General features: G+C 69.9%; 54 protein-coding genes and 1 tRNA gene (2 of these 55 running past the window's edge). 29 read left to right on the plus strand and 26 right to left on the minus strand.

Features of this window, described 5'->3' with window-relative positions:
* Positions 1 to 445: the 5' end (the start) of an RNA polymerase subunit sigma-70 gene (locus QSK17_RS21650; RefSeq protein WP_285706835.1), read on the minus strand. 626 nt of this gene lie to the left of the window's left edge; the window shows 445 of its 1,071 coding nt (coding positions 1-445); the start codon lies at positions 443 to 445; the stop codon falls past the left edge of the window.
* Between the two features lie 52 nt (positions 446 to 497).
* Here QSK17_RS21650 and QSK17_RS21655 point away from each other — a divergent pair, with 52 nt between their 5' ends.
* The 3 genes from QSK17_RS21655 (at position 498) to QSK17_RS21665 (ending at position 2,475) form a co-directional block, all read left to right on the plus strand.
* Positions 498 to 791, plus strand: coding sequence for a hypothetical protein (locus tag QSK17_RS21655; protein ID WP_285706836.1), 294 nt, complete (start codon positions 498 to 500; stop codon positions 789 to 791).
* A gap of 194 nt (positions 792 to 985) precedes the next feature.
* Positions 986 to 1,564 (plus strand): RNA polymerase sigma factor, encoded by a 579-nt coding sequence (locus QSK17_RS21660; RefSeq protein WP_285706837.1) that lies wholly within the window; start codon positions 986 to 988, stop codon positions 1,562 to 1,564.
* Entirely contained in the window at positions 1,561 to 2,475 is a 915-nt protein-coding gene (locus QSK17_RS21665; RefSeq protein WP_285706838.1) for a hypothetical protein, read from the plus strand. The genes QSK17_RS21660 and QSK17_RS21665 overlap by 4 nt, the downstream gene beginning before the upstream one ends.
* Before the next feature lie 330 nt (positions 2,476 to 2,805).
* Here QSK17_RS21665 and QSK17_RS21670 read toward each other — a convergent pair whose 3' ends face one another.
* From QSK17_RS21670 to QSK17_RS21685, 4 genes are all read right to left on the minus strand, one after another.
* Complete coding sequence (locus QSK17_RS21670) at positions 2,806 to 4,158, minus strand: hypothetical protein (RefSeq protein ID WP_285706839.1); 1,353 nt, start codon at positions 4,156 to 4,158, stop codon at positions 2,806 to 2,808.
* Positions 4,145 to 4,648: a SigE family RNA polymerase sigma factor gene (locus QSK17_RS21675; RefSeq protein WP_285706841.1), complete on the minus strand. Its 504-nt coding sequence runs from the start codon at positions 4,646 to 4,648 to the stop codon at positions 4,145 to 4,147. The genes QSK17_RS21670 and QSK17_RS21675 overlap by 14 nt, the downstream gene beginning before the upstream one ends.
* 410 nt (positions 4,649 to 5,058) lie before the next feature.
* Positions 5,059 to 5,131 (minus strand) — tRNA-Arg (locus tag QSK17_RS21680).
* Between the two features lie 296 nt (positions 5,132 to 5,427).
* Positions 5,428 to 5,937 carry a VOC family protein gene (locus tag QSK17_RS21685; RefSeq protein ID WP_285706843.1) on the minus strand — a complete coding sequence of 170 codons (510 nt, stop codon included), beginning with the start codon at positions 5,935 to 5,937 and terminating at the stop codon, positions 5,428 to 5,430.
* A 116-nt stretch (positions 5,938 to 6,053) separates the two neighbouring features.
* On the opposite strand from QSK17_RS21685, the gene QSK17_RS21690 reads away from it, so the two are divergent.
* A complete protein-coding gene (locus QSK17_RS21690; RefSeq protein ID WP_285706844.1) occupies positions 6,054 to 6,266 on the plus strand; it encodes a hypothetical protein in 213 nt (70 codons plus the stop codon).
* A 117-nt stretch (positions 6,267 to 6,383) separates the two neighbouring features.
* Here the strand turns inward: QSK17_RS21690 and QSK17_RS21695 are convergent, their stop codons facing one another.
* Positions 6,384 to 7,715 (minus strand): ROK family transcriptional regulator, encoded by a 1,332-nt coding sequence (locus tag QSK17_RS21695; RefSeq protein ID WP_285706845.1) that lies wholly within the window; start codon positions 7,713 to 7,715, stop codon positions 6,384 to 6,386.
* Positions 7,716 to 7,816: 101 nt separating this feature from the next.
* Here QSK17_RS21695 and xylA point away from each other — a divergent pair, with 101 nt between their 5' ends.
* The 5 genes from xylA (at position 7,817) to QSK17_RS21720 (ending at position 13,641) form a co-directional block, all read left to right on the plus strand.
* Entirely contained in the window at positions 7,817 to 8,962 is a 1,146-nt protein-coding gene (gene xylA / locus QSK17_RS21700) for a xylose isomerase (RefSeq protein WP_285706846.1), read from the plus strand.
* A complete protein-coding gene (locus tag QSK17_RS21705; RefSeq protein ID WP_285706847.1) occupies positions 8,959 to 10,437 on the plus strand; it encodes a xylulokinase in 1,479 nt (492 codons plus the stop codon). The genes xylA and QSK17_RS21705 overlap by 4 nt, the downstream gene beginning before the upstream one ends.
* Before the next feature lie 119 nt (positions 10,438 to 10,556).
* Positions 10,557 to 11,246, plus strand: coding sequence for a DUF998 domain-containing protein (locus QSK17_RS21710; protein ID WP_285706848.1), 690 nt, complete (start codon positions 10,557 to 10,559; stop codon positions 11,244 to 11,246).
* Positions 11,247 to 11,317: 71 nt separating this feature from the next.
* Positions 11,318 to 13,264, plus strand: coding sequence for a sensor histidine kinase (locus QSK17_RS21715; RefSeq protein ID WP_285706849.1), 1,947 nt, complete (start codon positions 11,318 to 11,320; stop codon positions 13,262 to 13,264).
* Complete coding sequence (locus tag QSK17_RS21720) at positions 13,261 to 13,641, plus strand: DUF742 domain-containing protein (RefSeq protein ID WP_285706850.1); 381 nt, start codon at positions 13,261 to 13,263, stop codon at positions 13,639 to 13,641. The genes QSK17_RS21715 and QSK17_RS21720 overlap by 4 nt, the downstream gene beginning before the upstream one ends.
* Positions 13,642 to 13,773: 132 nt before the next feature.
* On the opposite strand, the gene QSK17_RS21725 is transcribed toward QSK17_RS21720, so the two are convergent.
* Genes QSK17_RS21725 through QSK17_RS21740 form a run of 4 tightly spaced genes read right to left on the minus strand, consistent with a single transcriptional unit; the run spans position 13,774 to position 17,682 of the window.
* A complete protein-coding gene (locus QSK17_RS21725; protein ID WP_285706851.1) occupies positions 13,774 to 14,352 on the minus strand; it encodes a GTP-binding protein in 579 nt (192 codons plus the stop codon).
* Positions 14,333 to 14,701: a DUF742 domain-containing protein gene (locus QSK17_RS21730; protein ID WP_285706852.1), complete on the minus strand. Its 369-nt coding sequence runs from the start codon at positions 14,699 to 14,701 to the stop codon at positions 14,333 to 14,335. Before QSK17_RS21730 ends, QSK17_RS21725 begins: the two co-directional genes overlap by 20 nt.
* 21 nt (positions 14,702 to 14,722) lie before the next feature.
* A complete protein-coding gene (locus QSK17_RS21735; protein ID WP_285706853.1) occupies positions 14,723 to 15,121 on the minus strand; it encodes a roadblock/LC7 domain-containing protein in 399 nt (132 codons plus the stop codon).
* A complete protein-coding gene (locus QSK17_RS21740) occupies positions 15,118 to 17,682 on the minus strand; it encodes a sensor histidine kinase (protein WP_285706854.1) in 2,565 nt (854 codons plus the stop codon). The genes QSK17_RS21735 and QSK17_RS21740 overlap by 4 nt, the downstream gene beginning before the upstream one ends.
* 112 nt (positions 17,683 to 17,794) lie before the next feature.
* Between QSK17_RS21740 and QSK17_RS21745 the strand changes: the two genes are divergently transcribed.
* The 6 genes from QSK17_RS21745 to QSK17_RS21770 all read left to right on the plus strand — a co-directional run bounded on the left by QSK17_RS21745 (position 17,795) and on the right by QSK17_RS21770 (position 24,010).
* A complete protein-coding gene (locus QSK17_RS21745) occupies positions 17,795 to 18,610 on the plus strand; it encodes an SDR family NAD(P)-dependent oxidoreductase (protein WP_285706855.1) in 816 nt (271 codons plus the stop codon).
* Between the two features lie 517 nt (positions 18,611 to 19,127).
* On the plus strand, positions 19,128 to 20,141 hold the full coding sequence (locus QSK17_RS21750) for an acyltransferase family protein (protein WP_285706856.1): 1,014 nt from the start codon (positions 19,128 to 19,130) through the stop codon (positions 20,139 to 20,141).
* A 386-nt stretch (positions 20,142 to 20,527) separates the two neighbouring features.
* Positions 20,528 to 20,728: an NfeD C-terminal domain-containing protein gene (locus QSK17_RS21755; protein ID WP_285706857.1), complete on the plus strand. Its 201-nt coding sequence runs from the start codon at positions 20,528 to 20,530 to the stop codon at positions 20,726 to 20,728.
* Between the two features lie 26 nt (positions 20,729 to 20,754).
* The gene (locus QSK17_RS21760; protein WP_285706858.1) at positions 20,755 to 22,239 is read left to right on the plus strand and encodes an SPFH domain-containing protein; all 1,485 of its coding nucleotides are present in this window, start codon (positions 20,755 to 20,757) and stop codon (positions 22,237 to 22,239) included.
* 263 nt (positions 22,240 to 22,502) lie between these two features.
* Positions 22,503 to 23,036 (plus strand): RNA polymerase sigma factor, encoded by a 534-nt coding sequence (locus QSK17_RS21765; protein WP_285706859.1) that lies wholly within the window; start codon positions 22,503 to 22,505, stop codon positions 23,034 to 23,036.
* A complete protein-coding gene (locus tag QSK17_RS21770) occupies positions 23,033 to 24,010 on the plus strand; it encodes a hypothetical protein (protein ID WP_285706860.1) in 978 nt (325 codons plus the stop codon). Before QSK17_RS21765 ends, QSK17_RS21770 begins: the two co-directional genes overlap by 4 nt.
* Here the strand turns inward: QSK17_RS21770 and QSK17_RS21775 are convergent.
* From QSK17_RS21775 to wecB, 4 genes are all read right to left on the minus strand, one after another.
* Positions 23,997 to 24,275 (minus strand): ATP-binding protein, encoded by a 279-nt coding sequence (locus QSK17_RS21775; protein ID WP_285706861.1) that lies wholly within the window; start codon positions 24,273 to 24,275, stop codon positions 23,997 to 23,999. The genes QSK17_RS21770 and QSK17_RS21775 overlap by 14 nt on opposite strands.
* 267 nt (positions 24,276 to 24,542) lie before the next feature.
* A complete protein-coding gene (locus QSK17_RS21780) occupies positions 24,543 to 25,508 on the minus strand; it encodes an ankyrin repeat domain-containing protein (RefSeq protein ID WP_285706862.1) in 966 nt (321 codons plus the stop codon).
* Positions 25,509 to 25,818: 310 nt separating this feature from the next.
* Positions 25,819 to 27,831 carry a glycosyltransferase family protein gene (locus QSK17_RS21785; RefSeq protein ID WP_285706864.1) on the minus strand — a complete coding sequence of 671 codons (2,013 nt, stop codon included), beginning with the start codon at positions 27,829 to 27,831 and terminating at the stop codon, positions 25,819 to 25,821.
* Positions 27,832 to 27,932: 101 nt separating this feature from the next.
* Entirely contained in the window at positions 27,933 to 29,066 is a 1,134-nt protein-coding gene (gene wecB, locus QSK17_RS21790; RefSeq protein ID WP_285706865.1) for a non-hydrolyzing UDP-N-acetylglucosamine 2-epimerase, read from the minus strand.
* Between the two features lie 57 nt (positions 29,067 to 29,123).
* On the opposite strand from wecB, the gene QSK17_RS21795 reads away from it, so the two are divergent.
* From QSK17_RS21795 to QSK17_RS21815, 5 genes are all read left to right on the plus strand, one after another.
* A complete protein-coding gene (locus QSK17_RS21795) occupies positions 29,124 to 30,782 on the plus strand; it encodes a glycosyltransferase (RefSeq protein ID WP_285706866.1) in 1,659 nt (552 codons plus the stop codon).
* Positions 30,783 to 30,889: 107 nt separating this feature from the next.
* A complete protein-coding gene (locus tag QSK17_RS21800) occupies positions 30,890 to 32,161 on the plus strand; it encodes a nucleotide sugar dehydrogenase (protein WP_285706867.1) in 1,272 nt (423 codons plus the stop codon).
* A 13-nt stretch (positions 32,162 to 32,174) separates the two neighbouring features.
* Entirely contained in the window at positions 32,175 to 33,263 is a 1,089-nt protein-coding gene (locus QSK17_RS21805) for a glycosyltransferase (protein WP_285706868.1), read from the plus strand.
* Positions 33,264 to 33,326: 63 nt separating this feature from the next.
* Positions 33,327 to 35,162 (plus strand): DUF4434 domain-containing protein, encoded by a 1,836-nt coding sequence (locus tag QSK17_RS21810; RefSeq protein ID WP_285706869.1) that lies wholly within the window; start codon positions 33,327 to 33,329, stop codon positions 35,160 to 35,162.
* Between the two features lie 284 nt (positions 35,163 to 35,446).
* Positions 35,447 to 36,103, plus strand: a complete 657-nt coding sequence (locus tag QSK17_RS21815; protein WP_285706870.1) for an NUDIX hydrolase — start codon at positions 35,447 to 35,449, stop codon at positions 36,101 to 36,103.
* A 266-nt stretch (positions 36,104 to 36,369) separates the two neighbouring features.
* On the opposite strand, the gene QSK17_RS21820 is transcribed toward QSK17_RS21815, so the two are convergent.
* The 4 genes from QSK17_RS21820 to QSK17_RS21835 are packed head-to-tail and all read right to left on the minus strand — an operon-like array spanning position 36,370 to position 39,693.
* On the minus strand, positions 36,370 to 37,548 hold the full coding sequence (locus QSK17_RS21820; protein ID WP_285706871.1) for an ABC transporter permease: 1,179 nt from the start codon (positions 37,546 to 37,548) through the stop codon (positions 36,370 to 36,372).
* Complete coding sequence (locus QSK17_RS21825; RefSeq protein ID WP_285706873.1) at positions 37,545 to 38,201, minus strand: ABC transporter ATP-binding protein; 657 nt, start codon at positions 38,199 to 38,201, stop codon at positions 37,545 to 37,547. Before QSK17_RS21825 ends, QSK17_RS21820 begins: the two co-directional genes overlap by 4 nt.
* A complete protein-coding gene (locus tag QSK17_RS21830; RefSeq protein ID WP_285706875.1) occupies positions 38,198 to 39,217 on the minus strand; it encodes a peptidoglycan-binding protein in 1,020 nt (339 codons plus the stop codon). Before QSK17_RS21830 ends, QSK17_RS21825 begins: the two co-directional genes overlap by 4 nt.
* Positions 39,214 to 39,693: a hypothetical protein gene (locus tag QSK17_RS21835; RefSeq protein WP_285706877.1), complete on the minus strand. Its 480-nt coding sequence runs from the start codon at positions 39,691 to 39,693 to the stop codon at positions 39,214 to 39,216. Before QSK17_RS21835 ends, QSK17_RS21830 begins: the two co-directional genes overlap by 4 nt.
* A gap of 90 nt (positions 39,694 to 39,783) precedes the next feature.
* On the opposite strand from QSK17_RS21835, the gene QSK17_RS21840 reads away from it, so the two are divergent.
* The 5 genes from QSK17_RS21840 to hisC all read left to right on the plus strand — a co-directional run bounded on the left by QSK17_RS21840 (position 39,784) and on the right by hisC (position 43,691).
* On the plus strand, positions 39,784 to 40,437 hold the full coding sequence (locus tag QSK17_RS21840) for a response regulator transcription factor (protein ID WP_285706879.1): 654 nt from the start codon (positions 39,784 to 39,786) through the stop codon (positions 40,435 to 40,437).
* On the plus strand, positions 40,434 to 41,564 hold the full coding sequence (locus QSK17_RS21845) for a sensor histidine kinase (RefSeq protein ID WP_285706880.1): 1,131 nt from the start codon (positions 40,434 to 40,436) through the stop codon (positions 41,562 to 41,564). Before QSK17_RS21840 ends, QSK17_RS21845 begins: the two co-directional genes overlap by 4 nt.
* A gap of 66 nt (positions 41,565 to 41,630) precedes the next feature.
* Positions 41,631 to 41,966: a YnfA family protein gene (locus QSK17_RS21850; protein ID WP_285706881.1), complete on the plus strand. Its 336-nt coding sequence runs from the start codon at positions 41,631 to 41,633 to the stop codon at positions 41,964 to 41,966.
* Between the two features lie 36 nt (positions 41,967 to 42,002).
* Positions 42,003 to 42,431, plus strand: coding sequence for a GNAT family N-acetyltransferase (locus QSK17_RS21855; protein WP_285706883.1), 429 nt, complete (start codon positions 42,003 to 42,005; stop codon positions 42,429 to 42,431).
* A gap of 195 nt (positions 42,432 to 42,626) precedes the next feature.
* Complete coding sequence (gene hisC, locus QSK17_RS21860) at positions 42,627 to 43,691, plus strand: histidinol-phosphate transaminase (RefSeq protein ID WP_285706884.1); 1,065 nt, start codon at positions 42,627 to 42,629, stop codon at positions 43,689 to 43,691.
* A 118-nt stretch (positions 43,692 to 43,809) separates the two neighbouring features.
* Here the strand turns inward: hisC and QSK17_RS21865 are convergent, their stop codons facing one another.
* The 5 genes from QSK17_RS21865 to purD all read right to left on the minus strand — a co-directional run bounded on the left by QSK17_RS21865 (position 43,810) and on the right by purD (position 49,864).
* Positions 43,810 to 44,745, minus strand: a complete 936-nt coding sequence (locus QSK17_RS21865) for an EamA family transporter (RefSeq protein ID WP_285706886.1) — start codon at positions 44,743 to 44,745, stop codon at positions 43,810 to 43,812.
* Between the two features lie 31 nt (positions 44,746 to 44,776).
* Positions 44,777 to 46,063: a transcriptional regulator gene (locus QSK17_RS21870; protein ID WP_285706974.1), complete on the minus strand. Its 1,287-nt coding sequence runs from the start codon at positions 46,061 to 46,063 to the stop codon at positions 44,777 to 44,779.
* Positions 46,064 to 46,286: 223 nt separating this feature from the next.
* Positions 46,287 to 47,564 (minus strand): UDP-N-acetylglucosamine 1-carboxyvinyltransferase, encoded by a 1,278-nt coding sequence (murA, locus tag QSK17_RS21875; RefSeq protein ID WP_285706887.1) that lies wholly within the window; start codon positions 47,562 to 47,564, stop codon positions 46,287 to 46,289.
* Between the two features lie 94 nt (positions 47,565 to 47,658).
* Positions 47,659 to 48,507 (minus strand): phosphoribosylaminoimidazolesuccinocarboxamide synthase, encoded by an 849-nt coding sequence (locus tag QSK17_RS21880; protein WP_285706888.1) that lies wholly within the window; start codon positions 48,505 to 48,507, stop codon positions 47,659 to 47,661.
* 103 nt (positions 48,508 to 48,610) lie between these two features.
* Positions 48,611 to 49,864 (minus strand): phosphoribosylamine--glycine ligase, encoded by a 1,254-nt coding sequence (gene purD, locus QSK17_RS21885; RefSeq protein WP_285706890.1) that lies wholly within the window; start codon positions 49,862 to 49,864, stop codon positions 48,611 to 48,613.
* Positions 49,865 to 50,526: 662 nt separating this feature from the next.
* Between purD and QSK17_RS21890 the strand changes: the two genes are divergently transcribed.
* Positions 50,527 to 51,573, plus strand: coding sequence for a magnesium and cobalt transport protein CorA (locus tag QSK17_RS21890; protein ID WP_285706892.1), 1,047 nt, complete (start codon positions 50,527 to 50,529; stop codon positions 51,571 to 51,573).
* A gap of 73 nt (positions 51,574 to 51,646) precedes the next feature.
* Positions 51,647 to 53,122, plus strand: a complete 1,476-nt coding sequence (locus QSK17_RS21895) for an AAA family ATPase (protein WP_285706893.1) — start codon at positions 51,647 to 51,649, stop codon at positions 53,120 to 53,122.
* 5 nt (positions 53,123 to 53,127) lie between these two features.
* On the opposite strand, the gene QSK17_RS21900 is transcribed toward QSK17_RS21895, so the two are convergent.
* Entirely contained in the window at positions 53,128 to 53,763 is a 636-nt protein-coding gene (locus QSK17_RS21900; protein ID WP_285706894.1) for a TetR/AcrR family transcriptional regulator, read from the minus strand.
* 111 nt (positions 53,764 to 53,874) lie between these two features.
* Here QSK17_RS21900 and QSK17_RS21905 point away from each other — a divergent pair, with 111 nt between their 5' ends.
* Both QSK17_RS21905 and QSK17_RS21910 read left to right on the plus strand, forming a co-directional pair.
* Positions 53,875 to 55,074, plus strand: a complete 1,200-nt coding sequence (locus tag QSK17_RS21905; RefSeq protein ID WP_285706895.1) for a cytochrome P450 — start codon at positions 53,875 to 53,877, stop codon at positions 55,072 to 55,074.
* Positions 55,075 to 55,087: 13 nt separating this feature from the next.
* On the plus strand, positions 55,088 to 55,333 hold the full coding sequence (locus tag QSK17_RS21910; RefSeq protein WP_285706896.1) for a ferredoxin: 246 nt from the start codon (positions 55,088 to 55,090) through the stop codon (positions 55,331 to 55,333).
* A gap of 10 nt (positions 55,334 to 55,343) precedes the next feature.
* Here the strand turns inward: QSK17_RS21910 and QSK17_RS21915 are convergent, their stop codons facing one another.
* Together QSK17_RS21915 and QSK17_RS21920 are read right to left on the minus strand one after the other, a co-directional pair.
* Positions 55,344 to 56,270: a glycerophosphodiester phosphodiesterase family protein gene (locus QSK17_RS21915; RefSeq protein WP_285706897.1), complete on the minus strand. Its 927-nt coding sequence runs from the start codon at positions 56,268 to 56,270 to the stop codon at positions 55,344 to 55,346.
* 106 nt (positions 56,271 to 56,376) lie between these two features.
* Positions 56,377 to 56,739, minus strand: the final stretch of a protein-coding gene (locus QSK17_RS21920) for an adenylosuccinate synthase (protein WP_285706898.1). The gene runs 921 nt beyond the window's last position; only the last 363 of its 1,284 coding nucleotides appear in the window; the start codon falls outside the window, past its right edge — the gene reads right to left on this strand; the stop codon is at positions 56,377 to 56,379.

Consider the following 56,739-nt stretch of genomic DNA (forward strand, 5'->3'; position numbering starts at 1 on the left):
CAGGTGCAGGCGGGCCGTCGGTCAGGCCCGCATCGGGGTAGGGGCCCAGCCAGGCGGTATCAGCCAGCGGGGCGGCGTCGAGTACGGCTCGGTCACTGGACGGGCCGAGGTCGGTGGGCAAGGCACGCCTACCGCGGGATTCGATGAGATCCAGGCAGGTGCGGGTGGCCACGGTGTAGAGCCACGAGCGTAGCGGGCTGCGGCCCTCAAACCGCGCGAGTCCCCGCCAGGCGCGCAGCAGGGCGTCGTCGGCGTCGTGGGTTGAACCCAGCATGCGGTAGCAGTGGGCATGCAGTTCACGGCGCAGTGGTCCCACCAGGCGGGCGAAGGCGGCATCGTCCCCCTGGCGGGCCCGGGCCAGGTCGGCGTCCGGGGCGCCCGGTACTGCCGTATCTGGTGAGAGTTCGACAGAAAATTCCCGCACAAGCGACGATTTTGCCCCCACAGCGGCAGTCCGAGATCGAGGCGCTCGCCGGCCTCGCTGAGGAGGCCGCACGGTGAGCCGCACGCACCCGAAGGGCCGCCACCGCATCGGCATCGAGCAGACGGGAGTCCCGCGCCGTTTCTGGGACGGCCAGGCGCGCGGCGCGGCCCGACGCCTGGACGAGCGGTGGCAGGGCTGGATCGTGATGTACGGCATGGGCAGTCGGCCTGTTCCACGCGGTCGCCGCCTGGCCGGTGCCGGAGCTGCTCATCCTGTCCGCCGCCACGGGGGCGAGCTGGAGAAGCTGATGTACGAGGCCGAAATGGCGTTGATCCGGCGCGAGGCCCTCGGCCGGGCCACGTCATGAGCACGACGCCCGGCCGTTGCGCCACCATCCACACCCGCGCGGTGCGTGCCCGCCGTCCACCTGGGCCCGCACCGCGCTGGCATGTCCGCCACTGCCGACACCGCGACCGCTACGTAGCGAACCTGAAACATTACATATAGTTGCTTTTTGGCTGGTGTTGACACAGTCGGGCGGGAACTCGACATGAAGGGGGCGTGAGTATCCACGACACGGGCCCGCCGGTGCGGGAGCGACAGTTCACTGATCTCTTCGCGGCGACCTATCCAGCGGTTCTGCGTTTTGCCGAGCGTCGGGTCCATCTGAGCCACGCCGAGGACATCGCAGCCGAAGTGTTCGTTGTGGCCTGGCGCCGTCTCGAAGACGTCCCGACCCATGCGGACGACGCACGCGCCTGGCTGTTCGGCGTCGCCCGCCTGACCCTGATGGCCGGCATGAGAGGCGAGCGGAGACGACAGGCGCTGGCTGTGCGCATCTCCGAGGACCCGACGGCTCACGGCCACGTCGGAGTGCTCGACGCCGATCTGGTTGCCTGGCGAGTCGATCTGGCCCGGGCGTGGTCTCGACTGTCCGCGGTACATCAGGAGGCGCTGGCCCTGACCGTGTGGGACGGGCTGGACGCGCCCCGGGCGGCCCGGGTTCTGGGCATCTCTCCGGTCGCCTACCGCCTGCGCCTGAGCCGTGCCCGCAAGGCCCTGCGCGCCCATACCAAGGCCTTGCCCCAGACGCCTACCACCCGGGCAGCCACCGCCACGCCCCGAGGGAGTTCGACATGAACAACACCAAGACCACGCTCACCAACGGCCAACTCGACCAGATCCTTGTCAGCCTCGATGCGGCCGTGACAAGCCCCGACCTCGTCACCGGCTCTGACGCGAAGGCGCAGACTGTGCTGCGTCGGGCGCTTTCCGGGGCCGGCGACCAGATGTCCGTCCCGACGGCGACGCCCTCGCAGCCCCGACGGCGGCTAACGGCGGCACGACGAGCAGCCGCCTTCGGCGCCGTCGCAGCCACCATCACCATCGGCTTCGTGGCCGTCCCGCCCTTGTTCGGCGGCGGTCAGGCGTTGGCCTGGTCGGCGACACCACAAGCCCTGTCCACAAGCGCAGCACGCCAGGCCGAGGCGGCGTGCGTCAAGGCAGTCCTCGACGACCACAGGCACGCCAAGGACGTGGACCAGTCGAGGATGCGTCCGGTGATCATCGAGGCGCGCGGTTCCTTGGTCCTGGTCTACCTGACCGATCGCGCGCCAAGCCCGAGCGAGTCGACGTGCTACGTGCGCGACGGGTCGGTCGTGGGAATGTCTGGCAGCCTCGCGACTCCGCAGTCACCCCCAGAGCCGGCCGTGGCGCCGAAGTCGGTGCTCGTCGCCCTGGGAGAGGTGATGAGCACGTCCTCGGGCAGCATCCGAGGCGTCCGCGGGCGCGTCGGCGCCGATGTCATCGGTGTCGTCTTCGACACCGTGGCCAAGGGGCCGGTGACCGCGACCGTCCGAGAGGGACACGTAGCCGTATGGTGGCCCGACGCCCCAACGACCGAACAGCAGGAGAACGCGGCGACCACACCGGAGATCCGCGGCGCCACCCTGACGCTGCGCGACGGGTCGACCCGGAAGGTCGGCGTTGAGGAACTCACGGGCCGTACAACTGAGGAGCTGACTCGGCCTGCCTCGGGCGGATCCGCCTAACCGCGGGCGTTGACCACCGCCAGGACCACAACCGCGACGGTGGCGGCGACGACCAGGGCCAGGCCGTCAAGACGACGCGCCAGGCCCATCCCCACCAGCAGCAGACTCGGACCGACACGCACCCGGTAGCGGCGGCCGCCGCCAAGACGCTCGACCCGGCGGTCGCCGCGGGGGCCGCCGCGCAACAGGACCCGGGAACCCGAACAGATCCGGCCCGGATCGGGTGGACGTCGAGCGGATCCGCGGAATAGCGGGAGGGGGCTGCGGTCCCGCCCGCATTTCGCGGCGGTGGCCTGGTGTGCGTCTTTGGGGCCGGCAGGGGTTCCAGCGTCATGGCGCCGCGATACCTTTCACGATTCGCCGTAGATCATGTGCGGGAGCGGTGACCACGATGGCCAGGCCGAACTCTGGAGTCCAGGTGAACTTCCGGCTGGGTGTGGAGGCCCCCGTGTCGAGCAGATTCCCTTGTACCCCGGCGATGGTCGCCGGCTTCGGCTCGCCTCTGGACACGCTGCTCCACCAGGTGGCGCTCGGAACCGCCGCGCCACGCTGGATGGAGACAGTGACGGTGTCTTCGCCGTCCGGGCCGATCCATCGCCGGGCGGTGGAACGCCAGCGTGCTGTCATGGCGGTCTCCACAGGACCCGGCCGCAGATCTGGACCAGCGAGGGAGATCTCGATGCCGTCGAGGGACTCGCCCTGCCCTTCGGGAGGCGACTGGATGCCCTCGGCGATCCGTACCAGGTCCCCCTCCGGCAGGTGGTCCCCCCGGACCCGCACGCCGATTCCCGGCTTGACCAGCCACAGCAACACCCGGCCTGCCTGTCCGGTGGCTCCCACGTAGGCCGGCTGGCCGTGCACCGAGGCCGGACGCACATCGGTCAGAACCTCCTGCGGCGGTCCGGCGGCACGCAACTTCTCCAGTGTCGCCGCGGCCCGGCCGTATACGACCTCGATGGAGACGCGCTGGCCGGACTCACCTTGCCAGAGCCGGGTCAGCGCGTCGAGATTCGCGCCGACCGTTCCCGAGACCCACATGCCGGCCGGCATGTGCGTGATGCGGAGTCCGGCGAAGGCGGGACTCCAACCGGCCACTCGCAGCCCACCGGCGATTCGGTCGCGCTCTCCCTTCAGAGTCGCCGAGACCGTGACTTTCAGTACAAGGCGGTGGTCAGCGACCCACATGGCGCTGGTGCCGTCGCCGGACAACACCGGATCGTTGATGGATCGCGGCTCGACCGGTGAGTCGACAACATTCATGGCCATGATGTCCATCGCGTCGCGCATGACGCCGTCCGTGCGGTAGGCCGAAACCTGGACGAAATCGCTGCCGGCCTGCCATCTCAGCGCCTCACCGCGCAGCCGGATCTCTCCTTTGACGTCTTTCTCCTGCGCCCGCAGGCGTTGCGGGGCACCCAGCCCCTCCGGGATGTAGCCGATCCGCACGCCATCCAGTTCCGGGGAGGCGGCGACCGGGTCGGGCCGGGTGACGATGTACGGCGACACGACACCGATCGCCACCAGCACGGCGGCGGCGGCCGCGGCGACACTCGCCGCCAGTCTGCGCCGCCTTCTGCGCAGCGCCACTCGGGCCGTCACCCGTACGGCCAGTTCCGGCGCCCCCAGCACTGGCTGGGTCGCGTCGATCATTCCCTGGCGTAGTCGTTCCTCAATATCGCGCACTGTTCGCCACCTCCTCACCCAGCAGCGCCCGCAGGCGTTTCAGCGCCTTGGACATCTGGCTCTTGACCGTGCCGACGGAGCAGCCGAGCATCTTCGCGGTCTGGACCTCAGTCATGTCATCCCAGAACCTGAGCACCACCACAGCCCGCTGACGGGGTGGCAACGCCCGTAACGCGTCCATGACGACGTGCCGTAACTCGACGTCCTCCCGCGCGGCGGGCAGTTCGGGAGGGGTATGCGTCGGAATCAATCGCATGATTGCCAGACGCCGCGCCCGGCTGATCGCTAGGTTGACGATGATCCGCCGGATGTAGGGCTCGGGGTCGCCGCCACGGCACAGCCTGTCCCAATGCAGACACGCCCGCTCCAGCGCGGTCTGCAGCAAATCTTCGGCTTCCCCAAACGAACCGCAGGTCAGGTACGCCGTGCGCAACAGGCTTGTACTGCGGGCGGCCACGAACTCCGTGAACCCGTCCGTATGCGGCGTCACTGAACGCCCTTCGAAATCATGACCCCATACACGCACAGCACGCCGCGAAGGTTGCCTTGGTCTCCCAGCTCCACCGCAGGAGGGAGAACACGTGATGGGGACCCGGCATGCACCGGGACCGGACGGCGAGCGCGCAGAAGCCACCGACCCGGTGGAGACGGGAGACCTCGCTGAGCAACGTTCGGGAGAAGACTCCCCATACGTCGCGACTCGTTGCCCTGGCAGTAACCCCTGCGGTGTCGGTGCAGGCGCCTGCCCGCAGCCGCTCAGCGTTCCTGCTGTGCGACCCAGGCCAGCTATGGACTCGCAGCCACCACAAGACGTCTGTGAGGGGCGGCTGGTGTATTTCGCTGCTGTATAGGCACGAGAAAGGCCCCCCGAGATGATCCCGGAGGGCCTTTCACCTGCTGCGCGGCCGGGAGGACTCGAACCCCCAACCTTCTGATCCGTAGTCAGATGCTCTATCCATTGAGCTACGGCCGCTCGCTGACGTCAGTAAGCATAGCGGGTTCTGCGGCGTGCTCCGAACTGGAATTGCGGCGTGCCGTCCTGAGTCCGCTCCGGCGCGCCGCCCTCACGCCTGGCGCCGCCGTACGGCCGGGCGCCCCGGGCCTGGTCGGGTGCCGTACGGCGGGTGCGGGAACGGCGATGTGGGCAGGACAAACCGGATCACAGATGTGAAGGAACCGGACGGGGAAAGCCACGGAGGAGCCGGAGAACATGGGCAGGGCCTCTCGTGGGCGCAGCCGCGTCGTTTGAGGACACGGCTGAGGGCGCGGTCACGCCGAGGTGGAGACGCCGACGCCGCCCCGCGTCTCCGCGCCGTATCGCTCCAGCTCCTTGGCCAGGTCCAGTGGCCTGACGCGCGCGCGGCCGGCGAGGGTCTCGTCGTCGATCAGGTTGAGCGGGACCAGCCAGGACACCTCGAACTCCAGCCCGTCGGGGTCCTTGGCATAGAGGGCCTTGGTCGTGGAGTGGTCCGACGCGCCGGCCAGGGCGCCCATCTCGCTCAGCTTCACCGCGATGCGCTGCAGTTCGGCGAGCGTGTCCACCTCCCACGCGAGGTGGTAGAGCCCGACGGTCGAACGGCCGGCGGGGGACGGCCCCGCCTGCGGGCCCAGCTCGAAGAGCCCGAGGTCGTGGTCGTTCGCCGAACCGGACGCCTGCAAGAACGCGGCCCCGGGGCCGCCCATGACGACCCGGAAGCCGAGAGCCTCCTGATAGAACGCGACGCTGGCCGAGACGTCCCTTACGTACAGCACCGCGTGATTGAGCCGCTGAACCGGCATGACCCCTCCTAGATAATTGAACTCTCAATCATTCTACGCGACGCGGCGTTCACGGAAACTGTCGGCGGCAGGTCGTACGGTGGCCTGCGGACTGGAGCCGACGGAGGGGGCGTTTCATGATCGCTGACCGGGTCACCCAGGAGCGCGAGGCCAATCTGATCCTGTTCCGGGTCGTCCACGAGGTGGCGGTCCGCCATGCCGGGCAGCCGTTCCACGAGGTGCTCTCCATTCTCCGGCGGGCCCTTCCCTCCGTCCCCGGCCTGGACGAGCCGGAGGTCCGCCGCATCGCCGAGCAGATCAGCGTCGGACGCGATCCCTCGGGTCTCTGATCCTCAGGACCAGGCGGTCCGAGCCCCGGCACGCACTCGCCGAGCCCCGGCACGCAGTCTCCGAGGCTCGGTACGCAGTCGCGCCCCGCGGGTTTCCGGAAGGTGGGCGGCGCCGGGTCAGGCGTTCAGGAGTGCGGCGGGATCCGCGATGACCTGCTGGATGACCTGACCGGCCGCGCCGAGGGTGGCCGCCTCCGTGCCGAGCCGGGACACCTCGACGGACGGCACGACCTCCCGCATCTGGCCGAGCCGGGCAGTGAGCGTCTCGGTGACCACGCCGCCGATCCATGGGAAGAGCGGCGCGTAGATCCCGCCGAGCACGATCGTGCCCGGATCCACGAGGTTGACCGCCGAGGAGAGGGCGATCCCGAGCGCCCAGCCTGCCCGCTCGCAGGCGGCCAGCGCGTCCCTGTTGCCCGCGTCGAGCTCCCGCAGGAGCTCGGTGACCCCCGTGCCGTGTCCCGCGCTGTGTCCCGTGCCGTGTCCCGTGCCGTGTCCCGTGCCGTGTCCCGCGCTGTGTTCCGTGCCGTGTTCCGCGCCGTGTTCCGCACTGTGTTCCGTGCCGTGTCCCGCGCTGCGTTCCGCGCCGGTGAGCAGCCGCTCTTCGGGTGCGGTTTCCGGGGGCGCGAGTCCGGCCGCCGACAGTAAGGCGTCCTGACCGGCGTACCTCTCGAGGCATCCGTGTCCGCCACAGCGGCAGGGCGGGCCGCCGGGGGAGACCACCACGTGCCCGAGCTCTCCGGCGAAGCCGCGGAATCCCCGGAAGAGCTCACCGCGCACGATCAGGCCCGCGCCGACGCCGATCTCGCCGGATACGTGCAGGAAGTCCGGATGCCCGGCGCCGAACCACAGCTCGCCCAGCGCCGCGAGGTTGGCCTCGTTGTCCACCCGCATCGGGAACGGCATCCGCAGCATCGAGAGCAGCGGCACGTCGCGCCATCCCAGGTTCGGCGCGCTGTGGACGGTGCCGGTCGCCAGGTCCACCGTCCCGGGGACGGCGAGCACTCCGCCGACCACCCGAAGCCCTGTGTCCACAGCTTCGTCCACAACTGAAAGCGCCAGATCCTGCAGGATCGTGATGACATCCCCAGGCGAGCCCATCCGGTTGTCCACAGGCTGTGTACGGCGGAGCCGTACCGAACGGGTGAGGTCGACGACGTGCGCGGCGAGGTAGTCGACGTTGATCTCCAGGCCGATCGCCGCGATCCGCCGGCCGCTGACCCGCACCTCCATGCCGGGACGGCCGCGTTCGCCGGCTCGGACGATGCCGGTCTCGATCACGAGCCCGGCCTCGATCAGGTCGCCGACCAGTTTGGACACCGTGGTCTTGGCCAGTCCGGTGATCTCGGCGAGCGCGGCGCGCGTCACCGAGCCGCGCGTGCTGACCTCGCCGAGGACGAGCGCCAGGTTGCGCGCGCGCATCGCGTCGTGCCTGATCGCCTGTGTCATCACACCCACTTGACCTGTCGCACGGCGAGCAGACCCACTTGACCTGCCGCCTGGGACGCCGGATATTTAGTCCATAACTTAGACTAATTCGGAGGCGCCACGTGTACTCACCTACCCCCGAGGACCGTTTCACGTTCGGCCTGTGGACGGTCGGCTGGCAGGCGCGCGACCCGTTCGGCGATGCCACCAGGGCGGCGCTCGACCCGGTGGAGAGCGTCCGCCGGCTGGCCGAGCTCGGTGCGTACGGTGTGACCTTCCACGACGACGACCTGCTCGCCGTCGAGCCGGACCGGGAGCGGGCGATCGCGAACTTCAAGCGCGCGCTGGCCGAGACCGGTCTCAAGGTCCCGATGGCCACGACGAACCTGTTCACCCACCCCGTGTTCAAGGACGGGGCCTTCACCAGCAACGACCGCGACATCCGCAGGTACGCCCTCAGGAAGGTCATCCGCAACATCGACCTGGCCGCCGAGCTGGGCGCGACGACGTACGTGTGCTGGGGCGGTCGCGAGGGAGCGGAGTCCGAGGCCGCGAAGGACATCCGGGCCGCGCTCGACCGATACAAGGAGGGCCTGGACCTTCTCTGCCAGTACGTCGTCGACAAGGGCTACGACATCAGGTTCGCGATCGAGCCCAAGCCCAACGAGCCGCGCGGCGACATCCTGCTGCCCACGATCGGTCACGCCCTGGCCTTCATCAACGAACTGGAGCACTCCGAGCGGGTCGGTCTCAACCCCGAGGTGGGTCACGAGCAGATGGCCGGGATGAACTTCGCGCACGGCATCGCCCAGGCCCTGTGGCACGGCAAGCTCTTCCACATCGACCTGAACGGCCAGCACGGGCCGAAGTACGACCAGGACCTGATCTTCGGCCACGGCGACGTGAAGAACGCGTTCTTCCTCGTGGACCTGCTGGAGCACGGCGGCTACGACGGCCCGCGGCACTTCGACTACAAGCCGCTGCGCACGGAGGACGCGGCGGACGTGTGGGACTCCGCCGCGGCCAACATGCGGACCTACCTCATCCTCAAGGAGAAGGCCGCGGCGTTCCGGGCCGACCCCGAGGTCCAGGAGGCCCTGGCGAACTCCCGCGTGACCGAGCTCGCGCAGCCGACCCTGGCTCCCGGCGAGACCTACGAGGACCTGGCCCGGGACGATTTCGACCTGGACAAGGCGGCCGAGCGCGGTTTCCACTTCACCCGGCTCAACCAGCTCGCGCTGGAGCACATTCTCGGAGTACGCGGGTGAGAACCCTCGTCGCCGGCGTCGACTCCTCGACGCAGAGCTGCAAGGTCGTGATCAGGGACGCCGAGTCCGGGGCCCTGGTCCGCCAGGGCCGCGCGGCGCACCCGCAGGGCACCGAGGTCCACCCGGACCACTGGTGGGCGGCGCTCCAGGAGGCGATCGAGCAGGCCGGCGGCTTGGACGACGTCGCCGCGCTGAGCGTCGCGGGACAGCAGCACGGCATGGTCTGCCTCGACGATTCGGGCGAGGTCGTACGGCCCGCGCTGCTGTGGAACGACATCCGCTCCGCGCGGGCCGCCCGGGATCTGGTCGAGGAGCTGGGTGGCCCGGAGCGATGGGCCGAGGCCGTCGGCAGCGTCCCGGTCGCCTCGTTCACCGTGGCCAAGCTCCGCTGGCTGGCCGAGCACGAGCCGGAGAACGCGGGGCGCACCGCGCGGGTGTGCCTGCCGCACGACTGGCTCACCTGGAGGCTCGCGGGCGCGCCGGACACGATCACGACCGACCGCGGTGACGCGTCCGGGACCGGCTACTGGTCGCCCGCCACCGGTGCCTACCGGACCGACCTGCTGGAGCTGGCCTTCGGCGCCGTCCCGGCCCTGCCCCGCGTCCTCGGTCCCGCCGAACAGGCCGGGACCATCGACTGGACTGGGCTCACTGACCGGACTGGGCTCACTGACCGGACTGGGCTCACTGACCGGACTGGGACCATCGGCCAGGCCGGGACCGCTGGGCGACCCGGCCCCCGCGGCCCGGTACGGCTCGCGCCCGGCACGGGGGACAACATGGCCGCCGCCCTCGGCGTGGGGGCGCGGCCGGGCGACGTCGTGGTGTCCATCGGCACGTCGGGTACGGCGTTCGCCGTCGCGGACGCCCCGTCGAGCGACCCGAGCGGCGCGGTCGCGGGCTTCGCGGACGCCACCGGCAGGTTCCTGCCGCTGGTCTGCACGCTGAACGCGGCGCGGGTGCTCGACGCGGCCGCCCGCCTGCTGCGCGTCGGTCCTGACGAACTCGACGATCTCGCCCTGCAGGCACCTCCGGGGGCCGGCGGCCTGGTTCTCGTGCCGTACCTGGAGGGAGAACGCACGCCCAATCTCCCGGAGGCGACCGGCTCGCTGCGCGGGCTCACGCTCGCCACGGCGACGCCGGCGCACCTGGCCCGAGCCGCGGTGGAGGGCATGCTGTGCGGGCTGGCCGACGCCCTCGACGCGCTCGGCCTGGACCCGCGCCGGGTGCTGCTGATCGGCGGAGGCGCCCGCTCGGAGGCGGTACGGCGGATCGCCCCCACCGTTTTCGGCCGGCCGGTGCTGGTGCCGGAGCCGGGGGAGTACGTCGCCGACGGGGCCGCGCGGCAGGCGGCCTGGCTGCTGTCGGGCGGCACGGAACCGCCCGACTGGGCGGTGGGCCACCCGGTCCGCTATGAGGGCGCGCCGACCCCCGGCCTGCGCGAGCGCTACGCGGACGCCGCGGCCCGATCCTGAGTGACCGATCTCGACCCACCCGCCCCTGAGATGACCCTGACGCCCTCTGGGGCGGCATCAGGGGCGGGTAAGGAGTTCTCCGGATGGTCGGGACGGCTCTTTCACGAGATTCTCAAATCATGGTCAAGAGGCTCTATCCCGTGCTCGCTTGCGGCGGCATCATGATCGCCGTCGCCGCGGCCGTCGTGGGGCAGATCGATCCGGACCCCTACCTCGATCCGATCAACCTGACGCTGAGCGACTACGCCGTGCTCGACAGGAGCGGCGCCACCGAGGTGGCCATGGTCGTCCTCGGCGGCAGTTCGCTCGCCCTGCTTGCCGGGATGCGTGCCGTACGGGCGCCGGTCTCCGGCTGGCCGGAGCGGCTCATGCTCGTGTGGAGCCTCGCGCTCGTGGTGGCGGCGACCGTTCCCACGTCGGCCGTCTCCGAGGGGATGACCTGGGCGGCGCAGGTGCACCGGTACGTCTCGGTGGCCGCGTTCGTCAGCCTGCCCGCCGCGACGGCGCAGCTCGTGGGGAGGTTCGCCGCGGACGATCGCTGGAAGCCGGTGGCCCGGCCGGTCGAGTGGCTGACGCTGGCCTCGGGCATCGGGCTCGCCGCGATGACCTATCTCGCGCTTCCCGGCCAGGGGCTCATGATCGGTCTGGTGGAGCGGTTTTTCTTGACCGTCGAGGTAACCATTCTTGGGGTGCTCGCGGTAAACCTGGCGCGGCTCGCGTGGAAGGACGCCTTTCTTGGTCACCCACCCGTTGCCGGGAATGTCGTTCGCCGGGCTGACCAGGCGCTTCACCGGCTTCGGGGCATATAAGAGGTATATAGAAATTGGACCGGTTCACTGCTAGCCTTTCGTCGATCTTTTAAAGATCGAAAAGAGGGCGCATGGCGGCGAGCAGGTCCATCGGATTCAAGATCACCCTGTTGCTGGTGATCCCGCTGGTCTCGCTTGTCGCGCTGTGGATCTTCTCCGCCACCCTGACCGTGGGTGACGCGTTCCGCCTGCTGAACGCCTCGTCGGTCTACAACAGCGTTGGCGAGCCGTCCCACGAGCTGGCCACGGAGATCGAACGCGAATACCTGATCTCCGTGCAATATCTCGCCACCCGCGCGGAAACCGACCGGGCCGACCTGATCGCCCAGCGGGCCGTCGTGGACCGGGCGCGTACGCGGATGCGCGAGTTGGCCGCGGACAGCGACGCGGAGTCGATGCTCGTGGACGCGGCCAGGAAGCCCTACCAGGACATGGAGAGCGCGGCGGCTCAACTCGACACCGTGCGCATGGAGTTCGACGCAGGGCAGCTCGACCTCACCAACCTGGGCGAGAACTACGAGACGTTCTCCAACGCGGCGCAGCGCTTCTCCGTCGTCGCCGCCATGGACACCGTCGCGCTGACCGGGCAGCAGGCCCGCAGCCTCACCTCCGTCTCGGGCGCCCAGCACGTGCTGGCCAAGGAGCGGGCGCTCGTCACCGGAGTGCTCGGACAGTCGAGAACGTTCACCGACGCGGAGAAGCTGAGGTTCGCCCAGCTCGTCGCGACCCGCAGGGTGCTCTTCGAGCAGGGCATGAACGAGCTGGACGACGAGCTGCGCGCCCCCCTCGACGTGCTCGTCAAGTCGGAGGCCTACCGGCAGGTGACGAACCTGGAGGACCGCCTCCTTCAGGGCGACATCACCAGCCATGTCTCGCCCGTCCTGTGGCGGTCCGTCGTCGACCGGGTGGACAACGCGTACACCAACGCGCTCAGCAAGGCCGGGGCCGTGCTCATCGCGCGCAACGAGCCCGCCGCGATCGGCGTGTTCGTCCGCGCCGGCGTCGCGGGACTGGTCGGTCTCGGCGCGGTCGCCGCCTCACTGATCATCTCCCTCCGCATGGGCCGCGGGCTCACCCGCGAGCTCGTCGGGCTGAGGGAGGCCGCGACCGAGCTCTCGGAGGTACGGCTGCCGCGGCTGGTCCAGCGCCTCCGGCGCGGCGAGAAGGTGGGCGACGTCGAGGCCGAGGCGCCCCCACTGGAGCCGCCGGGCAGCACTGCCGAGGTGCGCGACGTGGCCGCCGCCTTCAGCGCCGTCCAGCACACCGCCGTGGACGCCGCCGTGGATCAGGCCCGTACGCGGGAGAGCGTCGGCCAGGCCCTGCGCAACCTCGCCCGCCGCAGCCAGGGACTGCTCCAGCGCCAGCTCCGCCTGCTCGACACCATGCAGCGCCGTACCACGGACCCGACCGCGCTGGAGGACCTCTTCCGGCTCGACCATCTGACGACCCGGATGCGCCGCCAGGCGGAGGGTCTGATCATCCTCGCCGGCGGTTCGCCCGGCCGTACGTGGCGCCGGCCGGTGCCGGTCGCGGACATGCTGCAGGGCGCGGTCGCCGAGGTCGAGGACTACACGCGGGTCCGGGTGTACCCCATGCCCGAGGCCGCGGTCTCCGGCAGCGCGGTGGCCGACATCATCCACCTCTTCGCCGAGCTGATCGAGAACGCCGCGGCCTACTCACCGCCGCACACCCAGGTCTCCCTGCGAGGGGAGTCGGTGGCCAAGGGATACGTCGTCGAGGTGGAGGACCGGGGGCTCGGCCTCTGCGCCGACGAGATCGACGCGATCAACCTGAATCTGGCGAGCCCACCGGAACTGGACCTGGCCGACACCGACCGGCTCGGCCTCGTGGTGGTCGCCCGGCTCGCCTCCCGGCACGGTGTCCGCGTTGAGCTGCGCCCCTCGCCGTTCGGTGGCACCACCGCGATCGTGCTGCTGCCGGTGACCCTGCTGGCCGCCACGGGTGACGGCGGCCCGGAGCCCGTACGGCTCGGCATCCCGGAAGGAGCGGGCACGTGACAGATCACGAGGACTGGGACGAGGAGCTGGTCGAGGACGGGCCGGTCGTCCGGGCCTACGCCCTGACCCGGGGGCGGGTACAGCCCACGTCGGCGGCCTCGCTCGACCTGGTCGCCGTGGTCGCCGCGACCGGCGCGGCCGTGCCGTACCACGCGGACCTCGGGCGGGAGCACCTGCGGCTGCTCGAGCTGGTGCGGCGGGCCCGGCCGCTCGCCGACGTGGCCTCGGACGCCGGGCTGCCGCTGGGGGTCATCCGCGTACTGGTCGGCGACCTGCTGGATCACGGGCTGATCCTGGTCCGCCCGCCGGCCCCGGAGGTGTCCCAGCCGATGGAGAGCATCCTGCTCGAAGTGATCAACGGCCTGCGCGCGTTGTAGCGGGCCCTGGACGGGCTCCCCCAAACGGCCTGCGCGCGCTGTAGCGGGCCTTGGACGGGCTCCCCGGCCCGGTGCCGCCGGGGAGCCTCTCGCGCGACGACCGCGCGCCTACTTGCCCTGTTACCTGCTCTGTTACCTGCTCTGCGCGGCGGTCAGCGTCTTCAGCGCGTGCTCGACGAGCGTGACGAGGACGACCTTGGCCGAGGCCCGCCGCCGTACGTCGCAGAGGAGGACGGGAACGTCGGGGTCGAGGTCGAGCGCCACCCGGACGTCGTCCGGCTCGTGCTGGTCCGAGTCGTCGAAGCAGTTCACCGCGACGATGAACGGCGTGCCGCGCTGCTCGAAATAGTCGATCGACGGGAAGCAGTCGGTGAGTCGCCGGGTGTCCGCGAGGACGACCGCCCCCAGGGCGCCGTAGGACAGCTCGTCCCACATGAACCAGAAGCGTTCCTGTCCGGGCGTGCCGAACAGGTACACGACGAGACCCTCGCGGATCGTGATCCGGCCGAAGTCCATCGCCACGGTGGTGGTGGTCTTGCCCTCCACCCCGTCGACGTCGTCGATGCCGATCCCGCGGTCCGAGAGGACCTCCTCGGTGCGGAGGGGACGGATCTCGCTGATCGCGCCGACCAGCGTGGTCTTTCCGACGCCGAAGCCGCCGGCGACGAGGATCTTGAGGGCGACCGGCTCCTCAGAGGGCGCGAAGGCCATTGATCACTTCCTTGAGAATGTGCGCACTGGGCAGCGGCGCCACCTGGGCGGGTGGTCGCACGCGGATCAGCTCATGGTCGTGCAAATCCCCGAGAAGAACACGGACCACGCCGAGAGGAAGGTCGATCTCGGACGCGATGTCCGCGACGGACATGGGTTCCCTGGTGATCGCGAGGATCCGGCGTTGCTCCGGGCCGACCGCGCCTTCGTCCCTCAGCCGCTCGTCCGTGGCCGTGACCAGAGCGATGAGGTCGAAGTCGTCGCCGGACGACCGGGTACGGCCTCCTGTCAGCGCGTACGGCCGGACGATGGGACCGGCATCCTCGTCAAGCCACTGCGGTTCCGTCACGCCTCCTCCTCGGGGCCCTCGTTATCGGCGGGGGTTGGTCGAGATGTGCTGGCCGACGCGCTTGACCAGCATCGCCATCTCGTAGGCGATGTGGCCGACGTCCGCGTCGGAGGCGGCGAGAACGGCGAGGCAGGTGCCCTGCCCCGCCGCGGTGACGAACAGGAACGCCGACTCCATCTCGACGATGGTCTGGCGCACCTCCCCGCCGCCGAAGTGCCGCCCCGCGCCGCGCGCCAGGCTCTGGAAGCCCGCGGCGACCGCGGACAGGTGCTCGGAGTCCTCGCGGCTGAGCCCCTTGGAGGCTCCGACGACGAGGCCGTCAGTGGAGAGGATCACCGCTTGGCGGACGGCGCCGACCCTGCTGATGAGATCGTCCAGGAGCCAGTTCAGTTCGCCGGCCGACGTCACTTTGCTGGTCATTCGTCACCCTTCTCGCCATGCGTGTAACCGGAATTGTCGTCCGCGTCCTTCCGGCCGCGTTGCGCGCCCTGCTGGAAGGCGGAGAACGTCGCCCTGGCCTGCTCCGGAGACCGTTCGTCAGCGGCCGGGACGGGCGCGGACAACGGCTGGGACGACTCGCGGAGCTGGGGAGCGATGTTGGCCTGCCGTACCCGCCGGGGGAGGCCGGCGTGCGTGCCGTCCGAGCCGGAGGCCCGGCGGCTCGGCAGCTCCGAGTCCCCGCCACGGCTCGGCAGCTCCGAGTCCCCGCCACGGCTCGGCAGCCCTGAGTCCCCGCCACGGCTCGGCAGGGCCGCGCCCCTGGTGCGGCTCGGGAGCCCCGACCCGGGGCCGTTCTGGACGATGCTGAGGCTGCGCACCCGGGTCTCCTCGGGCGTGTCCTCGCGCGTCGCGGACGGTACGGCGTCGCCGCGCTGCGTGGCCGGCGTGAAGAACGGCGACCGGTCCGACCCCAACGTGTCCGTCCCCGCGCCCCGGGGCGCCGACGCCGGGGGAGCCGCCGGGGCGGTCGAAGCGCCGCCCATGATGGCGGCCGCGGTCATCGACCCGATGACCGGACCCGGCGTCACCGTGCCCGTGATGGCCTCCGGCGCGTCCGACGCCACCGAGCCGGCGATGGCCGCAGGCGTGCCGTCCTTGGCCACCAGGTCGCGCGGGATGAGGATGATCGCCGTCGTGCCGCCGTACGGCGAGGCACGGAGCACCACGCTGATCCCGTAGCGCGAGGCGAGCTGGCTGACCACGAAAAGGCCGAGGCGGTCGCTGTCCGCCAGGTCGAACTCGGGCGGGGTGGCCAGCCGCTCGTTGATCTCGCCGTACTCCTCGGAGGACAGCCCGAGACCGCGGTCCTCGACCTCGATCGCGAGGCCGTTGGCCACCAGCTCGCCGCGCACCTGCACCCGGGTCTGCGGCGGGGAGAAGATCGTCGCGTTCTCCAGCAGCTCGGCGATCAGGTGGATGAGGTCGGTCACCGCCGATCCCGCCAGCGACGCGTTCGGCATCGGCATCAGCGTGATGCGGGTGTAGTCCTCCACCTCGGCGATCGCGGCGCGTACGACGTCGACCACGGGGACCGGCTTGCGCCAGGAGCGGCCGGGGGTCGCGCCGGACAGGATGATCAGGCCCTCGGCGTGCCGCCGCATGCGCGTGGTGAGGTGGTCGAGCCGGAACAGGTCCTCCAGGCTCTCCGGATCGGTGGCCCGCCGCTGCATCGTGTCGAGCAGCGTGAGCTGGCGGTGCAGCAGGCTCTGCTTGCGTCGGGCCAGGTTGAGGAAGACCTGGTTGACGCCGCGCCGCAGGGCGGCCTGGCCGACCGCCGCCTCGACCGCGGTGCGCTGGACCGAGCTGAAGGCGTGCGCGAGGTCCTCGACCTCGGACGAGCCGCGTGCCTCGATCCGCGGCGCCTCGGCGTCGACGTCGACGTCCTCGCCCTTGCGCAGCCGTTCGACCACGTTCGGGAGGCGAACGTCGGCGAGTTCGAGGGCGGCGTGCTGCAGCCCGGCGAGGTCGCGCACCAGGCGGCGGCCGAACCGCACCGAGAAGATGATGGTCCCGATCACCGCGATCAGGCCGACGCCGCCGGCGACCGCGATGCGGATCATGATGGTGCTCGCCACCGACATGGAGCGCTCGTTGAGCGCGTCCGACGCCTTGATCCGGGCGTTGTCCAGAGCGGTGAAGAGTGCGTTCGTGGTGGACTTCCACCGGGCGGCGTCGGTCGGGAGCGGGCCGCCGGCGCGCACCTGGTCGACGATGCGGTCCTCCAAGCCGCTGAACTTGGTGAACAGCTCGGAGGTCAGCACCTCCTCGTATGGCTCGCGCATGCCGCCCTGGAGGATCGGCCGGTTCTGCTTGTAGAGGAAGCGGCGGGTCGCCACCCACTCGCTGAAGGCGTTGTGCTCCTGCTGGCTCATCTGGCCGCGGGCGAGCACGCCGCGGATCAGGGCGTCCTCGCGGGCGATCATCTCGTACGCGTTGCCCATCGCCTGCATGGCGGAGCCCTGCTCGTGAATCCCGAGGTCAGGGAGGGAGACGAGCCGCGCGTAGACCGCGAACAGCTCGTCCATGATCTGGTTGTACGCGGTGAGCGCGTCGAGCCGGGTGTACTTGCCGAGCGCCACGGACTCGCGGATGGAGGGCAGCCGCCCGAGGGCCTTGACCAGACTGTCGACCGGAGCCCGCAGTTCGTCGCCCATGGAGGCGCGGGAGTCCTCGTCCTTGGCGGCCTTGGTGAACTTGTCCACCGAGGTGCTCGTCTTGAGCTGCTGCGCGCTCAGGGCCGTGGACGTGGTCTGGCCGGAGCTGAGCGTGTCGGCGGCGATGGCGCGCTCGGCCTGAAGCTGGAGGCCGAGGTCGGTGGAGGGCACGCCGACGGAGTCGTACAGCGCGCCCGCACGCACGAGCGCCAGGCCGTCGCCGACCGTCAGATTGAGGACGAACCCCCACAAAGCACTCAGTGTGAGCAGTGGCAGGAGCAGCAATAGGAAGATCTTGAACCGAATCGACCGGTTTCTCGAACCCATTGGCCACTCCTGCAGTGCGTGGAGGTCGCGCCGCATTTATGGGGAAATGCACCTCCGGAAGATCGCACAGGAGACTAGCACCGATACAGTTCCGGCGCATTGGAGGGACCTGATGAATACTGTCATTACCGGGGCAAGCGATGGAATTGGTGCAGCGTCCGCGCTTGAGCTCGCCCGCAAGGGGCACCGCCTCGTCCTTGTGGGGCGAACCGCGTCCAAGCTGTCGGCGGTCGCGGACCAGGTCGCCGCGATCACAGGCGACCGTCCTGACACGCTGACCGTGGACTTCACCTCGTTCGAGGACGTCCGCCGTGTGGCCGCCGACCTGCTCGACCGGTGCGAGCGCATCGACGTCCTGGTGAACAACGCCGGGGTCATGTCCACGAAGCGGCAGGGCACCGCCGACGGGCACGAGCTGATGATCCAGGTGAACCACCTGTCGCCGTTCCTGCTGACGAACCTGCTGCTCGACCGGATCAAGGAGTCCTCCGGGCGGGTGGTCACGACCTGCTCGCGGGCCGCCAAGACCGGCCGCCTGGACCCGGCCGACCTGTCGCGGGAGCGCCGCAAGTGGAGCGGATGGCTGCAGTACGGCGACTCCAAGCAGGCGAACGCCCTCTTCACGGTCTCGCTCGCCGAGCGGGGGATCGCGGCCACCTGTGTGCATCCCGGTGTCATCCGGACCGGCTTCGCTCCGGGAACGTTCTTCATGAAGCTGGTGCTTCATATGCCGGGGATGGGGGAGCCGGTCGAGGCGGGTGCCGCCAGGCTCACCCATCTCGCCGCTCATCCGGACGGCGTCGACCACCCGGGCCGGTACTTCGCCGGGAACGTTCCCGCCGCGGTGCCGCGTCAGATGTCCGATCCGGACCTCGCCGCGGCCCTCTGGTCCGCCAGCCTCGCGGCCACCGGACACCACGAGTCCTGACCGAGCCCGCGCCCTCCGGCCGCGGCCTGGGCGCCGCCCCGACGGTCGCGCGGCAGTCGGCTAGCAGTCGGCAGTCGGCAGTCGGCAGTCGGCAGTCGGCGGGGGCGGTGGCGGTCGGTCGGTTGGTCGGTTGGTCGGGCGGTCGGGCGGGGGCGGGGGCGGTCGAGGGCCGGCGGTTGGTCGGCGGCGGTTGGTCGGCGGCGGGCTGTCGGTCGGTCGCGGCGGGCGGTCGGTTGGTCGGCGGAACGGTCGCCGGGGTGGGTGACGGAAGAGTTCGGGCAATGTTCGGCCGTCGTTGCCTGCCCGCGCCACAGGGCCGTCGCTAGCGTCCGGCTCCGTGACCGTCCCCGCTGCCCGCTCGCAAGTCCCGCCCCAATCCTCGGCCGAAGTCCTGCCCCAATCCTCGGCCGAAGCTTTGCTCCAAGCCCCGGCCGAAGCCCTGCCCCAATCCTCGGCCGCCGGTGCCGATCGCGCCGGATCCTCCGCCGGACTCCAGAGCGCCCCCGCCGGGGCCCGGGTGCGGGACCCGTTCCTGGACAACGCCAAGTTCCTGGCCATGATCCTTGTGGTCTCCGGGCACCTGATCGAGGACCTGCGGGACGTGGAGATCGCGCACGCGCTCTACTTCTTCGCCTACCTGTTCCACATGCCGCTGTTCATCATGGTCAGCGGCTATCTGTCGCGGAACTTCACCTTTTCGGGGGGCAAGGCGAGGAAGCTGATCAGCGGGCTGGCCGTGCCGTACGTGATCTTCGAGATCGCCTACTCGCTGCCCCGGTTCTTCCTGTACGGCAAGCTGCAGATCAGCCTGCTCGACCCGTACTACCTGACCTGGTTCCTGATGTCGCTGTTCCTCTGGCGGCTGTCCACGCCGGTGTGGCAGCAGCTCAGGTGGCCGTTGGCGGTGGCAGTGGGGCTGTCGCTCCTCTCGGGGACGAGCCCGCTCCCCGACGAACTGTCCATGAACCGCACGCTCGGCCTGCTGCCGTTCTACGTGCTCGGCCTGATGCTCAGGCCGGAGCATCTGGACCTGCTCAAGAGACCGTGGGTACGAGCCGCCGGCGCGCTCGTTCTCGTCGCCGGGATCGGCACGGCTCTGGTCGTCCACCGAGCCGTGCCGACCGAGTGGATCCGCTGGCGGCACGCCAACACGATGATCGGCGTGGACGACCTGACCGGCACCCTGATCAGGCTCGCCATGCTCACGACGGGGGCGATCCTCGTCATGGCGTTCCTCGCCGTCACCCCGGCCCGCCGTACGTGGTTCACCGGGCTCGGCGCCGCGACCATGTACGCGTACCTGCTGCACGGGTTCGTGGTGAAGGTCGTCGAACGGTTCCACGACGCGCTGGTCACCCCGCTGGGCGTGGCAGCGATGATCCTTTTCGGTGTGCTTCTCTCCGCGGTGCTGTGTACGGAGCCGGTGCGGCGGCTGTTCCGCTGGGCCGTCGAGCCGGACATGTCCTGGGCCTTCACCCGGATCCGGCGCCCGGCGCGAGGGCGATCCGATCGCCCGGAGAAAACGGCGTGACCCTGAATTTGCCGGAATCCCGATTCGACCGGGAAAATCGGGGGAGTTTCTCCTCGGAACCCGCCGCGAGAACCGTGACGATAATCACGATGAGAACTGCGACGAGAACCGGTCCGGCAACCTTTTGCGAAATAGGCGGGAATCGCGGGCGTCGCTGTCGGATGAAATTTCGGAACATGACGTTCACGTATCGATGCGAGGGGTTGTGTTGCGATGTCGGAACGTTTCGCGGAGGGTGTTCGTTGTGCGGGTCGATGGCATGTCGGCGCGGACGGCGTACGTCGTCGTGGGGTGACCGTCAGGGGCGGTCACCCGTGATGACGTGGTGCACGCATTCGGGGTAACGTGCGCATTCGCGATGTAAGTGAAGACGGCGGGGTGGCACGGTGGTCGGCAAGCAGGGCAGGGTCACGGGCAAGATCGGCCCGGGCCTTGTTGGTGAAGTGATGGTGCCGATCCGAGGGGGAGTCGAGGCGTTCTACGCGCATCCGAACCTTCCGGAGGAGGAGATCCCGGTCGGGTCGCTCGTCATCATTGTGGAGTATTCGCCACCGCGCACGGTCTACGTCACGCGTGCGATCGCCTGACCCTGTCCCCTCAAGTGGAGGCGTAGATGACCACGCAATTTATCGTTATCGGCGGCGCGATCGTCGTCGCCCTCATCGTCGTCGCCCTGTTGTTCAAGGCCATCTGGCGGGTGGCCGAGCCCAATGAGGCGCTCATCATCTCGGGCCTCGGCGCTCACACGAAGAACGAACTGGCCGACAGCCTCGGGTTCAAGATCATCACGGGTAAGGGCACGGCCGTGCTCCCGGGGTTCCAGACCGCGCGGCGCCTCCGGCTGGACAGCCGGGCGACCAACCTGCAGGTCTCCTGCGTCACCCAGCAGGGCATCCCCGTCCAGGTGCGCGGCGTGGTGATCTACAAGGTCGGTGACGACTTCACCAGCATCGCCAACGCGGCCCGGCGCTTCCTCGACCAGCAGGACTCGATGAACGGCGCGATCCACGAGCTGTTCACCGGTCACCTGCGCTCGATCACCGGCAACCTCACCGTCGAGGATCTCATCCTGAACCGCGAGCGGCTCACCAGCGAGACGCGCAGTTCGGCCGCCGACGAGATGAGCAAGCTGGGCCTGGTCGTCGACTCGCTGCAGATCCAGGAGATCGACGACGAGACCGGTTACATCGTCAACCTGGGCAAGCCGCACGCCGCGAAGATCGCGGCTTCGGCCCGCATCGCCGAGGCGCAGCGCGACCAGGAGGCCACCGAGGCCGAGCAGGTCGCCGCGGCCAAGAAGGCCGCCGCGATCCGCGAGTCCCAGATCCAGCAGGCCGGTTACCAGGCCGAGGTGGACCAGGCCGCCGCGAAGGCCCGGCAGGCCGGCCCGCTGTCGGAGGCCACCGCCCGCCAGGAGGTCGTCGTCCAGGAGACCCGGGCCGCCGAGCTGGAGGCCCAGCTCTCCGAGCAGCGGCTCCAGTCCCAGGTGCGCAAGCCCGCCGACGCCAAGGCGTACGAGACCGTGACGCTCTCGCAGGCCGAGCGTGACGCCCGCATCGCGCAGGCCGAAGCCGAGGCGCGCGAGACCGAACTCCGCGCCGCCGCCCAGGCGTCCCAGGTCAAGCAGGCCGCGGCGGCCGACGCCGAGTCCGTGCGACTCCGTGGAGAGGCGGCCGCGGCGGCGACCAAGGCGACGGGTGTCGGTGAGGCCGAGGCGGCGAAGGCGAGGGGCCTGGCCGAGGCTGAGGCGGCCCGCGCCCGCGGTCTCGCGGAGGCTGAGGCGGCCAAGGCGAAGGGCCTGGCCGAGGCTGATGCGATCCGCGCCAGGTCCGAGGCGCTGGCCGAGAACCAGGAAGCCGTCATCGCCCAGCAGCTCGCCGAGAACTGGCCGCAGATCGTCGAGGCCGGAGCCAAGGCGTTCGGCAACGTGGACCACATGGTCGTCCTCAACGGTGCCCAGGGCATTGAGGAGATGCTCGCCAAGGCCCTGACGCTCGGCGGCACCGGCCTGGGCCTGGCCCGCACCCTGCTCTCCGGCGGCACCCCCGCCAGCCTCAACGGCTCGGAGCCCGATTCCAAGAAGGCCGTCGACTCCTGACGGCACGCGTCCACTGAAGGCACACGGCCGCCCCGCTATCAGCGGGGCGGCCGCTTTCGTTTTCCCGTCTTACCAGCGCTGACCTTCCGGGCCCGCCCCTCCCTGACGTCCCGGCCCACCCGGCGAGGCGTACTTCCCGGGACGCGGAAATTTCTGCGGTTCGGCGAGAAATGGTGGCCTTGATCGACACATAGGAAGGGTGTCGGTATTTCGCACTTCCAAAGGAAGCAGGGCCATGGGAACCACACGTGGATGATCCACGCTTGGCCAGATTCGAGGCCGTCTACCGAGAGACATTTGGCCAAATCACCGCGTATGCCGTGCGCCGCTGCGATTCGCCGCAGGATGCGGCGGACATCGTGGCGGAGACCTTCACCATCGCCTGGCGGCGGATGGACGAGCTGCCACCGGGGAAGGAGGCCACGCTGTGGCTGTACGGCGTGGCACGCAACGTGCTGGCCAACCATCGCCGAGGTGAGATCCGCCGCCAGGCGCGCAGCGTCGAGCTCGACGTTGAGATGGTCGATCTCTACGGGGCCGCCCCCGACACCGGAGTCGAGCTGACGGCCATCGCCGAGGTCTTCCGGAGCCTGCCGGACGACGACCGCGAACTGCTGTCGCTGGTCGCCTGGGAGGGGCTGGACCGCCGGCAGATCGCCACCGCGCTCGGCGTGTCGCGCAACGCCGTACGCATCAGGCTCCACCGCGCCCGCAGGCGCTTTTCCCGCGCGCTCGTCGAAGCGGGCGTCCACCTGACACCAGAAAGCCGGCTGCTGCCGGCGGGGAGGTCACTGTGAAGCACATCGACGAGATCGAGACGATGATGCGGCCACTGGCCCGGGTCGCGCCCGGGAGGTCGGGAGGCAGCCCGTCCGGCGCGGGGGCGCGGACGCTGCTGGCGTCGATCACGTCCGAGGATCCCGGTACGGCCGTCGCCACGCCGCGCCGTGTCCAGCGCTACGGTCCCCGGCGGTTGGTCCTGGGCCTGGCCGCCGCGGCCGTGGTCGCCACTGGCATCGTCGTCGACCCGAGCCTGCTGCGGAACGGCCACAGCGTCTCCGCCGCCTACGCCGTCACCAAGGACTCCGACGGGATCGTGTACATCCAGGTCCGCGACTTCCGGGACGCTGCGGGATTGAGGAAGCGACTGCGGGAGCTGGGCGTCCCCGCCATCGTCGACCACGTCCCCCAGGGACAGATGTGCCGGGGACCGCGTGCGACACCTATGGAAGACATTCCGTCCGGCCTGTACTCCGTGCCGGAGAACATTCCCGGTGAGAGGAACGGCTGGCAGATGCGGATCGACACCAAACTCTTCGAGCCGGGCCAGACCTTCGTCTGGACCATCACCGACCTGCCTGGTGGGGGCAGCAGCACGAGCACCATTCTCATGAAGGACCCGGTGGCGCCCTGCGTGCTCGTGCCCGACGACACCCCCAAGATGAAGGAGGCCGACTCGAAGGTCCGCCGGGCGACCCGCAAGGGCGGCTCGCTCGCGGGATACCGGGTGGACGAGAAGACCGTGGGCGAGGTCCTGCCGGAGATCGAGAAGCGCGGACTGAAGGCCGTCTACCTGATCATGGCCATCCCTCCGGGGAACCCGGGTGGCTTCGGGGAACTGCGCACGCAGGAGAAGCCCGTCGGGAAGGACTGGGTCGTCTGGGAGGCGGAAGACGTCACATCAGGGGTGGTCCGCTTGCTCGTCACGGACAAGCGTTACGACAAGAACCCGGTCTACGGCGGCCCGCGCGACAACGTCATCCGCGACTAGCCGAACCTCCGCCGTGGCCCGCGGCCGGCCAGTCCGCCACGGAAGCGGCGAAACTGTCCAGCGCTGTGCGCGGGTCGTCCTCCGCGGCCACGTGATAAAGCCCGCCGTACCGCCTGGCCAGATGACCGAGGAGGAAGCTCTTGCCTTGACGACGATGGCCGTAGACCACCGCAAGGTTGGGCCCGGGGGCGGGGTTGGTCACGAACCGTACGAGCTCGTCCCACTCAGTATCGCGGTCGAAGATCTCGCGGGGCTTGGCCTGCATCGCATCTAACTCCACTTCGACGAAATGGGTTTAGATGAGTTCAGCCACTAACCGGAGGAAGGGGAGGCTTGATGCAGACGGGCGTGGACTCGGCTCAGTGGGCCTCGGAGCCGGTCACGTTGCCGGTCTCGGCGCGGACGCGGGGCATGAGCAGCTCCGAGCCCAAGAACACCGTCGACACCGCCTCCTGACTCGGGCAGCGCGTGCCCGCCGTCCGGGCGGGTACGCGCCCCATCGCATACGGGCATCCGCCGTGTTCGCGGGTGGTCAGCGCCAGTAGTCGTCGTCGGGAAGCCGCACCCACATGTCCGGAGTGTCGGTGAACGCTCGGGCGTCGGGTAGCCGCAGGCCGGCTCTCGCGCAGCAGTAGGCGACGGCGTGCCCCTGGTAGAGAAACGTCGTGAGGATCTCCAGGGCCGACATGCGGGAGTCCACGCTTCCGCCGCCGGGGTGGGTGTCCCAGTCCTCGGTCACGCCGTCGCGGAAGACGCCTCCCTGGTTGCCGCTCTTGGGGTTGGCGAACATGGAATAGCAGACGGTGCCCGCGGAGAGCCGCTCACCGACACCAGGGGCGGACAGGGCGTAGCCGCACACCTGGCTAAGTACGCAGCCGCCGGGAACGTCGGTGATCCCGGCGAGGGCCAGTGACGCGTCCATGTCCGCGAAGGGATCTTCCATGATCTCCTCGACCTCGGCCTCGTCGGCGGGCACGGCCGCGAGGCGGCGCGCCGCCTCGGCCGCGTCGATCCCGGCCACGCAGGCCAGACTCATGCCGTCGTCGTCCCAGCTTCCCAGGCTCGTGATCAGCCGTTGGGCCTCGGCCACCGCGGCGGTCTCCTCGGCGGACAGGCCGACACCGCCCGGCGGTGTGCCGAACAGGCCGGGGTGGCGGGTGACCAGGCTGAGCCGTCCGGGGGACCAGCCGGACATCATGGGCCGCCACGGGTCGGCCCCGGCCGAGACGAGGGCACGGGCGTTGTCCGGTCGATTCTCGAAGACGGCGTCCCACAGCGCGGTGCGGCCGTCGGACTCGGCGTCGACGTCGGTGATCCGCCGGGCCAACTCGGCCACCACCTCGGACGAGCCCTCCCTTGCCGCCGTCTGCAGCGCCGACTCCCAGACGTGGGGGCCGGAGTCGGGGTCCGCCCCGGCGTCGAGCCGGGCGCGGATCACGTCGAGCTTCGTCCAGTCCTGCCAGCCGATGCCGGACCATCCGGACGATGAAAGGACCATGACACTCCTCGGGGGAACGTGACGATCATGTCCCGCCCGATCATGGCGTACGAGTCCGACAGAAGGTAAGTGAATTCGGCAGCCCACCGGCGGCCGACTTCACCTCCACCTCTGCGTAGTCCCCACCGGTAGCCCGTAGCCTCGCGACGGATTCAAACGTAACCACGCTCCGGTTGCATTTACCGGGCTTCTGGTTACATTTCCCGGGCCCGTGCGTCGGACGTAGCCGCGGCAAGCTCGGCGGGCGCGATCGCGTCCAGGCCGTGATCTCGGCGTACGAGTACGGCCTGGTACGGAGGACACACAAGGATCAGATCAGGACGTGCGGCTCGGGGTTGCCGGCGAAGCAGAACTGGGCGTTGCGGGTGAGCTTGTGGTCCGCGGCCTGCCAGGTGTGGGCGGTGGCGTCGGACCCGCGCATGTAGACGAAGTTGAAGCGGTCCGCGGAGTAGATCCGGACGCCCTCCTCCTTGCAGCGTCGGACGAGCCGGGTGTCCTCGCCGGCGTTGACCGGCTCGAACGGCATCGACCGCAGCAGATCCGCCTTGGCGACGATCGTGGCGCCCTGGATCAGGTGGGCGTACCGGTTCTCCAGGCCGGGCAGGCGAAACACGGTGATGTCCTGGCTGGGGAAGTACGTGTAGTGCGCGCCCTTGCCCACCATCTCCGCGTCGGCGTAGTCGAACGCCCGCAGCAGGTCGGACAGGTAGTGCTCGCCGTAGATGTTGTCGTCGTCCATCTTGGCGATCAGCTCGCCGTCCGCGTGCGCGATGCCGTGGTTGAGCACCTCGCCGAGCGTCCACGACGGGTCGGCGGTCAGCACCTTGACGCCGGGGATCCCGGCCGCGAGGGCCTTGTCGCGGACCACGCCCGGGTCCTCGGAGAGCCCGTGCAGGACGAGGATCAGCTCGATGTCGCGGTGCCGCTGCCTGGCGACCTGCGCGATCGCGTGTTCCAGCTGGCCGGACCGGTTGGTCGGCAGCACCACCGACACCGAACGCGACCGTGAGGCCACCGGCCGTCCGAGGTCGGTGAGGATCTGGTCGACGCGGTGCGAGAAGAGGTGCTTGTCGAACACCTCGCGCATGGCCAGGTGCGCCTGGCGGGCCCGCAGCTCGGGGCTGTTGATGAAGTACAGCGCCCGGTTGTACGCCTCCTCCTGGGAGTGGGCGATCGGGATCAGCGGCCCGAAGGTCTCCTCGATGGCCCGCGACCAGGCCGAGAGCACGGTGGTCGAGCAGGCCGACAGCTCGAAGACGCGCCGCGCGCACATCGTCGGTGAGTCGATCACCGAGTTCACGTTCAGGAAGACCTTGTACATCTTGTACGCGGCCAGCATCTGCTCGTACGGCAGCTCGCCCACGATGTGCGGGCGGTACTCCTCGGGCCAGGCGTACTTGTCGTCGACCGTGCCGTTGCGGGCGAAGATGTGCAGGCCCAGTTCGCGTACGGGGGCGAGCAGCGTCTCCATCTGCTCGCGCCGCTCCGGGTGCTTGTCCCGGAAGTACATGCCGCCGAAGACGATGTCGTGCGGCCGGCCCTGCTTGGTCTGGATGGGGTTGTGGATCCGGGGCTGGGCGGCGAACTGCAGCACGCCTACCCGGTCATGCCCGAGAATTTCCCGATATTTCGGGATCATGTCGCCGTCGCACGTGTACACGTAGTCGAACAGCTTGGCCGTGTCGATGAAGAAGTCGAAGTTCGGCGGGTCCTCCTTGTTCCAGAAGACCGTGGGAATGCCCTCCGACCTGCACCACGCGATGAGGTCGCGCAGCTCCTGCTTGGGGGCGTTCGTCCCGGTCATCTGGTAGCGCCAGCGCCCCTGGTTGCCGTGCCAGGCCGACTCGCAGAACAGCACGTCGGGGCGCTTCTCGGCGAAGATCTCCGGCCAGTCCGCGAGCCCGAACTCGATCTGGTCCCACTCGTACTTGAACGCGAGCCGGGAGAAGTCGTCCAGGATGACGGCCACCTTGAGATCGGGGCGCACCACGGGACCGTCCGGCCACTGCAACGTGGGGATCTTGACCTCGGGGCCCCTGGCCTCGGCCTGCTCGGCGGCGTCGACCACCGACATCGGGGCCTTCGGGCTCTTCTTTCCCTTGATCGCCTTGCTCAGGTCGCGCGGCAGCTTGACGAACTTGGCGGGCTTGGTGGCACCGGTGAGCGCCTGGGCGACGCGGAACGGCCGCTGCGTCTGGGTGGCCTTGAGCTTCCAGATGGCGTAGTCGGCCCGCGCCTCCTGGGTGGCCAGCTTCTTCTCCAGCTCGCGGATCCGCTGTTCGTAGCGCTCGACGACCTTGCGCTCCTCCGGCAGCCAGTTCACCGGCCCGAGGCGCTGGAATTTCGGCTCATCTGAAGGGTTCTGGTCAGACATATCGCCCCCATCGCGTCCAGGAATGTGCCATCGTACGGCTTTCGCCGGGTCTATGACTGGCGGTTGCGGCCCTGCGCGGCGGGGGAGAGGTTGTCCCCGCGCAGCCAGGCGGCGATGACCCGGGCGATCCTGGGCCCCGCCGCGCCGTCCCAGAGCGGGGGAAGCTCGCCGCTGGGCGTGGCCGAGCCGTCCGCGAGGGCCTTCTCCGCGGCGGCGGGCAGCCCGGCCGGCGTGACCAGGCGGTTCGTGCCGTGCGTGACGGTGATCGGCCGCTCGGTGTTGGGCCGCACGGTCAGGCAGGGGACCCCCAGCATGGTGGTCTCCTCCTGTACGCCGCCCGAGTCGGTGACGACCAGCGCGGCACCCCGGACCAGGGAGAGGAAGTCCACATATCCCAGCGGATCGATGATCTTCAGGTTCTCGCGGTCCATCAGGCCGGCGTCGGCCAGCCGCTGCCGGCCGCGCGGGTGCAGCGGAACGACAACCGGGACCCGCTCGGCGACCGCGAGGACCGCCTCGACCAGCTCGCGGGCCGACTCCGGGTCGTCCACGTTCGCCGGCCGGTGCAGCGTCGCGACCGCGTACCTGCCGGACACGCCGAGGCGCTCCTGCACGGGCGCGGGGTCGAGCTTCGGCAGCGCGGAGAAGAGGCTGTCGATCATCGGGTTGCCGACGAGGTGCACCCGCTCCGGGTCGGCGCCCTCGCGGGCGAGGTACGACAGAGCCTCCGGCGAGGTGGCGAACAGGATGTCCGACAGCGCGTCGGTGACGACCCGGTTCACCTCTTCGGGCATCTCCCGGTCGAAGGAGCGCAGGCCCGCCTCCACGTGCGCGGTCGGGATGTGCAGCTTGGCGCAGACGAGGATCGCGGCCAGCGTGGAGTTCACGTCGCCGTACACGACCACGAGCGAGGGCCGGTGCTCCAGCACCACGTCCTCCAGGCCGACCAGCAGCGCCGCCGTCTGCTTCGCGTGCGACCCGGAGCCGACGCCCAGGTTGGCGACCGGCTCGGGCAGGCCGAGGTCGGCGAAGAACACGTCCGACATCAGCGCGTCGTAGTGCTGGCCGGTGTGGATGATGCCCTGCCGTACGCCGATCTCGTCCAGCGCCCGCACGACCGGGGCCGCCTTGACGAAGTTGGGCCGGGCGCCCAGCACGTGCAGGACGAGGGGGTTCTCCCTCATTGACCTTGCCTTTCATGGTGGGACTGGGGCAAACGTTGCCTATGGTACGGTCACGCCGTGGTATCCGAGGCCAAGAAACCGTCCGTATCAGCCAAGTCGGCGAGGGCCGGGATGGGCGGTCTGCTCCGCGGTTTCGTGAAGAACCCGGTGGTCGTCTCCCGCATCGTGGTGAGCAAGGTGAAGTCCGATCCCGTGCGGGTCGCGCAGGCCGCCGCCGAGGCGATGCCCAGCGGGATGCGCCCGCTCATCGGCAAGGTCGCCTGGCCCGCCGCCCGGTACGCCAGGGTGACCGTGCGCAAGATCGTCCGGAGGATGGCCGACGGCCCGCTGGAGGCGGCGAAGGTCCACTTCGAGGCCGGTCGCATGACCCAGGCGATCAAGACGCTGCAGCCGCACACCCGGTGGCCGTTCATCCGTCGCAGGATCGCCTACTACGAGGGCGAGATGGCCGCCATCGGCCCCGCCCCGATCCCGCCGAAGCCCAAGGTGATCATGGGCTCCCGCGAGGAGGGCCGGGTCCTCCACCTCGTCACCAACGCCCTGCCGTACACGCAGGCGGGGTACACCGTGCGGACGCACCGCATCGTCACCGCGCAGCGCAAGGCCGGGCTCGACCCGCACGTCGTGACGAGCTGGGGCTGGCCGATGCTCCAGGGCCACACCGACGCCACGCCGTACGAGGAGATCGACGAGATCCCCTACCACCGGCTGCTGCCCAACGGGGGCGACCTGCCGTTCGAGAGCCGTGGGCGGATGATCCGCGGCGCGGCCCAGGTGACCGAGCTGGTCAGGAGGCTGCGCCCGCAGGTGCTGCACGCCGCGACCGACCACCGCAACGGCTCCGTGGCGCTCGCAGTACGGGAGCGGACGAGCACGCCGTTCGTCTACGAGGTCCGCGGCTTCCTTGAGGAGACCTGGGCGTCTCGGGACCCCAAGCGGGTCGGCAGCGAGCGGCACATCATGCAGCGCGACCGCGAGGCGCACATCATGCGCGAGGCGGACGCCGTCGTGACGCTGGCCGAGACCATGGCGGCCGAGATCGTCGAGCGCGGCGTGCCCCGCGAGCGGATCCACCTCGCCCCGAACGCCGTGGACGACGCGCTGCTGACCGCCGACTACGACGGCGCGGCCTTCCGCCGCCAGTACGGCATCGGCGACCGCGAGGTCGTCATCGGCTCGGTGTCGAGCATCGTGGCCTACGAGGGCTTCGCCACCCTGCTGAACGCCGCGGCGCTGCTCAGGGACGCCGGCTCGCCGGTCAAGGTGCTGCTCGTCGGCGACGGCGTGGAACGACCGAACCTGCTCCAGCAGGTCGAGCGGCTCCGCCTCGGCGACATCGCGATCCTGCCCGGCCGGGTGGGCCCCGACGAGGCGCTCCAGGCGCAGGCGGCGATCGACATCTTCGCCTGCCCGCGCGAGGACCTGCGAGTTTGCCGACTTGTTACGCCATTGAAACCCGTCGAGGCGATGGCGCTCGGCAAGCCGGTCGTTCTCAGCGATCTGCCCGCGCTTTCCGAACTCGTCGGCAGTGAGGGGGCCGGGATGCTGGTGCCGGCCGGAGACCCCGCCGCGCTCGCCGACGCGGTGGCCGCGCTGCGCGACGACCCCGAGCGCCGCCGCCAGATGGGAGAGGCAGGGAAAGCCGAGGTAGCGGCGAAACGTACATGGAGTAGCCTCGCGCGGACATACCGCGCGATCTACCAATCTTTGACCTGATATTGGAAATGACTGGGAGTTCGTATCTACGGCATCAGGCACCGTTGGTGTCGACTTGAGATAGCCTTTCCCACCATGAAGTGTTGTTTCGGCCCCCAGGTCACGTCGTGAGCGAGCGAACCGGTTTCGATCTCACGGTCATCGGGCTGGGATACGTGGGTATGCCGCTGGCCAAAGAGGCCACGGCGGCGGGCCTGCGGGTGGCCGGTCTGGACGTCGACCCCCGCAAGGTCGAGGCGTTGAACGCCGGTCGTTCCTACATCGACGACCTGACCGACGCCGACCTCGACGCGATGCTGGCCGGTGGCTTCACCGCCACGCTGGACGCCTCGGTGCTGGCCGAGTCGCGCACGATCGTCATCTGCGTGCCTACGCCGCTGGACGAGGACCACCGCCCCGACCTGTCGGCCGTCGAAGGCGCGACGCGCACCGTCGCCGAGCACCTGCGGCCCGGCACGCTGGTCGTGCTGGAGTCCACCACCTGGCCCGGCACCACCGACGAGATCGCGCGGCCGATCCTGGAAAGCGCCGGGCTCGTCGCCGGCACGGACTTCCACCTCGCCTTCTCGCCCGAGCGCATCGACCCCGGCAACACGAAGTACGGCCTGCGCAACACGCCCAAGGTGGTCGGCGGCTACACCGTCGCCTGCCGCGACCGGGCGGCCTCCTTCTACGGCCAGTTCGTGGAGCAGGTCGTCCCCGTCAGCGGCACCCGCGAGGCCGAGATGGCCAAGCTGCTGGAGAACACCTACCGGCACGTCAACATCGCCCTCGTCAACGAGATGGCGATCTTCTGCGACGAGCTCGGGATCAACCTGTGGGAGGCCATCGAGGCCGCCTCCACCAAGCCCTTCGGCTTCCAGAAGTTCCTGCCCGGACCCGGCGTCGGCGGGCATTGCATCCCGGTCGACCCGTCCTACCTCTCGTACACCGTCCGCAAGCTCGGCTACCCGTTCCGCTTCGTGGAGCTGGCCCAGGAGATCAACGAGCGGATGCCGTCGTACGTCGTGGCCCGCGCGCAGCGGCTGCTGAACCGCGCGCGCAAGCCCGTGAACGGTTCGCGCGTGCTGCTGCTCGGCGTCACGTACAAGCCCGACATCGCCGACGAGCGTGAGACGCCCGCGATCCCGGTCGCCGAGGCGCTCCTGGAGCTCGGCGCCGAGCTCGTCTTCTGCGATCCGCACGTCAAGGAGTGGGCGGTCGAGGGCCGGCCGATCCCGCGGGCGGACGACCTGGCCGCGGCGGTGGCCGACGCCGACGTGACGCTGCTGCTGCAGCAGCATTCGGCGTTCGATCTCGGTGTGGTTGAGGAACGGGCCCAGCTCGTGCTCGACACTCGCGGTGTCCTGACCACGAGCGATCGCGTCGAGCGACTGTAGGAAGGGTCCGCCCGTGCACGTGCTCGTCATGACGGTGGTGCATCACCCCGAGGACGCCCGGATCCTGCACCGGCAGATTCGCGCACTCGTCGACGCCGGTCATGAGGTCACGTACGCCGCGCCGTACAACGCGCGCGGAGTGGTCCCACGATCCTGGGTCAACGGGGTGGACCTGCCGCGCGCCGCCGAGCGGCGCAGGTTCACGGCGGTACGGGCCGCCCGCAAGCTGTTCAAGAGCATGCGGGGCAAGATCGACCTCGCGCTGATCCACGACCCGGAGCTGCTGCTCGCCGTCGCCGGCGTGCGGAAGCGTCCCCCGGTGGTCTGGGACGTCCACGAGGACACGCCCGCCACGCTCTCCTTGAAGCCGTGGCTGCCCGCGTTCTTACGCCCGCCCACCCGGTTCCTCGCCCGGCTGCTCGAAGGCGCCGCGGAGCGCCGCCTGCGCCTGCTGCTGGCCGAGACCGCCTACGCGGGACGCTTCAAGCAGGCGCACCTGGTCGTGCCCAACGAGACCTGGGTCCCCGACACCGCCAGCCCCCCCGGCGACGACCGCGTCGTCTACCTCGGCTGGCTGTCCGAGGCGCGCGGCGTCCGCGAGGCCGTCGAAGCGGCTCGCCTGCTCCAGCCGTACCGGGTGGTCGTCGAGCTCATCGGATACGCCGACCCGCAGACCCGGCCGCTGCTGAACCAGGCCGTCGCCGAGGGCGTGCTCGAATGGCGTGACTTCATGCCGAACGACGAGGCGCTCAAGCGGCTCGACGGCGCGCTCGCCGGTCTCTCGCTCCTGCACGACGAGCCCAACTACCGGCACTCCATGCCGACGAAGATCGTGGAGTACATGGCGCACGGCATCCCCGTGATCACCACGCCGTCCCCGCGCGCGGTCGAGCTCGTCGAGCGGTACCGCTCCGGGTTCGTCGTCCCCTGGCAGGACCCTCAGGCGGTCGCGAGTACGGTGCTCTTCCTCCGGGACAACGCCGAGGAACGGCGTGCCACCGGTGCCCGGGGCTACGCCGCCGCGCGGGCCAACCACCACTGGCCGAACTCCGCCCGCCGCTTCGTCACCCAGCTCGAAGAGTGGGCCGGCGTCAGGCGCTAGCCCCCGCCGCTGGGCGGAGTCGATTTATCTGGGCCTGAGATGATGGGCGGTAATGTCCTGAAGGTGCGCTGGATCACTTTGCTCCTTGGCATGGCGATACTCACCGGTGTCGCCTCCGTGGTGATCGTCATGCGGCACGATCAGCCCGGCTCCTCCCCGATCGCCGGAGCCAGTGCCACCACGCCGGCTCCGTCGGGGCCGGGCACCCCCTCGGCCAGCGCGTTCACCGACCCCTGCGGAACGTTCGACACCACGACGCCCGCGCCGTACGCGGTGACGGGGTACTGGCTCGTCCCGACGGCGGACCGGTGCACCTGGCGGCGCCAGCTCCAGGAGATCCACAAGGTCGGCGGCGACACCGTCGTCCGGCTCGGCTTCGGCCTGTCCCCCCGCCGGGTGAACAGCCAGACCGGCCAGGTCCTGGAGAAGGACAGCGACAAGCCCGACGCACGGTACAGCGCCTGCACGGAGAACGGACTCTCCTGCATGAAGGCCGCCCAGAAGGACCTCCAGGCGGCCAACCCCGGCAACCGGATCTCCTGGACGTACGTCTACCGGACGGACGAGCAGTTCGGCCCGCAGATCTTCCGCTGCCCGACGATGGAACGCAAGATCGTCGTCGGGTCGGCCGTGTTCTACCGGCTGATCGCCCCCGAGGACGGCTCGGACGACGCGACCTGCGACTTCTCGTCCAAGGGCCGCAACTACCACCTGATCCTGATCTCGGCGGGGGCCGAGGACAGCCTGACGGAGCTCCTCGATCTCGGCGACCGGTTCGCCATCAAGGTCTTCCCCGCGCTGCCGCTCGCGCCCCGTGACCCCGCCAACACCACCCGCGCCGACCCGCGGCACATCGGCACACTGACCACCCTGACCCGGCGCATCCTGCAGGACTACGGCGCCCGCTTCGCCGACAGAGAGTCCCTCGGAGGCGTCTACCAGCCGTTCGAACTGCAGCTCCGCGACTGGCCCGACCCGTCCAAGGTCCAGACGCTGCAGGTCTACGCCGAGCAGCACCGCATCGTCGAGCAGGAGCTCCCGGGCAAGCCCATCCTGGTCAGCCCCTACATCGACGCCCGCCGCAAGGTGAAGTTCACCGCCACGCCGAAGCAGGTCGCCCAGGGGTTCAAGGCTTTGGCCAAGACCGGCGTGGAGATCATCGCGCCCCAGGACGGCCGCGGCACCGGCAAGGTCGGGCTGTTCTGGCCGCACTGGAAGAACAAGTCCGTGGACGATCGGTTGAAGATCGTGAACGGCGTGGGCGACGCCACGTACGCCTCCGCGTACTACGGCGGCACCCGCGATTACTACCGGGAGATGGCGCAGGCGAGGGATGAACTCGCCTCCGAAGGCGTACAGGTCCAGCTCTGGGCCAACGTCGAGGCGTTCGAACCGTCCACGCCCACGGAGTCGAACACGCCCCAGTGCGGCACGCAGGCCACCCGCAGCCGCACCGACAAGCCCCGCCTGGACACCCAGGTGACGCTGGCCGGCCCGTACGTCTCGAAGGTCATCTCCTATATGTGGAGTGACTTCTTCACCTGTGGCTCTCCGTCGCTGTCCGGAGAGATCGCCAAGGACTGGGACCGCCCGATCGCCGTCCAGGCGGTCAAGCAGGCCCGGGACATCCAGGAGGGCCTGGAGATCCGCGGCTACCACCTCAACTCGGCCAAGGTCACGCTGAGCTGGACCGGCCTGGACACCCCCCGCGTCGTCGACTCGGCGACGGTCGGCTGGCACGACACCACCCCGATCGAGAACCTGCCGTACGGCGTCGAGAGGACCTGGATCCCGGTCGACTGGGCGACAGTGCCCTCGGACGTGTGGGTCCGCGTCGAGGTGAGCTCCCTCGACGGCCGCAAGGCCGCGGAGCCGGTGTACTACAAGAACACCGGCTGACCTGTGGGCACGGCCCGTGGTTGTGGGGGCCGGTTCGCTGCGCCACTCTCGCATGCTGATCTGCTGTGAGGGCCGGTTCGCTGCGCCGTCCGGAAGCTCCGGTCCTCGCGAAGCCCGCTTCGCTGGGCCTTCGCTGCGGTCCTCGCTCCCGCCCGCTCCGCTCTCTCGCCTGTCGTGAGGGCGGTCGCGTCTGATCCTGCCGAAGCCTCTCTTGGGGGCGAGGGGCGTCTCAGTGATCGAATCGAGGGATACCGAGGTGGACGCCTTCAGGTAGCGTTCTGTGCATGATCCCGCGTATACCCGTCAGCGTGGATCTCGTCGTGCTCACGGTGAGGTCGCAGGCGCTCTGCGCGCTGGTCTGGCGGCGGGACAGGCTCCCGTACGAAGGGTGCTGGGCGCTGTCCGGAGGGTTCATCCAGCTTGACGAGGACCTTCCGGCCGCCGCCGCCCGGGTGCTCGCCGAGCGCGCCGGCCTTCCGGGCGCCCCCGTCCATCTGGAGCAGCTCCAGACGTACGGATATCCGGACCGCGACCCCCGGCAGCGCGTGGTCAGCGTGGCCTATCTGGGGCTCGCGCCCGACCTGCCGGCTTCGACCGAGGCGCACATGAGCTGGCAGCCGGTCGACTCGCTGACCCGCATGGCGTTCGACCACCGGCGCATCATGCTCGACGGCATCGAGCGGGCCAGGGCCAAGCTGGAGTACAGCCCGCTGGGTGCCGCTTTCTGCCCGCCCCAGTTCACCGTGGCGGAGCTGCGCCGCGTGTACGAGATCGTGTGGGGCCGGCCCCTGGATCCGCGCAACTTCCACCGCAAGGTCACCAAGACCGAGGGCTTCCTGATACCCACGGGCGAGACCACCACCCGTGACGGGGGACGACCGGCGATGCTCTACCGGCGCGGCCCCGCGCTCGTGCTGCACCCGCCGATGCTCCGCGTCTAGCGCTGCGACCGGGAACGTCCAGGAGTGTGCTCCAGTCGGGCCGCGTCCGCCGAAATACGTTTCGGGCCTTGTGGGAAGGGCGTCTACTGCGGCGCCGTGACCACTCGAGCTTGAGGTGGACACCACTCGTACGGAGTCCCTGATGTGCGCGCGGGCTGTCGTCGCCCACGTCGCCTGATCGGCGGCCCACCTGCCGCGTACCCAAAACCGCCGGTGTCGGAGTGTGACTTTGATGGCTTGATGGCGTGAGTTGCTGAGACGGCTGGTCAGGGCGAGGCGAGCGCCTCTGTCGGGGCCAGGTGGCTGGCGCGGATGGCGGGATAGAGCCCGGCCAGGCTGCCGATCAGCAGGGTGGCGGACAGAGCGCCGGCCGGTGCCCAGACGGGGATCACCATGGGCAGGGCCTGGATGGCCGCGAACATACCGGTCACCGCGGTGCCCAGGAACAGGCCGCCGAGACCGCCGAGGCCGGACAGCAGCAGCGCCTCGGTCAGGAACTGGACGCGGATCTGCCCCTGTGTAGCGCCGAGCGACCGGCGCAGCCCGATCTCGGCCTTGCGTTCCAGGACCGAGATGACCATGGTGTTGGCCACGCCCACGCCCCCGACGACCAGGGCGACCGCGCCGAGGCCGAGCAGCAGGCCGGTCAGCGCCCGGTTTGTCGCCTGGCGGGCGGCGAGCGCGTCGGATGGCCTGGACACGTTCACCTCGCCGGGCACCTGAGGTTTGGCGGTGGCGGCCAGCACGGCGCGCACCGCTTCCACGGCCGAGTCCTCGGTGCGGGTGTAGATCGTGGTGGGATGCCCGTCGAAGGACAGGTATCTTGCGGCAGCGGGCCAGCCGATCAGCGCGGAGGAGTCCAACTCCGGCGCGAGCGGCGCCGCGTCCAGCAAGCCGATGACGGTGAACCAGTGTCCGCTCAGGTACACCTGCCGTCCCAGTGCCGTGACGCCCAGCCGTTCGGCAGCCGTCGAGCCCAGAACGACGGCCGGGTACCGGGCCGTCGCGGCGTTGAGCCAGGTGCCTTGCGCCACGGTCGCCCCGATGAGATCGGGGACGGTGAGGTCTGTGGCGACGACGGCGATGCCGCCGCTCTCGGCGGCAGGGATTCGATCGTTGCGGTACACGTGCGCGTCGGGCAGCAGCGCGGTGGCGGCGGCACCCGTCACCGGGCGGATCCTGCGGATCATGGCCGCCGCTTCCTGCGGCAGCTGCGCTTGCTTCCCGAAGACGGTCTGGCCCGGCGCGACCGTGAGCAGGTTGGTGCCGAGCCTGGCCAGGGTCCGGTCCAGCTCGGCTCTGCTGGAAGCGGAGATCCCGACGACCGACACCATCGCGGCGATGCCGATGGCGATGCCGAGGGCCGACAGGAGGGCTCGCAGCGGCCGGGTGCGCAGCCCGGCGCCTCCCACCCTGATCACGTCCCTGGCCGACAGCGCCGTCATGGCAGCACCCGCCCGTCCCGCATGCGCACCTGCCTGGGCAGGTCGTGCGCGATCTCCAGGTCGTGCGTGATCACCACGATCGTGGTCCCTGACGCGTTCAGCTCCCGTAGCAGCGCGAGCACGCCCGCGCCCGCCGCAGTGTCGAGGTTGCCCGTCGGCTCGTCGGCCAGCAGCAAGACAGGCCTGCGCACGGCCGCCCTGGCGATGGCCACGCGCTGGCGTTCGCCGCCGGACAGCTCGTGGGGCCGGTGCCGTACGCGATGGCCGAGGCCCACCTGGTCGAGCGCCTCCAGCGCGCGGGCGCGCCGCTGCCCGAGCGGCACCCCCGCATACAGCAGCCCGTCGGCCACGTTGTCCAGCGCCGACGCCCCTGTGGTCAGGTGGAACTGCTGGAACACGAACCCGATCCTGGTGGCCCGCAGCTCCGACAGGGCACGGTCCGGCAGCGCGGCCACGTCGTGGCCATCGAGGCACACCCGGCCGCTGGTCGGCCGGTCCAGGGTGCCGAGGACGTGCAACATGGTGGACTTGCCCGACCCAGACGGCCCGACGATGGCCAGCAGCTCGCCCTCCTCGATCTCCAGCGAGACGTCATCCAGCGCGATGACACCCCCGGGATAGGCCTTGGTGACGCCCTCGAGCCGCGCGATCATGCCGGCATCCCCACCTTCAGACCTGCGGTGAGCCCCTGTCCTGACACCTCGACACGCCCGCCGGCGAACAGCCCCGTCCGGACCGGAACGATCCGGCCGTCCGCGAGCTCGACGCCGTACCCGCCCTCGGACAGTGCCAGGAGCGCCGCGACCGGAACCGTGAGGACGCCCTCGCGCACCTCGGAGACGAGCGTCACATCGACCGCTGCCCGGTCGTAATCGACGGCCCCGATCGCCACGGTCAGCTCCACTTTCGTGGTCGTGCCTCCCTGATCGGAGTTGACCACGAACTGCGCGGTGGCGACCTTTCCCTGGACCTGTTCGCCGGCCGGCGTCCTGACCGTCGCCGTCGCGCCGACCTTGGCCAGCCGGTATTCGGTCTCGTCCAGCCGTACGGTGACCAAGTGCGCGGTCCCGGTAACGGTGAGAAGTGGAGAGCCCGGACGGATGAGCGTCCCGGGCCCTGCCGTCTGGTCGTTGACGCGGACGGCGCCCGGCTGGAAGACGACCCGGCCGAGCTCGACCACGCCGGTCTGCTTGACGCCGAGGTCCTTCTGCCACCTGCGTACGGCCCGCGTGCTCTCCTTGCTGAACACGTCGTCGACGGTGAAACCGCGATAGCCGAGTTCGCGCAGGTTCTCTTCCAGCTGCCGGACATCGGCCCCGCGCACTCCGGACCGCAGCGTCCGGTAGGCGGGCACCTTGCCGTACAAGAGCACGGTGGGGATCTGGTCGACCTTGAACAGCACGCCACCACGACGGACCGTCGAGCCGATGGCGGGGAGCGCGGTGACCGTGCCGGGAGCGGCTGCGGCGAGCGGGCGCTCGCGGCCGTAGCCCACGATCCCCGTGGCCGTCGTGGTGTCGGCCAGGTCCTGCTTGGTGACCTCGGCGACGGCGGCGGGCGCGGCGTCGCGGGTGGCCGGTTCGTCGCCGCGCCCGCCGAGCACGATCACCGCGGTGGTGGCGCAGCCCGCTGCAAGGATCAGCAACCCGGCCGCGATCCGGCCGGTCATGCCGCGCGGCACTTTTCCATCGCGGCCTTGAACTTCGGGTCGTCAGGGCTGGCTCCGAGGGCTCCGAAATCCAGCTTGAGCCTTCCGCTGGGGTCGGGGTCGGGGAACGTGGGGTATCCGTTCTCGCGCATGCACTTTGCCTGCTTGCGCGCGCTGTCGAGATCTTGCGGGCTCGGCTTGTCTCCTTGACCGCCGGGGAGGAGGTGACCGCACTTGGCCATCGCCGCGTCCATCTTCTTCTTCTCGGCGATGTCGCTGCTGACCTGGAAGCGGCCGTCGGTCGGGTCCTTGATGTCGATGCCTTCACCTCGCATGCACCGGGCGAAGGCCAGCTCGCCGTCACCGGCGGCCGAAGGGCTCGCGGCCCCGCTCGCCGTGGCCCCGCTCGCGGTGGCGACTTTGGTCTCGGGTTGGGCGCCGCAGGCGGTAAGGGTGAGGCCCACGGAGACAAACATGATCAGCGCCTTCGTCTTCATGGCCCCGGAGTTCATCGCAGAGCCGATTACCGTGGCGTTAGCGCGAACGTTAACGGTGGCGATACACCCAGCCGGATAGAACTCCTGAGCGTGCGTGTTCTGATCGTTGAGGACGAACCGGTGCTGGCCGACGGCATCGCCGAGTGGCTGCGTCGCGACGCGCTGGCCGTTGACGTGGTCAACGACGGCGGCTCGGCGCTGGAGCGGCTGGAAGTGAACGACTACGACGTGGTCATCCTTGACCGTGATCTGCCTGCCGTCCATGGCGACGACGTGTGCCGATCGATTGTGGAATCGGCCTCACGAACCCGTGTTCTCATGCTGACCGCTGCTGCGGCCGTACGGGATCGGGTGGCGGGCCTCCAGCTCGGCGCCGACGACTACCTGTCCAAGCCGTTCGCACTGGCCGAGTTGTCGGCCAGAGTGCAGGCGCTGCTGCGGCGCACCGGGCACATCACGCCTCCGGTCCTCAGCCGCCGTGGCCTCCGGATGGATCTGGCCAGGCGGGAGGTTTATCGCGACGGGCGTTACGTCGCGCTGTCGCGCAAGGAATTCGCCGTACTCGCCGAGTTGCTGCGCGCCGATGGGGCGGTGGTGTCGGCCGAGGACCTGCTGGAGCGGGCCTGGGACGAGCACACCGACCCGTTCACCGGCGTCGTGCGGGTGACGATTCTGAAGCTGCGCCGCAAGCTGGAGGTCCCCGTGATCGACACCATTCCTGGAGTCGGGTACCGCATCGCATGAAGAAGCTCACGATCAGGGCCAGACTGACCCTGGTATACGCGGCGTTCTTCCTGGTGGGCGGAGTGGTGCTGCTCGGCGTCACGACCCTGCTGGTGTCCCAGCAGGTGCCCTCGGCCATCAGCGGCAAGCACGTCCTGTCGTCCACGCCGTCTGGGCCGCCGATGGACGAGGGCCGGCAGATGCTGAGCGAACGGATCCGTACGGTGACCACCACCTCCCTGATATCGCAGGGTGCGATCGGGTTGCTGCTGGTCGGAGCAGCCTCGGTCGGGTTCGGCTGGCTGGTGGCGGGCCGAGCGCTGCAGCCCTTGCACCGTGTCACCGAGACCGCGCGGCGGCTGTCCGTGGGTGCGGGGCGGGGACTGCACGAACGGATCGTCATGGACGGCCCGCAAGACGAGGTACGCGACCTGGCCGACGCCTTCAACCTGATGGTGGAGCAACTGGACGCGGCCTTCGACGGACAGCGCAGGCTGGTCGCCAACGCCTCGCACGAGTTGCGCACCCCGCTGGCCATGAACAGGACGCTGGTGGAGCTCGCGGTCAGCAGGCCGGGCGCTTCGGAGGACTGCATCCAGCTCGGCACGTCGTTGCAGACCGTCAACGAACGGCACGAACGGCTGATCGACGGCCTGCTCACACTGGCCGACTCCGAGCACGGCATCACCGAGCGCACCCCCGTCGACCTGGCCGACATCGCCGGCCACGTCTGCGACCAGCTCGGCGTTCCCTGCGACGGCGCGGCCGCCGCGATCACCAGAGGCGATCCGATCCTGCTCGAACGGCTGGTGCAGAACCTGGTCGAGAACGCCGTCGAGCACAACGTGCCCTCCGGGCTCGTCTCTGTGACCACGGAGACTGTCGGCGAGGACGCGGTGCTGACCGTGGCCAACTCGGGGCCCATCGTGCCGCACTACGAGATCGAGTCGCTGTTCCAGCCGTTCCGGCGGCTCAACCGCGAACGTACCGGCGGCGGGAGGGGATTCGGCCTCGGCCTGTCCATCGTGCGCTCCATCGCCCGCGGTCACGGCGGCTCGGTGACGGCCATCCCTCGCGACGGCGGCGGCCTGGTGGTAACCGTACGATTGCCGGGCCCAGGCACCGCCTCACCGCGAGAGGCCGTGTGACGCACTCGGCCGGCTATCTACTGACCGGGCTAACCAATTGCGACGCAACGCATAGAGTCCACCGATATGACCGTCGTGCGTTCTGTGCTCCTATTCGTACTGGCCGGGGTGCTGGAGATCGGCGGGGCCTGGCTGGTGTGGCAGGGCACCCGCGAGAGCCGCGGCTGGGCATGGATCGGCGCCGGAGTGATCGCGCTCGGCCTGTACGGATTCGTCGCCACGCTCCAACAGGACGCCAACTTCGGGCGCATCCTGGCGGCGTACGGCGGGGTGTTCGTGGCGGGCTCGCTCGCGTGGGGCATGGCGATGGACGGCTATCGGCCGGACCGGTTCGACGTCATCGGTGCCCTGATCTGCCTCGCCGGGGTCGCTGTGATCATGTACGCGCCGCGAGGTGGCTGACGCCGAAAGCCCGATGCCGGATTAGGTTTGTCTGCCATGACGACACTCAGGGTGATGATCAGGCATGGCGGGCGGGACGACGTCGAAGCCGTGCTCCGCTTCTGGGCCGAGGCGGCCGAGGACACCGATCGGCACGACGACGCGGACAAGGTCGTCCAGCTCGTCGAGCGTGACCCGGAGGCGCTGCTGATCGCGGAGATCGACGGGCGGATGGTGGGCACGCTCATCGCGGGTTGGGACGGCTGGCGGGCCCATCTCTACCGGCTCGCCGTGGACCCCGGACACCGGCGCATGGGCATCGGATCCCGCCTGATCGAGGCGGCGGAGGACCGGTTCCGGGCGTTCGGGGCCTTCCGCGCGGACGCGATGGTCCTGCACGACAACGAGCTCGCCCATCGGGCCTGGTCGGCGTCCGGCTACGGGCCGCAGCCCCAGTGGGGCCGCTGGGTGAAGCCCCTGGCCTGACGCGTTGACCTCGGAGCGCAGGCCGCGAGACGGACATCGGTGAAGGCCGCGGCTGACGTCAGCGGTGGAGCAGGCCGTCGATCGCGTGGCGGGTGCGGATCTTGACCGGCCGGCCGTCCGCCTCACGTCCGCCTCAGTCCGCGGGCCTCAGTAGGGTTGATTTCGCACAAAGAGACTCATAAGAGGAGGACGAGCATGTCGACGCCGCGCTTCCGGGCCGTACTCGACACCATGCCCCCGTACAAGCCGGGCAAGGCCGTGGTCGCCCCTGACGGCAGGTCGTTCAAGCTGTCCTCCAACGAGAGCCCGTTCGGGCCGCTGCCGAGCGTGCGGGAGGCGATCGCCGAGGCCGCCGCGCGGATCCACCGCTACCCCGACCCTGGCGCGACCGCCCTCACCGAGGCCCTCGCCGAGCGCTTCGCCGTGCCGCAGGAGCATGTCGCGCTGGGCGGAGGATCGGTCGCGGTGGCGCAGCAGATCTTCGAGACCGTCGCCGAGCCGGGCGCCGAGGCGATCTACGCGTGGCGGTCCTTCGAGGCCTACCCCATGCTCGCGGACCTGGCCGGGATGACCTCGGTCCAGGTGCCGCTCACGGACGAGACGCACGACCTCGACGCCATGGCCGCGGCGATCACCGACGCGACCCGCCTGGTCTTCGTCTGCAACCCGAACAACCCGACCGGTACGGTCAACCGCACGGCCGAGCTGGCCGAGTTCCTCGACCGTGTGCCCGGCGACGTACTGGTGATCATCGACGAGGCGTACTGCGAGTACGTCCGCGACGAGGACGTCCCCGACGGCCTGGCGCTGTATCGCGACCGCCCGAACGTGGCCGTCCTGCGCACGTTCTCCAAGGCGTACGGCCTGGCCGGGCTGCGCGTGGGTTACCTGATCGGCCACGAGTCCGTGGCCGCCGCCGTACGTAAGACCGCGGTGCCGTTCGCGGTCAACGCGATCGCCCAGGCCGCCGCGATCGCGTCCCTCAGGGCCGAGGACGAGCTCCTGGAGCGGGTCGAGACCGTGGTCAAGGAGCGGGACCGGGTCCGGGAGGCGCTGATCGCCCAGGGCTGGACGATCCCCCCGACCGAGGCCAACTTCGTCTGGATGCGTCTGGGTGACCGGACTCCGGAGTTCGCCGAGTTCTGCGCCGGGTACGGCGTGGCCGTGCGGCCCTTCGGCACCGAGGGGGCGCGCGTCTCGATCGGCGACCAGGAGGCCAACGACGTCTTCCTCGCCGCCGCCGAGGCATTCGGCGCCTGACTCTTCGGCGCCTGACTCTTCACGCCTGACCCGTCGGCGCCTGATTCTTAGGCGCCTGATCCGTCGCCGCGCGGTCGGTTTCCACTCCGCACCGGACACCGACCGCCCGGCGGGCGGATCAGCTCGGCGCCGCCTCCGCCTGCGCCTCGAGCACGGCGCGCGCCGCCCGCCCGCGGCGCTCGGTGGACACCACCAGGGCGACGCCGATCACGATCAGCGCCCCGGCGCCGAGCATGCCCGCGGTGACGGTCTCCCCGACCACGGCCACCCCGAGCAGCACCGCCACGACCGGGTTGACGTACGCGTACGTCGAAACCAGCGAGATGGGCGCGTTGCCGAGCAGCCAGACGTACGACGTGAAGCCGATCAGCGAGCCCACCACGATCAGGTAGGCCAGCGCCGCCCAGGACCGGCCGCTGACGGCGGCCAGGTCCAGTCGCTCGCCCAGCCCCGAGCCGATGATCAGCAGGCCGACGCCGCCGACGGCCATCTCCACCGTGCTCGCCGCGAACGGGTCACGCGGCATGGGGATGCGCCCCGACAGGAAGGAGCCGATCGACCACGACAGCGACGCCACCAGGATGATGACCACGCCGACGGGGTCCGACCCGGTGCCACCGCCCAGCGAGATCCCCGCCACGCCGACGAACCCGACGAGCACCCCGGCCAGCGTGAGCGCCTGGGGCCGGTCACGGAAGACGGTGCGCAGCATGACCAGCCAGAGCGGGACCGAGGCGACCAGCAGCGCCGCGAGCCCGCTCCCGATGTGTCGCTCGGCGACCGCCACCATGCCGTTCCCGCCGGTCAGCAGCAGCAGGCCGACCAGGGCGGCCCCGCCCAGCTCCCGCCTCGTCATGCGGAACGGCTCGCGCCCCTTGCGGAGCAGCAGTACCGCGCCGAGGATCAGCGCCGCCGTGACGAACCGCAGGCCGCCGCTGAGCAGGCTGGGCAGGGTCTCGATGGCGATCCGGATCCCGAGATAGGTCGACCCCCACACGATGTAGACGGTCACCAATGCCAGCCAGGTCCGCATGCCATGAGCGTTCTTCCCCATGGCTCATGACAATAGCGGGACAATTCCTGACTCAGCGGTTGAGTTTCTCCACGATGAGCCGGTAGAGCTGGCGCGGCCGGCCAGGGGCGGGCGTACGGTTCGGCGGAAGCGGCCACGCGAGTCCCTCGTCCACCAGCGTGCGCAGCAACCGCCGGGCCGTGCGCGGCGTGACGCCGAGCATCTTGCCCGCGCTCTCGGCGTCCACGACCGTGTCGCCGCCCTCCAGCTTGGCCGCCAGCCGGGCGAGCACCTCGACGCCCTTCGGCTTGGCCGTCCCGACCGCGTGCGGGGGCATCCGGGGCGCGGGGACCAGTGCGCGGCCCTCCCTGTCCACCGCGAAGCCCTGGGAGTTCTTGGCCCCCTGGCTGCGTCCGAGCGCGCCGCGCGCGTGGGTCTCGGCGTCGTGAGTGGTCCGGCCCATGCCCACCCCCACCTCGACGGCCAGGCCGAGCTCATCCCTGATCTTTGCCGCGAACGGCAGGACCCGGAAGCCGTCCGTCGCGGCCGCGATCGAGCCCCGCGAGGACACCACCAGGTAGCTGTGGTCGTCGATCGGCCACACGCTCGAGTTGATCCGGTTGGCCTCCTGGACGAGCAGCCGGTGCAGCGACAGCCGCAGCTCGTCCCGCCAGTAGCGGGGCGCGGCCCGCCGTACCGGCTCGCGCAGCGTGGGGACCTCCACCAGCACCACCGTGAGCTGGGACTCCTCCAGCCGGTGGTGCGCCCCGAGCAGCGCGGCCGTGTGCAGTGCCGTACGGACCGCGGCCGAGGTGGGGCGGACCCGCACGACGGGCAGGCCCGCGGCGGCCAGCCGGTCGGCGACCCCGGGAAGGCAGGTCAGCGCTCCCGTGGTGGCCCCCTGCCGGATGAGGCGCTCGTGGAACGCTGCAATGGTGCCGGCGGCTCCAGGCTCGTCGCGGCTCTGTACCTCGCCCGAAGGCAGGCCTAAATCGGAGTACGCCTCGTCGATCTCCGCCCGGCTGAGCACGTCCACGCTCACCCGCAGGGGGTCGATCCGCTCGTCCATGGCCGCCTGGGCGATGGCGGCGGCCAGGGCGGCGCCGCCCAGCTGCACATGCGTGGCCGGCATGGTGAGCACCCCGGCACGACGGGCGATCTCGTAGGGTGCGGGGCTGGAGAACAGGCAGGCGTCCACGTTCGGGCCGAGCCTGGTCACCTTGTCGGCCGCCTCCTGCTCGTCCCGGTAGGCGGCCGCCACCAGGCGGCACGGCACGGGTGCGGCCGCATGACCCATGAGCATCACTCGCTCGACCAGATCATGCGGCCCCACCACACCGATAGTGAGATCCGGAGTCATCGTGCCCAGGCGTGACCCGCGCGGATTCTCTTCCGTGCGCTCGACCAATGTCTGTCCCATCCGCGTAACCGATTCCAAATTCGTTGAAGCTCTCTTTGGAACGATCGCGTGTGGCGGCCGTAATGTCACGCCCAAATTTGCCGGAAATCCGTTCTGCATACGGCCTGCGGATGGCCAATCAGAACGTTTCACCAGCTCAGGAGTGCAAAATTGGCCTCTGGGATCAGCCTGCGGCCAAAGGGGAAATCTGGCGTTCCACATCTGCGCCGAGCGCCTGCATACGCTGCGCGAGATGAGCGTGACCGCGATCGATGAGATAACCCGAGTCGATTGTCGTCTCGCCTTCGGCGCAGAGCCCGGCCAGCACGAGCGCGATGCCCGAGCGGAGATCGTGCGCGGTGACCTCGGTGCCGTGCAGCGGCGTCGGGCCGTGCACGACCGCGCGGTTCTCGTCGACCTCGATCCTGGCGCCCATCTTGTTCAGCTCGCCGGCGAGCGCGAAGCGCCCGTCGAAGATCCGCTCATGGATGTAGCTGGAGCCGTCGGCCAGGCACGCCACCGTCATCAGCGGCGACTGCAGGTCGGTGGCGAAGCCCGGGTAGGTGTCGGTGATGACGTTGATCGGCCGGAGCGTGCGGTCCCTGCGGACGTTCAGCACGGCGCCGTCGGTCGCGAACTTCACGCCCATCTGCTCCAGCTTCCAGCGGACCACGCCGAGGTGCTCCAGGGAGGCGCCGACCAGGTTGACCTCGCCGCCGGTGATCGCGGCGGCCATCGCGAAGACGCCGGCGTCCAGCCGGTCCGGCATCACGGTGTGCTCGACCGCGGTCAGTTCGGTGACGCCCTCGACGGTGATGAAGCCGGTGCCGCCGCCGCGGATCCTGGCGCCCATCCGGGAGAGCATGCTGATGACGTCGAGCACCTCGGGTTCGAGCGCCGCGTTCTCGATCACGGTGGTGCCGCCCGCCAGGGTGGCGGCCATGATGAGGTTCTCGGTGCCGGTGTGCGAGGGCGTGTCGAGGTACAGCGGGGCGCCGGTCAGCCCGGCCGCCTTGATGTGGATGACGGCCTCGCCCTCGTCCACGACCGCGCCGAGCCGCTTGTAGCCGAGATAGTGGAAGTCCAGGTTGCGGCTGCCGAGGTTGCAGCCACCCACACCCTCGATGATCGCCTCGCCCAGGCGGTGCAGCAGGGCCGGGACGAACAGCACCGAGCCGCGGAAGCGGCGCGCGATCTCCGCCGGCAGCACCGGGCTGGTGAGCTGGGACGCGTCGATCACCAGCGTCCGCTCGTTCTCGTGGAACTGCACCTTGGCGCCGATCGCCTGGGCCAGCTCGACGGCGCGGCGCACATCCTCGATCACGGGCACGTTGCGCAGCACCGTTTGGCCCTCCGACGCGAGCAGCGCCGCGCCGATCATCGGGAGGACGGCGTTCTTCGCGCCCTGGATGAAGGCGGTTCCGCGCAGTACGTTGCCTCCGCGCACGCGGTAACGGACCATCGATGAGACTCCTAAGTCAAAGGTGGGGACTCGCACGACGCGGCGGCCAAGGCTGGACCAGAGTAGCCGCTGAGACGGGCGTTATGAGGGGGAACTACCCGCGGAAGACGCGCCCAGTCAGCCGCTCGTACGCCTCGACGTACCGCTGCCGGGTGCGCTCGACGATCTCGTCGGGAAGGGGCGGTGGCGGCTCGTCCGACGACCTGTCCCAGCCGGACTCCGGCGAGGTCAGCCAGTCGCGGACGAACTGCTTGTCGAACGACGGCTGGGACCGGCCCGGCCGCCACTCCTCCAGCGGCCAGAAGCGGGAGGAGTCGGGGGTGAGCACCTCGTCGCCCAGGACCAGCTCGCCTTCGGCGTCCCAGCCCAGCTCGATCTTGGTGTCGGCCAGGATGATGCCGCGTTCCCGGGCGATCTCGGCGCCGCGGACGTAGACGTCGAGCGTGATCCGTCTGAGGCGCTCCGCGACGTCCGCCCCGACCTCCTCGACGACCTGCGCGTACGTCATCGGCTCGTCGTGCTGCCCGATCGGGGCCTTCGTCGACGGCGTGAAGATCGCTTCGGGCAGCCGCGAGCCGTCGGTCAGCCCGGTGGGGAGGGAAACGCCGGAGACGACGCCCTCACGGCGGTAGTCGGCCAGCCCGGAACCCGTCAGATAGCCGCGCGCGACGCACTCCACCGGGACCATCCGCAGTCTGCGGCACAGCACCGCCCGGCCCGCGAACTCGGCGGGCACGTCGGTAGAGACCACATGGTTGGGAACCACGTCCGCGAGCTGTTCGAACCACCACAGCGAGAGCTGGGTGAGGATCTTGCCCTTGTCGGGGATGCCGGGCGTGAGGACGTGGTCGAACGCGGAGATCCGGTCCGAGGCCACCATCAGCAGCAGCCCGTCCTCGGTCTCGTACAGATCGCGGACCTTGCCGGAGTGGAGGTGCTTCACTATGCCATTTTGCCAGTGGTTCAGACCTCTTTGCCGACCGGCCCAAACCCGGCCCCGGCAACCGGCCGGACGACCGGCCGCGCGGCCGTCCGGGATGACCGGCCTACGACTCGACGGCGCGAAGCGCGATGTCGGAGCGGTGGTGGGAGCCGCGCAGCCGGATGTGACCGACCGCCTCGTACGCGCGCGTGCGGGCCTCGGCGAGATCGCGTCCGGTGCCGATCACACTCAGCACCCGGCCCCCGTTGGAGACGATCCGGCCCCCGGCGTCGGGCGCGGGGTCGAACGCCGTGCCCGCGTGCAGCACGTACGCCCCCGGAACCTCGGCGTCCAGCCCCTCGATGACGTCGCCCTTGACCGGCTCGCCGGGGTAGTTCTCCGCCGCGACCACCACGGTCACCGCCGCGCCGTCCCGCCAGCGGAGCGGCTCGTGCGCGGCCAGCGTGCCGGTGGCGCACGCCAGCAGCAGCCCGGCGAGCGGCGTCTCCAACCGGTCGAGCACGACCTGGGTCTCCGGGTCGCCGAACCGCGCGTTGAACTCGATCACACGCGGCCCCTTCGCCGTGAGGGCCAGGCCCGCGTAGAGCACGCCCGTGTACGGCATGCCGCGCGCCGCCAGCTCCGCCACGGTTGGCAGGACGATCTCGGTCATGACCTGCTCGGTCAGGCCCTCAGGCGCCCACGGCAGCGGCGTGTACGCGCCCATGCCGCCCGTGTTGGGGCCCGCGTCGCCGTCCCAGGCGCGCTTGAAGTCCTGTGCGGGCTGGAGCGGCACCGCCGTCTCCCCGTCGCACAGGGCGAACAGCGACACCTCGGGACCGTCGAGGTACTCCTCGATGACGACGCGCTCGCACGCCTCTGCGTGCGCGAGGGCCTCGTCCCTGTCCCCGGTCACCACGACGCCCTTGCCCGCGGCCAGGCCGTCGTCCTTCACGACGTACGGCGGGCCGAACTCGTCCAGCGCGGCCGCCGCCTCCTCCGCCGTGGTGCACGTGAACGCGCGGGCGGTGGGCACACCCGCCGCGGTCATCACGTCCTTGGCGAAGGACTTGGACCCCTCGATCCCAGCCGGCTCACGCGACGGGCCGAAGCACGGGATCCCCGCGGCCCGTACGGCGTCGGCCACGCCCGCGACCAGCGGCGCCTCCGGGCCGATCACGACGAGATCGGCACCCAGCGTGACCGCCAGCTCCGACACCGCCGCGCCGTCGGTCGGCGTCACCTGGTGCAGGGTCGCCACCCGCGCGATGCCGGCGTTGCCGGGAGCGCAGTGGACTTCCGAGACGGACGGGTCGAGCCGCAGCCCACGACACAGGGCGTGTTCGCGACCACCGGATCCAATAACTAGAACGCGCACCCGCTGAGTTTATTGGCGCTCGCTGCGCTCGCGCGGGCTCGGGGCGCCCTAGAGGCGACTCGTGCCCTCGTCACGTCCTCGCTCCTCCGTCGCTCCGGGCGTTCCTCGGTTACTTCCCCGCCGCGCCCCTTGCGGTTTATTGGCGCTCGCTGCGCTCGCGCGGGCTCGGGGCGCCCTAGAGGCGACTCGTGCCCTCGTCACGTCCTCGCTCCTCCGTCGCTCCGGGCGTTCGCGCTCGCCCGCTCGCTGCTCGGTTGGTTCCCCGCCGCGCTACCGGGGGACGTTACTGGTGAAGTTCCGGGGGCTTGGAGGCTTTTGAGGAGAACCACCTGATCATCGAGGGGACGGGTGGTTACCCTAGAGACAGCCCAGCCTGATGTGATAAGTTAGCTCAGCTTTACCATGCCTCGTGGCGATTGGAGGTGGTTTGGGGTGTCTTCTGATGATCCCGTCAGTACGTGCCCGCGCACGTGCGACGTGCGCATTCCCGACCACCTGATCTCTGAGCCCGAGGGGCAAGCTCACGCCTGAAAAAGGGGTGACGTCGCGTCGCGCGTGGAGCGTGCCGGCTCGGGCGGGAAGGGTCCGCCATGCGCTCCTCAACGCTTTTTCCACTCATTTCCCGCCACGCCCGGGTTGTTCCGCCACGTCTGGCGAAGCCCGTGCCTGAGCAGCCCGTCACCGACCGCTGCGTGCCGCCGAGCAATTCTCTGCTGGAGTTCGGCGCGTACGTCGCCGGCAAGAAGGTTGACGTCGACGGCATCGCCGAGGCGGTCCGCCTGGTCCGCGCGCACAACGAAAGCAGTGCCGCCTCCGACGCCTACGTCTGGGTCGGTCTCTACGAGCCCGCCGCCCCCGAGGTCGAGTGGCTCGCGGAGGTCTTCGGCCTGCACCCGCTCGCCGTCGAAGACGCGATCAAGGCGCATCAGCGCCCCAAGGTCGAGCGGTATGGCGACTCGCTGTTCGTCGTGCTCAAGACCGTGGCGTTCCTCGACCACCAGGCGCCCACCGCCACGAGCGAGATCATCGCCGTAGGCGAGATCATGGTGTTCGTCGGCCCCGACTTCGTCGTCACCGTACGGCACGGCAAGCAGTGCCCACTGGCGGACGTCCGCGAGAAGCTGGAGGACGACGCCAAGCTGCTCGGACGCGGACCGACCGGCGTGCTCCACGCCATCGCCGACTACGTCGTGGACAAGTACCTCTATGTCGCCGATCTGATGCAGGACGAGTTGGAGCACGTCGAGGCGACCGTCTTCGCCGAGGTCAGCTCCCGGGACATTAACCGGATCTATCAGCTCAAGCGCGAGATGCTGGAGCTCAAGAGGGCGGTCGGGCCGCTCCAGACGCCGTTCAACTCGCTTCCTCAGCGGCGGATAATCCCCTCGGAGATGCGCGAGTACTTCCGCGATGTGGGCGACCACCTGTCCCGGGTGTGCGAGCAGGTCCAGTCATCTAACGAGCTGTCCGACTCGATCCTGCAGGCCGCGCTCGCTCGCTCCAACGCGCTGGCGAACGAGGACATGCGGAAGATCTCCGCCTGGGTGGCCATCATCTCCGTGCCCACGATGATCGCCGGTTTGTACGGCATGAACTTCACCCATATGCCGGAGATCGACACGTACTGGGGATATCCGGCGGCGCTCGGTCTGATGGCGGTCGTCTGCACACTGCTCCACCGCGCGTTCCGCCGCAACGGCTGGCTCTGACGGCGGAGCTAATGATAGCTGAAACTATAATAGCTTCAGCTATCATTATCGCAGCTTCCTCTATCATCGATATGTGCAGACCACGGGGAAGCCTGAGCGGCTGTTCGGGCGGGACGCGGAGTGGCGGGAGCTGACCGAGTTCGCCGCCTCGCCCACCATCGGCGCGACGCTCGGCCTCGTCTACGGCAGGCGACGCCAGGGCAAGACGTTGATGCTCGAACTTCTCACACGGCAGACGTCGGGCTTCCTCTTCGCGGCCACCCAGCAGAGCGAGACGCAGAACCTCGCCGATCTCGGTGCCGCGTACGGCGCTTTCCTCGGCCTCCGGCAGCCTGTCAGCTTCCCGTCGTGGCGGGAGGCACTGGAGGAGCTGTTCCGGCTGGGTGAGAACCGCGCGGTGCCAGTGATCATCGATGAGTTTCCGTACCTGGTGAACGCCAGTCCTGGGCTCCCGTCCTACCTCCAGCAGGCGCTGAGCCCTCTGGGGTTCGCCAAGGAGCACACCCGCACCAGGATGATCCTCTGCGGCAGCGCGCTGACCACCATGGCTCAACTGCTCGGGGGCGGGGCTCCGCTTCGTGGGCGAGCGAGCATGGAACTGGTCGTCCGCCCGTTCCGATACCGGGAGGCGGCGGCTTTCTGGCAGGTGTCGCACGATCCCGAACTGGCGTTCCGGCTGCACGCACTGGTCGGTGGAACTCCCGCGTACCTCGAAATGAGCGGAGGATCCGCCCCTTCCTCGGCGGCCGAGTTCGACGAGTGGGTGGCGCGCCGGCTGTTGAATCCCGCCTCGGCCATGTTCCGGGAGGGCGGACTGCTTCTCCGGGAGGAATCGTCCATCGCCGATCCCACCTCGTACGCGGCGACGCTGGCGGCTCTGTGCGCGGGAAACCATCGCCGCTCCGAGATCGCGTCCGCGCTCGGCCGCCCGAGCAGCGCGCTCGGCCACCTGCTGTCCGGCCTGCGGGACATCGGCCTGATCGACCAGATCGACGACGCGCTCAGGGAGAAGCGCAGCGTGTACCGGATCGCGGAACCGGTCGTCCGCTTCCACCAGCTTCTGATCCAACGCCACGAGCCCGCGCTGGTGATCGGCCGGGCGAGCCAGGTGTGGGCCGGCAACGCCGATACCGTGGCAGGAAAGATCTACGGGCCGCACTTCGAGGATCTGGCACGGGAATGGTGCTTCGAACACGCCGATCCGGGGACGCTGGGAGGAATGGCGGCCCGCGTCCGCCCCACCGAGATCGCCTGCCGCGAGCACCGGCAGGGGCATGAGATCGACATCGTCGTCACGGAATCCCCCTCCTTCGCCGCGGAGCGGATAACCGCGATAGGCGAGGCGAAGGGGACCAGCACGGCGATGGACGTCCCGCACCTGGAGCGCCTCGAACACCTTCGCGGTCTCCTGCCCGCCGCCAAGGTCGGGCCGCTTCCCAAACTGCTGCTTTTCAGCCGATCGGGGTTCACCGACGCCCTTCGCCGGGTCGCGGACGCGCGGGCGGACATCGAACTCGTGGATCTCGCCCGCATGTACGGCGGTTCGTAGTCGCGCTAACGAGGGCGGTCGTCGGGGGAACCGAGGGAGCCGAGGCCGCTGATCGTGATGTCGATCGCCTTACGGGCGGCGGCCCGTACCTCCGGGGGAGAGGCGCCGAGGCCGCGGCTCGTCAGGGCGGCGAGCCTGGCCGCGCCGACGATCGCGCCGACCGCCGTGGCCGCCTCGACCGGGTCGAGCTCGTCGGGGCAGGCGTCGTGCAGGGCCCGGGCCAGGCGTCGCTGCGTGTCGAAGAGCAGGTGCAGCGCCCGCGCCTGGAGCGAGGGCACCGACTCGATCAGATGCGTGCGCCGCTCGGCCGACTCCGCGGAGCGGTCCGGGTCCGCGAAGTCGCGGTCCAGGCTCTGCCGCACCGCCCGGACGAGGAGGTCCATGGCCGACTCGCCGGGCCGGCGGTCGGCGATTACGTGGAGCGCCTCCTCGGCCCGCATCTCGTGGTCGAAGAAGACGACGTCTTCCTTGCTGGTGAAGTAACTGAAGAAGGTCCGCGGCGAAACGTCCACGGCGGCGGCGATCTCCGCGATGGTCGTCTCGTCGTAGCCCTTTTCCTCGAACAGCCGTAGAGACGCCTCGATCAGCGCGTTCCGCGTGCGGATCTTCTTGCGTTCCCGCAGGCCAGGAGCGTCCGACATAGTTTGATTTTACTACATATATATCTTCACTCATTGCAACTTTACATTAAATGTTGTTCCGTGAAAGAGGCGAAGTGCTTTCCGACTGAGTTCTCCCACAAGGAGCCCGTCATGACCGAAGCCACGACCCATCCGGTGACCCTCCCCCTCACGCGTGTGCACCCGTTCGACCCGCCGGAGGACCTCGCCCTCTGGCGCGAGGAGGACCCGATCCGCCCGCTGGCCTACCCCGACGGCCATCAGGGCTGGCTGGTCACCGGCTACGCCGCCGCTCGTGCCATCCTCGCCGACCCCCGTTTCAGCACGCGCATCGACCTCCTGCACACGCCGATCGCGCAGCGCGACGCGCAGTTCCGCTCGACCGTGCGGCGGCCGGGCTTCTTCCTGCGGATGGATCCGCCGGACCACACCCGCTACCGGCGGTTGCTGACCGGCCAGTTCACGGTCCGCCGGATGAAGCAACTGGAGCCGAGGATCGAGGAGATCACCCGCGATCACCTGGACGCCATGGAGCGCGCCGGTGGCCCGATCGACCTCGTACGGGCGTTCGCGCTGCCGATCCCGTCCCTCGTGATCTGCGAGCTGCTCGGCGTCCCGTACGACGACAGGGAGAAGTTCCAGCGCGACTCCTCCGTGCTGCTCAGCCTCGACTCCACGCTGGAGCAGGTGGAGGCCGCGATGCAGGACCTGCTCGACTATCTCGGCGATCTGGTCCGGCACAAGCGGGCCGAGCCGGAGGACGACCTGGTCAGCGGGCTCGCAGCGGACACCGACCTGACCGACGAGGAGCTCACCGGCATCACCACGCTGCTCCTCATCGCGGGCCACGAGACGACCGCGAACATGCTGGGCCTCGGCACCTACGCCCTGCTGCGCAACCCCGCCCAGCTCGCCGCCGTGCGCGACGACCCCGAGGTGGTGGAGCACGCCGTCGAGGAGTTGCTGCGCTACCTGACCGTCGTCCACATCGGCCCGGTACGGGCGGCCCTGGAGGACGTCGAGATCGACGGCCGTCTCATCAGGGCGGGAGAAACGGTGACCATCTCGGTGGCCGCCGCCAACCGCGACCCCGAGCGGTTCTCCGAGCCCGACCAGCTTGACGTCGCGCGGCCCGCGAGCGGGCACCTGACCTTCGGCCACGGCATCCACCAGTGCCTCGGGCAGCAGCTCGCCAGGACCGAGATGCGGATCGCCTACCCGGCCCTGCTGCGCCGCTTCCCCGGCCTGCGTCTCGCCGTACCGGCGGAGGAGGTCCCGATGCGGACCGACATGGTGGTCTACGGGGTGCACCGGCTGCCGGTCACCTGGTAGGGAAGGGGGCGCGATGAGGATCATCGCGGACACCGGCCGCTGCATCGGGGCCGGGATGTGCGTGCTGGCCCTGGGCGAGGTGTTCGACCAGAGCGAGGACGACGGGACCGTCGTCCTGCTCGACGCGGAGCCGCCCGCCTCGATGGCGGGCGCGGTCCGGCGGGCCGTACAGCTGTGCCCGTCCGGCGCCCTGTCCATCGCGGAGACGTCCGGAGGGGACCAGGACGCCGCGGGCGGCGTGAAGGGGAACGGGGACTAGGGAAACAGGTCTAGGCGACCGCGTTGCGGAGCGGCGCGATCGGCCGCGGCAGGGGGAGCCCACGGGCCGCCCACAGGAGCCGCATCCGGTCCGGATAGTCGGTGACGATGCCCGCCACGCCCAGGTCGAGAAGCGCGGCCGCCTCGTCGGGGTCGTTGACCGTCCACACCACGACCGGCAGGCCGCACTCCGACGCGGCGGTCATCAGCGCCTGGTCGACCAGCACGCGGTCGGGGGAGAGCGTGGTGGCCCCGACCGCCCGGGCCGCGGCCGCCAGGTCGCCGCCGAAGTCGGCCAAATCCAGGCCGTTCATCCAGGCGGGGGCCATCGTGGCCTCCTCGACCAGCGCGTACCGCCGGTCGACCAGCGGTCGCGCGGCCTCGAGGACGCGCCAGTCGAAGCTGAGCAGAGCGGCGTTCGCGAGCCGGCCGTGCCGGTCGAGCTCCTTCACCACGAGCTCGGTGAACTCACGCGGATCGGCCGTCAGCTCCGGGTGGTCCGGGTCGGACTTGAGCTCGACGTGCAGCCTCACCCCGTCCGCGCCGTACGCGTCGACGAGGCCGAGCACGGCGCCGAGCGTGGGCATCCGGGTGTCGGGCAGCGGCACCTGGGTGAGCGCGAAGGGGTCGTCGGGCCGCGTCGGGAGCCGGATGCCGACATCGAGCGTCCTGAGCTGGGCGAGCGACAGGGAGCCGATCGGCTTGCCGACGTAGGGGAACATCTCGTCGCCCGCGGTGGCCATCCCGGTGTCCGCGCTGGTCACCGGCGAGACGATCAGGTCGTGCGTGAGCACGATCTGCCCGTCGGAACTCAGGGCGACGTCGAACTCCAGTGCGTCGACCCCGAGTTCCAGCGCGAAGGCGAGCCCGGGGAGCGTGTTCTCGGGCCGCAGCCCGCGTGCCCCCCGATGGCCGTGTAGTTCAACGTGTCCATGCACAAGGGCGAACCCTACTGGGTCGCCTTGTGTCACCCGAGCATCCCCACCCCCGCGGCGCGCATCAGCACAAAGCGTCACACAACCATCCGGGGTGGGGGAAACGCGCTCAGATCAGCGGGCGGATCTGGAGGGTCTGGGTGCGGCCGGGGCCGACGCCGATCGCGGAGATCGGGGCCCCGCTCATCTCCTCCAGCGCCTTGACGTAATCCTGCGCCTTGGGCGGCAGGTCCTCGAACGTCTTGGCGTCGGTGATGTCCTCCTGCCAGCCGGGCAGCTCCTCGTAGATCGGCTTGGCGTGGTGGAACTCGGTCTGCGTCATGGGGATCTCGTCATGGCGCACGCCGTCCACGTCGTACGCGACGCAGACGGGGATCCGCTCCAGCCCGGACAGCACGTCCAGCTTGGTGAGGAAGAAGTCGGTCACGCCGTTGATCCGGGTGGCGTACCGCGCGATGACGGCGTCGAACCA

It is taken from the genome of Microtetraspora sp. NBRC 16547, from assembly GCF_030268965.1.
GTDB lineage: Bacteria > Actinomycetota > Actinomycetes > Streptosporangiales > Streptosporangiaceae > Microtetraspora.

Excerpts from the sequence above, each read along its gene's own strand:
- QSK17_RS21740 (WP_285706854.1), bottom strand. The coding sequence starts at position 17,682 with ATGGGTTCGAGAAACCGGTCGATTCGGTTCAAGATCTTCCTATTGCTG.
- QSK17_RS21910 (WP_285706896.1), top strand. The coding sequence starts at position 55,088 with ATGAGGATCATCGCGGACACCGGCCGCTGCATCGGGGCCGGGATGTGC.
- QSK17_RS21690 (WP_285706844.1), top strand. The coding sequence starts at position 6,054 with ATGATCGCTGACCGGGTCACCCAGGAGCGCGAGGCCAATCTGATCCTG.
- QSK17_RS21725 (WP_285706851.1), bottom strand. The coding sequence starts at position 14,352 with ATGGCCTTCGCGCCCTCTGAGGAGCCGGTCGCCCTCAAGATCCTCGTC.
- QSK17_RS21685 (WP_285706843.1), bottom strand. The coding sequence starts at position 5,937 with ATGCCGGTTCAGCGGCTCAATCACGCGGTGCTGTACGTAAGGGACGTC.
- QSK17_RS21905 (WP_285706895.1), top strand. The coding sequence starts at position 53,875 with ATGACCGAAGCCACGACCCATCCGGTGACCCTCCCCCTCACGCGTGTG.
- QSK17_RS21845 (WP_285706880.1), top strand. The coding sequence starts at position 40,434 with ATGAAGAAGCTCACGATCAGGGCCAGACTGACCCTGGTATACGCGGCG.
- QSK17_RS21775 (WP_285706861.1), bottom strand. The coding sequence starts at position 24,275 with ATGCAGGCCAAGCCCCGCGAGATCTTCGACCGCGATACTGAGTGGGAC.
- QSK17_RS21855 (WP_285706883.1), top strand. The coding sequence starts at position 42,003 with ATGACGACACTCAGGGTGATGATCAGGCATGGCGGGCGGGACGACGTC.
- QSK17_RS21665 (WP_285706838.1), top strand. The coding sequence starts at position 1,561 with ATGAACAACACCAAGACCACGCTCACCAACGGCCAACTCGACCAGATC.
- QSK17_RS21735 (WP_285706853.1), bottom strand. The coding sequence starts at position 15,121 with ATGACCAGCAAAGTGACGTCGGCCGGCGAACTGAACTGGCTCCTGGAC.
- wecB (WP_285706865.1), bottom strand. The coding sequence starts at position 29,066 with ATGAGGGAGAACCCCCTCGTCCTGCACGTGCTGGGCGCCCGGCCCAAC.
- QSK17_RS21835 (WP_285706877.1), bottom strand. The coding sequence starts at position 39,693 with ATGAAGACGAAGGCGCTGATCATGTTTGTCTCCGTGGGCCTCACCCTT.
- QSK17_RS21850 (WP_285706881.1), top strand. The coding sequence starts at position 41,631 with ATGACCGTCGTGCGTTCTGTGCTCCTATTCGTACTGGCCGGGGTGCTG.
- QSK17_RS21820 (WP_285706871.1), bottom strand. The coding sequence starts at position 37,548 with ATGACGGCGCTGTCGGCCAGGGACGTGATCAGGGTGGGAGGCGCCGGG.
- QSK17_RS21815 (WP_285706870.1), top strand. The coding sequence starts at position 35,447 with ATGATCCCGCGTATACCCGTCAGCGTGGATCTCGTCGTGCTCACGGTG.
- QSK17_RS21715 (WP_285706849.1), top strand. The coding sequence starts at position 11,318 with ATGGCGGCGAGCAGGTCCATCGGATTCAAGATCACCCTGTTGCTGGTG.
- QSK17_RS21695 (WP_285706845.1), bottom strand. The coding sequence starts at position 7,715 with ATGACACAGGCGATCAGGCACGACGCGATGCGCGCGCGCAACCTGGCG.
- QSK17_RS21825 (WP_285706873.1), bottom strand. The coding sequence starts at position 38,201 with ATGATCGCGCGGCTCGAGGGCGTCACCAAGGCCTATCCCGGGGGTGTC.
- QSK17_RS21760 (WP_285706858.1), top strand. The coding sequence starts at position 20,755 with ATGACCACGCAATTTATCGTTATCGGCGGCGCGATCGTCGTCGCCCTC.
- QSK17_RS21710 (WP_285706848.1), top strand. The coding sequence starts at position 10,557 with ATGGTCAAGAGGCTCTATCCCGTGCTCGCTTGCGGCGGCATCATGATC.
- QSK17_RS21745 (WP_285706855.1), top strand. The coding sequence starts at position 17,795 with ATGAATACTGTCATTACCGGGGCAAGCGATGGAATTGGTGCAGCGTCC.
- QSK17_RS21865 (WP_285706886.1), bottom strand. The coding sequence starts at position 44,745 with ATGGGGAAGAACGCTCATGGCATGCGGACCTGGCTGGCATTGGTGACC.
- QSK17_RS21870 (WP_285706974.1), bottom strand. The coding sequence starts at position 46,063 with ATGACTCCGGATCTCACTATCGGTGTGGTGGGGCCGCATGATCTGGTC.
- QSK17_RS21900 (WP_285706894.1), bottom strand. The coding sequence starts at position 53,763 with ATGTCGGACGCTCCTGGCCTGCGGGAACGCAAGAAGATCCGCACGCGG.
- QSK17_RS21830 (WP_285706875.1), bottom strand. The coding sequence starts at position 39,217 with ATGACCGGCCGGATCGCGGCCGGGTTGCTGATCCTTGCAGCGGGCTGC.
- hisC (WP_285706884.1), top strand. The coding sequence starts at position 42,627 with ATGTCGACGCCGCGCTTCCGGGCCGTACTCGACACCATGCCCCCGTAC.
- murA (WP_285706887.1), bottom strand. The coding sequence starts at position 47,564 with ATGGTCCGTTACCGCGTGCGCGGAGGCAACGTACTGCGCGGAACCGCC.
- QSK17_RS21780 (WP_285706862.1), bottom strand. The coding sequence starts at position 25,508 with ATGGTCCTTTCATCGTCCGGATGGTCCGGCATCGGCTGGCAGGACTGG.